We start from the raw sequence: 57671 nt of genomic DNA, 5'->3' as shown, positions 1-57671 counted from the left end.
CAAATACTGTTTGACGAGATAATCTATCGGCATCACTATCAGCTTGGGAATCAATTGCTCGGCGGACTGCTTTACCCGGGAGTTTCCATCCGGATGAATAACGCGAAGCAAAAATTTTAAGTACCATTGCGATGACTTGGCAAACCATCCTTTCTGAAGATCCGTAACCGTGAAGCCGAATTTCTCCGGCCCACGGTTAATCATGCTTACGCCGTATAACGCCTTGACGTCATGCAATTCGCGATGATCCACTACATGCTTTGCCAGCTTCGGCAACTCCTTCTCCATGTTACGCACCATTTTAATGGCCAATTGCATTGAAGATTTGGAACGCGTACCGATTTCGAACAGCTTTTTATTGTCAAAATGAAGTTCCATGATCCGGTCTCCGTTGCAAAGCTTGATTCCCCCGATCATTTCAACCGGATCCCCGTGATATGGGCGGATTCGAAAATACAAGAACGGGTCTTCCTTGTTGGCCGATTGAAGCTGGAACACCAGATGGAATATTTTTTCCCATAACAGCCATAAAGAAACAACGCAGCGCTTGGTCCAGGACAACGGTTGGGGCACGGCCGGGGTGACTTTCTCATCGGAGCTCATTCGGGTTCCTCTCTGTCTCGCCGATTCGCTTGTCGCAATCATTTCATCGACCCGGATGCTTCTCAACTTCCGCTTCTCCGCTTCCTTCAGAACCCTTTCCAGAGCGACCAGCATTTCTCCCGGTGCCCCGCTGTTAGCTCCCAGCGTTGAACCGCAATCATGCAGCAGGAATACTTCCCCGCCTCGGAGCTTCTTCATCATTCGATTCGTCAGGCGGTCAGCGCCGAGCCGTTCGCGCCAATCGCTGAACATCGCGGACCAAAGCACGATTTGGGTATCGTCACGTTTTGCAAAATCAAACAGGTTTACAATGCCCCATGGCGGACGGTAGTAATTGGTCTTGTCTCCCGTAACTTCCTGAATAATCTTGCTAGTTTTTTGAATCTGTTTCTTAACGGCCGCGGGTCCCATAAACCAGTTTGTCTTATGAACGTAATTGTGGATACCGATCAAATGTCCTTCTTCATGCATCCGTTTCAACAAATCGGGATGTTTCTCCGCATTGGAACCGACAACAAAAAAGGTTGCCTTGGCATCATAGCGCTTCAGCAAGTCCAGTAATTGCGGGGTATAAACGGAATCGGGACCATCATCAAAAGTAAGTGCAAATGTATCGTCTCTCGCCCCGCGCCTAAAAACACGAAAACCGAATATGCGTGTAATCAGACCGGGTATGAACGCATATAGCGATGAAATATAGAACAACCACAGCAGCAAAGTCTCCATGTCGTTTTTCCCCACTTTTCTATGATCAATGACTTTGTCATGCCCTAAAGCATAGCATCCCCATTATTTTATCATACACGACACACAATTAGTGCCCTTTTTTAGAAAAGAGTCTGGATGATTTGCCAGTTCCCGCTGCTCATGATCCCTGTTCAGCCAGCATATCCAGCGTCTGCCGGAACAAAGCAGTTGCCTGATTCGGAGAACCTTCCGGCCGGTTCTGCACAAGTACGGCAACCGCATATTTCGGGTTCCCGACCGGACCGTATCCGATGAACCATTGATGATTGAGTTTCTTCCCGCCTTTTTTTATCTGAGCGGTACCGGATTTGCCGGCTAACGGCCACTTCGCCTGTTTTAGGGCACTACCCGTTCCGTCTTCCACCACTTGTCTCATCCAGTCCAGCAGTAGCCCCGCCGTATGGGCAGATATCCTTTGCCGGGTTCTGCCGGTGGTATGTACGGGGAAATTGGCCATCACGGAACCGTCTCTAAAACGAATCTGCGTAACCAGACGCGGAAAGGCGACTTCCCCGTCATGAAGCAGCGTAACGACCAGATTTGCAGCTTGAAGCGGAGTTACAAGCACATCGCGTTGTCCCAAGGACGTCTGGGCTAACACGCCTCCATCCATGTTAACATCGGGACTGAATACGGCTCCTTTCTCTTCCTGGTCAATCTGTGATAAATCTTCTCCCCCCATAAAAGCGCGCTGACTCCAACCGATTTTACGGTTTAGTCCGAGGCTGTACGCCGTCCGCTCGATGACATCCGCGGAAAGGCGCTCTCCAAGGGTAGCAAATACCACATTGCAGGAATTTGCAAATCCTTCCTTTAACGTGATGTCTCCGTGTCCGCCTTCTTTCCAGCACGATAACCCGTATTTGCCGTAATGTCCGGAACAGTGAAACACCTCGCCCGGAAAAGTAACATGGCCTTCCAAAGCGGCAGCCGCAATTACGGTTTTAAAAACGGAACCGGGGGCAACGGCTTTCACAGCTCTGTTGCTCCAGTCCCCGCTGCTTAAATCTACATGTACCGGGTCATAAAACGGGCGGGAAACCATCGATATGACGTCTCCCTGCCTTGCATCCAACACAACGACAGCGCCTTCCTGCACATTCAACCGGTCAACTATTTTCTCCAACTGCTGTTGAATACCGTTATCGACCGTCGTAGCGATTTGAACCGGATAATAAGGATTGGACTGGCCTTCCACCCTTGTCCCGATTTGCGGGAAAGGCCGTTTTTTTCCGTCAACCGAATAGTAAACCCGCGTTCCCCCGCTTCCCCGCAGAAACCGGTCCATGGTTCTCTCCAGTCCCGAAGCCCCCACCTGCATGGTCAATGGAAATGGATAGGTCTTGCCGATTTTACGAATCACTTCCGGGCGCTGGGCCACATAGCCAAGCCATTGATTTCCTCTCATCCCGGCCGGATATCGCTCCATGAATGGAAGCACTTCGAATCCGTTTACAGGCGGCCAAGCACCTCCGCGATGATCCCAATAAAGAGCGTTGTCCTGCGTATTGAGTTCGCCATATCCCAAGACTGGACTCGCAGCCGGCAGAGCTTTTTCTTTTGGTTGCCGCCACTTTTGTGGTCTCAACAGACCGCTCCAGAGCAACTTCAACTCCGCCGGGGATATGCCAAGACGATTGGCCAATCCTTTGATTTGGGATTCATCCGGTAGTTCCGAAACGGGAAACAGAGTCGGTCTCCAAGTGGTAAAGCCCGTCAGCGACATCCCGTTACGATCCACAAAATGCCCCCGCCCCGAATCCAGCATAATTCCCTCCTCCCGCTGTCTGACCGCCATTTCATTCATCGTTTTTCCCGAGGCGGTCAGAGGCAAATAGGCAGAGGCCCACTGAATCCAGGCTATTCGCGCAACAAACACGGCAATAACGATTATGAAAGCAATTAAAATATAGAATATGCGTTTTTTGTGCAATAATGACATGCTAATCGCTCCCGCTTGTTTTCCCTCCATTATTTCCTGGGAAAAGCAGGTTCACACGCCGACAACAAGGCAACCGGCAAATAAATAAAAACCACCGGAGCAAAAGCTCCGGTGGTCTTAAATCATTAGTTATACGGTAAACTTGGATAAAGATTCCTTCAATCCGTTAGACACATTCTCCAGTTTATTCGACAATTGAACGAGCTGATCTCCTACCGTTTGCTGTTCACTGCTAAGCGATGCAACCTCCTCGGATGTAGCTGAGGATTGTTGAGCAACCGCGCTTACATTGCCCATCGCTTCCGAAAGAACGTTCTGCGAAGCATTCAATTCATCAATGGAAGACGTAACCGTATCCAGATGGCGAATGAACCCTACCATCTGCTCCTGCACGGAAACGAAAATCTGACTTGTTTCCTTCACCGAACTGATTTGTTCCTGGAACAGCGGGCTGGCATCCGACAAAGCCTGAACCGTTTCGTTCATCTCTTGCTGAATGTTATCCGTAATTTGTCCTACCATCGTAATGGATTGCCGCGATTGATCCGCCAGTTGCCGGATTTCATCGGCGACTACCATAAAGCCGCGTCCCGCTGCGCCTGCCCGAGCTGCTTCGATCGTAGCATTCAGGGATAAAATATTCGTCTGCTGAGTAATATTCTGCATAACTTCAAGCACTTTCATCACCGACGAAGTACTTGCTTTCAGGGAATCCACCTTCTCGGTTAACGAGTTGATCATGTCGACGGTCATATTTGTTTTATCCAAGAGCCCATTCAAATATTCCGTACCGGTTTGACTTGATTTCTCGACCTGGTGCGCCGATTCCTCCATCTCTTTGTTAGCATGGATAACCAGTTCCATTTGCCGGGAAATATTCTCGGTCAAGGTGTTGCCGCGTTCGGCTTCGTTTGCAAGACTGGTTGCCCCATTCGCGATTTCTTCCGTGGCTACGGCGATTTCTTTGGCTGACAGTGCCGTCTTATTGGAAGCCTGAGTCAGCTCGGTCGCCGTATCCAGAACATCCTGTGCCGAGTGATTCGTTTGTTTTACGAGTGCCGTAATATGCTCCATCATAAGATTAAAACTGCCCGTCAACTGGCCAATTTCATCTTTGGATTTCGTTTCCATCCGGACATTCAGGTTACCTCTTGCGCCTTCTTCCATCAGATTTCTCAAATTACCCAATGGATGGGCAATCATTCTTACCATCCACATCGCAATGAGGATCGTAATGATCGCTACTACGGCCGCAGAGATATATGTAGTCAGCAAAATACCGTTGGCGTCTTTAATCAATTCCGCTGTTGCTACCGTTCCAACCAGTTTCCATCCGGTGGCTTGCTGAGTATTGAAGACGGCAAGAACCGATTTTCCGTCGGTATTTTCAGTTATGATGCTACCTGTCGTTTGGTCTCCCGCTTTATCCATATGAATTCCCGTTGGCTTGCCCTCTTGCCCGTCGACCGAAGAACCGACTACCACGTTATCCGCGGCAAGCATTTGGATTTCCGAATTTTTGCCGAGATTGACTTCTTTCAAATATTCGGTAAGTACTTCCAGGTTAACGTCCGCAATCAGAATGAAACGCTTCATGCTGTTCACGCTTTGAACCGAACGAACCAGACGGAACATGGACGTTCCCGAACTTTTCTCCTCAGGTACGTTCATCCACAATACTTTTGTGCTTTGGGAAGCCTCTTCAAACCACGGTTCATTCCGAACCGATTCCAAAAAAGTCATGCTAGTGTTTCCCGAGGTTACGTCATCTACGATTTTATCGGGCGATATCATGTATACAGCAAGAATGCCCTTCGTGGAAAACGTCAAACCGTTCAACCGCGTTCTCATTTTGTTCGTTACCGTAAAGCGCTCATAATCCGAAATGTTGGGGAGCGAAGCTTCCATAATCGCATTCTGCATCTCGTCATCCAAAAACATCTGCTGGAGATTTTCTTCGTACTTTTTGAGCACGATGTCCAGTTTCTGCGAAGTTTGAACAATCGTCTGCTGGTTGGCGCTTTTCGCGTTTTCCTGGATGGTCCCCTTTGCCATTTGGTAAGAAATAATACCGATCGTCAATACGAAAAACATAATAGCAATAAAAAAGATCAAAAATAAACGGACACCAACCGATTTGCTGGGATTCATTTGGTTGGGCAGCATTTTTCCCAAAGATGATGTTGTTTTGTCCTTCAATCCCACGATGAAGGATTTTTTACTACCTTCTTTTGTAGCTCCTAAGCCCTTCTTCTTGGTTTCCTTGCTGTTACCCTCTTGGTTCTCTCTCTTCGGAACCAGACCCATTTCAATCACCCACCGCTCATAATAGTCGTCGCACCCTCAAAACTAGGCTTGAGGTCATGCTCAAAATTACTTACTTTCTTTACATATCTATAACATGATTCGACAGTAAATGACGACTTCCTCTTTAATATCGGTAAATTGAAGGGCTGAATTTAAATTTTTCCGTTAAAAATATCAACGAAACACAAAAAGGGGTCTTTCGTCCTAATCCTCAGTTTTCGTGCAAACGATTTATCACAAAGGCATCCTTGAATACGGTATCATTAGGAAAATGGAAAGTTATTTTTTGGGAATATTGTGGCGTTTCTATGAAGAAAGCCTCGGCAGTTTTCTAAACTTTGCCGAGGCTCAAAATGAGAGAGTATATTATTTTCTTTTCCGCATCATGTCAAAATAAAAAACCGGCTGATCCACCTTGATTTTGACTCGTTGCAGCGGATGACGGGCTGCATCAAGCTCATTGCCCTCTTCGTCCCAGATTGCGGTGACGGTCTGTTTGAAAAAAGTGTCTCCCGGGCCGAAAAACTCGACTTCCTGTCCCGGTTTGAAGTGGTTGCGCTGCTGAATGACTGCCATACCGTTGGTTTCGTCATACTCAAGAACCAGTCCGGCAAAATCATAAGGAGCCGCCTTTTCTTCCGGCTCGTAAATATGATCTTCGTGATCCGGCGTGTCATAGAAAAACCCGGTATTCAACGGACGGTTCGCCGCCTTGTTGATCTCCTCGATCCATTCCGGCTTCAGGACGTAGTTTTCCGGGTCGGCCATATAAGAATCGATCGCTTGGCGGTACACATTGACTACCGTTGCCACATAATGAATCGACTTCATTCGCCCTTCTATTTTGAAACTGTCCACGCCAACATCGATCAGGTCCGGGACATGCCCGATCATGCAAAGGTCTTTAGAGCCCATTGTGAATGCATTATCCTGCTCTTCGAACAAAGGCAGCTGCGTCACCCCGAGCTGGAATTGGCGAAGCACCGGGTCGTCCATCGCTTCTTCTTCCGAAATCCAGGCCGTTTCAGGCCGGCTGTCCTCGAACAGATCGTATTTCCAGCGGCAGGATTGGCAGCAGCCTCCCCGGTTGGAGTCGCGGTCCGTAAAATGGTTGGACAACACGCAACGACCGGAATAGGAAGAACACATTGCGCCATGAATGAACGCTTCGATTTCAACGTCGACATGCTTTTTGATTTCTTCGATTTCTTCCAGGCTCGTCTCCCGACCAAGCACGACCCGGGGCAAGCCTTCCTCTTTCCAAAATTTCACGGCCTGCCAGTTCACCGTCGACTGCTGGGTGCTAAGATGGACTTCCAGTCCGGGCACCGCCCGGCGGGCTGTATCTACAATAATCGGATCGGCGACGATGACTGCGGAAATTCCCGCCTCGTACAAATTGCGCAGGTATTCCTCAATCCCCTCCAGATCCTCGTTATGGGCATAAATATTCGTTGCGACAAACACTTTGGCGCCGTATTTTTTGGCAAACTCGACCCCTTCGCGCATTTCCTCGAAACTGAAGTTGTCCGCATTGGAACGAAGGCCGTATTTTTGTCCTCCGATATACACGGCATCGGCCCCGTAGTGAATCGCGAATTTCAGTTTTTCGAGGTTTCCCGCCGGCGCGAGCAATTCTGGCTTCTCCAGCCGGTACCGCTTTCCGGTGTATTTCGGTATGTGTCTCTCCGCTGTTTGCATCTTCGTTCACCTCTTGAATTAAATAATCCCGCTTTGTGCAATGCAGCCGGGACTGCAGAAAAGTTTGGGCCTTCGATCGCTGTTGCAGTTGGATTGTTTGATTCACCAAATTCAAATTAGGTAACAATCCAACCGCAAAGGCGAACGCTAACGCTTCTCCGACTCCAAATTTCCCTCCGTCCCTCTAAATTGCACTTTTAAAAATTGATTTAATACACCTGTTCCTTGTAGAAGAAACCGAACGAAAGCTCGCGCTCGGGATCTTGGATCCCCCGGATGCTCTCAATCCAGGCTTCGTCAAATTCATAATTTTCAGGGTCCTGAAAATAGGCATCGATCGCTTGGCGATAAATGCGGATCACCGTTTCGTTGTACACTGACGGCTTGAACAAGGTTTCGATCTTGAAGCTGTCCACCCCGGCCGCCATCAGCAGATGCAGGTCCTCCAAAATGCAAATATCGTCCGAACTCATAATGTGAGTCCCGTTTGCATCTTCATAGATCGGGAATTTCTCATCAGGGCGCTCCGCTTCAATCAGAAATAGACCCCGATCCTTGTCCAGGCCTTCGCCTTCCACCGGCCGGCCTTGATGAGTCATATAACTGCGGACAAGGCGTCGTTTGGAATGATAGATATTCGTCATTCCGTGTACCTGAACTTCCGAGTCTACCTTGAGCTCAGGCTGCATCTCCGTAATCTCATCCATGTTCAATTCGCGGGCAAGCACGACGCGGCTGGCCCCTTTAGTGCCCCAATAATTGGCTGTGGAATAGTTCGTCGAGGTCATCTCGGCGTTCCAGTGAAGCGGGATTTGAGGAGCGATCTCCCGGACGGTCTGAAGCACGGCAGGATCCCCGAATTGGATTCCGTCGATTCCTGCCTCTGCCAGCTCCTTCACATAATGCCGCAGCCCGTCCAATTGTTCGTTGTGCATCAATTTATTGATGCTTACGTAAACTTTGGCCTCGCGTTCGTGTCCGGTCTTTACGGCCTCCGCGATATCCGCAGTTGAAAATTCGCCCGGCAGGCGCATTCCAAACTTGGCCTCGCCGATCAGCACCGCATTTGCCCCCGCTTCCAGATAAGCTTTCACTTCGGTCAAAGAGCCTGCGGGAACAAGCAGTTCCGGTTTGTTTCCCATGTATATCCACCTCTGTTATTTGGCCATAGCCTTGCTTTTCTTGATGTTCTTTAAATGCTCTTCATACGTTTTGGCGAACAGATGCTCACCGCTGCCGTCTTTTTTGGTCACATAAAAGAGATACTCCGATGCCTCCGGCGCAAGTGCCGCTTCAATCGATTTCAAACTGGGCGCGGCGATGGGCCCTGGCGGAAGTCCTTCATACAGATAAGTGTTATAAGGACTGTCCACGCTTCTTAGGTCGGAGTTTAACAGCCGCTCCTTAGGCTTTCCAAGCAAGTACTGGACGGTCGCGTCAATTTCGAGCTTCATTCCTTTGGCAAGCCGGTTATAAATAACACCGGCCACAACGCCCCGTTCGGAATCCGCAACCACTTCGCGCTCAACCAGCGAAGCGATCGTCATCAGTTCATTCAGGTCGATTCCGCGCTGAGCCAACTTCTCTTGGTAATCCGGAATTCCATTCAACCGGTTAGCCGTTTCGTCCAGCATTCGCTGCACGATGTCCGCTTCGCTGCTCCCTTTTTTCAGTTCGTAGGTTTCCGGGAACAAGTATCCTTCTAACTTATAGGTGAGCTGGTCATTTCCCGGCAGATCGGCAAGCAGCGCATGATTCAATCCTTCGGCCTTCTTGGCCAGATCCAAAAAGATCTCTTTCTTGATAATTCCCTGTTCAACCAGCTTTTCCGCCATTTGCGTCACAGTGAATCCTTCCGGAATCGTAAAACGGATCATTTCCGCTTTAATCACATCGCCGCTGTTCAGCTTGGCGATAATCTCGTCATACGTGACGCCCGGCTTCAATTCGTACACACCGGCTTGGAACCGGCTCCCCTCCGACTTCCATTTCAAATAGGAAAGGAAGAAAAATGAATTTTTTATCAGGCCTTGATCTTCAAGTATGTTCGCAATGCCGCCCGTTCCGGTTCCAGGCTCAATCGTAAATTTTACCGCCTGTTCCGATTGCTTTACAGGCTGCATCCCGTTATATACATACCAGCCGCCGGCCGCGCCGATGACGATAATAATCAGGAGGATCGAAACCAGCCATTTCAGTACCTTCTTCAATAAATCAACCCCTCTTAGCCCCGCAGACCAACTAAAGTTTATTCTTTGCAGCGGGAATCCCGTAAATGAATAACTCTTGACAATTCAAAAAGAGCGGTTGTCCCGCCCTTCTCAATCCGATCTATATTACCACAGGTATGCCTTCCCGGTCTATTCCGGGAAGGTCAATTCATCATACAATTCAGACACATTTTCCCACTCTTCGTCGTCATCGATCGTAACGAGCTCCAGGGAGCCGTCAGCAGCCGTCAAAATTTTGAAAATTTCATGTTCTTCGTCACCATCGCCGCTTTCCGGGCGAAGTACGGCGTAAGAAGCTCCAACTACATCAAATTCCTTCTCGACGTTGTAATAAGAAACCTTACCTGAATCATCCTGCAGTTCCACTACAGGACCAAAAGCGTCGCTGACTCGCGAGGTCCAAACCACCTGATCCGCTGAATAATCAGTCACGGTCATCCTCCCCGTCAAACTCATCGATGAGCGTATTAAACGTCTCTTCAACGATTTCCCACTCTTCATCGCTCTCGATGGTATACAGTTTCAGGTCATCTCCGTCTTCTTCGTAACGGAATGCGTATACTTCTTCGCTCTCTTCATCTTCACTTTCAGAGGAATCCAAAGGAACGACCATCATATACTTGGCATCCGAACCGTCGACTTCGAATTTCATAATTACTTCGAATTCTTCCTCATTGCCCTCGTCGTCGGGGATATAAATAATTTCCGGTTCTTCTTCATTGCCGATACGATCTTTAGACATGTGCGATCACCCTCACCTTTGACTCTTAGAGTCCAAATAATTTTGCAAAATCAAACTCGCGGCCATTTTATCAACGACCCCTTTGCGCTTTTTCCGGCTGACATCCGCTTCGAGCAAAGTCCGATGGGCGGATACCGTGGTCAAACGCTCATCCCATAAATGAACGGGAATCTGAAGAAGACTCTTCAGCTCCTCGGCAAAGGCCATGCATATCTCTCCACGGGGTCCGATCGTACCGTTCATGTTCTTAGGAAGCCCGACAACGACTTCCTCGATCCCATGCTCCGATACCAGTCCGGCGATGATTTCGAGATCTTCGCCTTCACGGCGGCGCTCAATCACCATGAGCCCTTGGGCGGTCCAGCCGAAAGCGTCACTGACGGCTACACCGATCCGCCGGTCCCCGTAATCCAAACCTAATATTTTCATGCAATCTCCTAACGGTGGCCGGCAAGATAATATCTGACCAGCTCTTCGATCAATTCGTCGCGCTCTTTCTTGCGAACCATGCTTCTCGCATTATTATGGCGCGGAATATATGCCGGGTCTCCGGACAATAAGTAACCTACAATCTGATTAATCGGATTATAGTCTTTCTCCTGGAGAGCCTCGTAAACCGCAAGTAGGATTTCCTGTGACGACGCTTCCTGCTCATCGCCAGTGACGTTGAACTTGACGGTTTTATCCATGGAGTCCATGATGACACCTCGCTTCTTCAGACATGCGGCAAATCCGCAGCCGATTTCGTCATTATATATATTTACTATATCATATCATGGGCCCCATAAGGAAATTTTCGGTAGGGTAATTCAAAAAGCCGATTGGCTTATGCCTGCGAAGCGATCCATTGCTCAGGCAGCTTCAATGCAGCATCCAGCTTGGATCCATCCTTACCCCCGGCTTGAGCCATGTCCGGACGTCCGCCGCCACCGCCGCCGCAAACGGCTGCGACTTCTTTGACCAGCTTGCCGGCATGAAGCCCGCGTTTCACTTCATCCTGAGGCACAACCACGACAAAGTTCACTTTGTCGTCCATGGCGGCCCCAAGCACGAGCACGGTATCCGGCAATTTTGCCTTCAACTCGTCGGCCAGTCCGCGAAGCGCATCCATTGTTCCGGCCTGCACTTTTGCGGAGAGGAGCTTGGTTTCGCCTACCATGATCACTTTCTCTGTCAATTCTCCAGCTTCAATAACGCTGAGCTTGCTTTGCAGGGACTCGTTTTCGCGGCCCAAATCTTTAAGCTGCTGATACAACGCTTCGATCCGTTTAGGGACATCGCCCACATTAGACTTCAGCAATCCTGCCGATTGTTTCAGAAGATCCAGTTGTCCGTCCATAAACAGATACGCCCCGCGTCCGGTTACCGCTTCGATCCGCCGTACCCCCGAGCCGATCCCGCTTTCGCTCACCAGTTTGAACAGTCCGATTTCCGAAGTATTGTTCACATGGCAACCGCCGCACAGCTCCAAGCTGTAACCGCCGACTTGAACGACCCGGACGATATCCCCGTATTTTTCACCAAACAATGCCATCGCACCCATAGACTTCGCTTCATCAATCGGTTTCAATTCGATCAAGACCTCAAGAGAGTTCCAGATTTGCTCGTTTACCCGGCGTTCGATCTCAACCAGTTCCTCCGGCGAAATACTGCCCAGATGCGAGAAATCGAACCGAAGCCGCTGCGGCTCCACCAGGGACCCCGCCTGATTGACATGCTCGCCCAATGTTTCCTTTAAGGCTTTATGAAGCAGGTGAGTCGCTGTGTGGTTCTTCACGATATCCCGGCGCATTTCCCGGTTAACCTCCGCGGTTGCTTCCGAACCGGTGCGCAGTTCACCTGACGTCACGGTAACCTGATGAACATACTGGCCGTGCGGCGCCTTAAACAATCCTTGTACCGCAGCACTTCCGGAACCGCTACGAATCGTCCCTTGGTCGCTGACCTGGCCGCCGCTTTCGGCATAAAATGGCGTCTTGGCCAAAATGATCTGCCCTGTCTGGCCGGTTGTGAGCGTATCGACAAACCGATCGTCCGAAATAATCGCCACAATTTCAGTTGCCGCATCAAGCTCATTATATCCAATGAAATCCGTTTTAGTCGTAAAATCCGACAAAACTCCGCCCTGAACCTTCATGCTTCCGTTATCGTGACGGGCGGCCCGGGCACGCTCGCGCTGTTCTTCCATAGCCGCTTCAAACCCTTCACGGTCAACGCCAAGTCCTTGCTCGGCCGCAAAGTCTTCGGTCAAATCCAGCGGGAAGCCGTACGTATCGTACAATTTAAACGCATCCGCGCCGCCGATCAGCGAACGTCCCGCGGCTTTGGCTTCGGCGCTTACTTCCGCCAAAATCGCCAGCCCGTCGCTTAGCGTTTCATGGAAACGTTCCTCCTCCGAACGAATAACCTTCTCGATAAATTCGCGCTTCGTGACAACATCCGTATAGTAACTACCCATGATTTCGCCAACCGTCTCCACGAGGTTGTACATAAACGGCTTGTCCAGCCCGATCAGCTTTCCGTATCGGACCGCGCGGCGGAGCAAACGCCGGATTACATATCCACGGCCTTCATTGGAAGGAAGCACGCCGTCGGCTACCGCAAAGGCGACCGTACGGATATGGTCGGCAATAACTTTCAGCGCCACGTCCGTATCCTCTTGAACTCCGTAAGTCACGCCGGCCACCGAAGCGGTTTTGGCAATAATCGGCTGGAACAAGTCGGTGTCGAAGTTGGAATTGACGTTTTGCAGAATCGATGCGAACCGTTCAAGACCGGCGCCGGTATCAATGTTTTTGTTCGGAAGCGGAGTGTAGCTGCCGTCTTTATTGTGATTGAATTGGGAGAACACAAGGTTCCATACTTCCAGGAACCGTTCATTCTCGCCGCCGGGAAAGCATTCGGGATCGGACAGATCGCCATAGGCGTCGCCGCGGTCATAGAAAATTTCCGTACAAGGACCGCAAGGACCTTCGCCGATATCCCAGAAATTGTCCTCCAGCTTAATGATGCGCTCGGCCGGAATGCCGATTTTTTCGTTCCAGAGCTTGAAGGCTTCCTCATCCTCCGGATACACGGTCACCGAAAGACGTTCCGGGTCAAACCCGATCCAGTCTTTGCCGGTCAGGAATTCCCATGCCCAAGTAATCGTTTCTTCCTTGAAGTAATCGCCGATCGAGAAATTACCCAGCATTTCGAAAAAGGTATGGTGACGGCGCGTTTTCCCGACGTTCTCAATATCATTGGTACGAATACATTTCTGGGAATTGGCCAACCTCGGATTCTCCGGTTTTTCCCGGCCGTCAAAATAAGCTTTGAGCGGAGCCATCCCGGCATTGATCCACAATAGGGACGGATCGTTATGCGGAACGAGCGAAGCGCTCGGTTCCACCTTATGTCCTTTGCTTGCAAAAAACTGCAGCCATTTAGAGCGTATCTCACTTGCTTTCATCTATATTCCTCCTAAAGTTTAATCTTTGCTTGACTAGCCAAGTTGACGATTGAACTATCTTTAAAAAAGAAAAAACGCCCCTGAAAATCAGGGACGATTGTCTCGCGGTACCACCCTGGTTATCGTCTCCCCCACAATTCCGGCTTAAAGAGAGGCGATCGCCTTGTACGGTCCGATAACGGGAACCCCCCGGTGAATTTTGAACTCACACTCGGAAAACAGCATTTCTGTCCGGCGATATTTCGGGTTCTTTCAGCCAGCGCCAGGAACGTGGCCGACTCGGCCGCAAACCTTGGCGAAGGAACGCCTTCTCTGGGAAAATCAACAACGGACATACTTTTTTTCGTCAACGTTTTGCTTTTATAAATCAGATAACACTTTGATTACAAATTATAAAGGGCGGCAACGAAGCTGTCAATGCGCTTCCTCCATGCTTTTATACCGTTTTACGTCTAACATAATACGAATAAAAATGCTGAAGCACGACCTTGCCCACGGCGAAAAACGGAACCGCGAGCACAAGCCCCGGAATGCCGCCGATCTCGCCCCCGACCAACAGGGCGAAAATGATCAGCAATGGATGCAAATGAAGCGTCTTTCCCACCACTTGCGGAGAAATGATATTGCTCTCGATCAACTGGCAGATCATATTGACCAGAAACACCATCAGCACCATTTTCCAGGAGATCGTCGTAGCCATGACTAATGCCGGGGCCGCTCCAAGAAAAGGACCGAGGTAGGGAATAATGTTGCAAACAGCAACAACTCCGGCAAGGAGAAGGGCAAACGGCATTCCAATGATCACATAGCCGATATAGGCAAGTACGCCGATAATGACGCAGACTAACAATTGGCCGCGCACATAATTGCCCAACGCATCGTCGATTTCTTTTAGCAGCATCACAATGGATTTACGCCGCGATTTCGGCAAATATCTTAACACGAGCCGTTCGAAAGCCTCAAAGTCCTTAAGAATATAGAAAATCAGAAACGGGACGATAAACGCGTTGAACACGACGCCGATCGTCGTTCCGATATTATTCAAAAAACTTGAAATCGAGGCAGCCAGCCGGTGTTCAAACTGAAAAAACCAATTGCTCATTCCCATCCGAATGCTGCCGGGGAGCATGCTATTATCCCAGCGGTTCATCAACTGCTGCGTATGTAAAGTAAGCTCGGGCAAGTGCTCCCCCAACTCCTCCAGCTGTTCCACGAACATAGGAATGACGTTCATCAAGATAACTGACAGGCTGGTTAGAAATACGGCATAAATGAGCAGCACCGATACCGTGCGGGGCACTTTCCGACCGCCTAGCATCCTGACGACGGGATTTAGCACATACGAGATGATGATGGCGATAATAAAAGGGGAGAGTATCGCTTTCAGGAAACCAAAGACAACGCCGAACATCGGCCGGAGCAGCCACACAAAATATAAGATGACCAGACCCAGCAGCAGCCACACCCCATAGCGGAACACCTTGCTGTTATTCAACGGCTCCACTCAAAATACCCCCTCCCGAACTTCGGAGTCGGACCAGCTATGAAGAAAGTATATGCCCGGGAGGACAAAAATAATCGTAAGGAAACGAAAAAAGACGATCCCCAAAGCGTAATACGCTCTGGGGATCGCCCCTTTACCATTCATTATCCGCCAAATCAGAAACTGTTAGGATAGATGCATTTGGGGAAATTCCTGAGGAACCTCTTCTCCAAAAAACAAATCATCCAAAGAGCTGAGCGTTCCATCCTCTTCTACTTGATAGACCGACATCTTCTCCCCATTTACCGTTAATTCGATAAAGCAGCCCCAGCAATAAAATTGATGGGAACCGATTTTGCCGATATCTTTGGAACTGCAGTTTGGACACTTCATCATTTACTTATCACCTATCCGTTAACAGAATTCATAGCATTCTCCAGCCGCTGCTCACTGTTTGGAGGCACCATGATCGCATTTTCGCCCTTGCTCATTTCGGGGGTAAAAGGCAGCACTTTACGCCCTTCCATCAGATCGGAGATGAACCCGTCACTGACTTCAATACCTGTAATTGTATTTCCCAATTCATGGTCAAAATAAACATCCGTTACATTTCCTATCAAAATTCCGTCCTCCGTAAGGACAGGAAGTTCTTTCAACTTCCCGTTGCCGGAAAGAAAGGTAAATTGTATATTCTCGGCTTCCTGTTTTCGGATCGCCTGTTGATTGCGAATCATTACGGCATCTTCGCCATATGCAACGATATCTTCCCAGAGTACAACCTTGATCGTGGAGGAAAACATCGCTTTCCCTTCCAATTGAATGCCCGTGATACTCCAGTTCTCATCGAGAAGGAAATCGAGGACTTTCCCGATCTGTTTGCCGTCTTGTACATCAAAAACGGCCGAGCCTACCATTTCCTGAAGTTTCATGAGCCTGGTCCTCCTACTGTGGCAGTCTTCTGATCCTGAAAAACAGCGTATACCTCCTTCCGAAAAAACTGCAAAAGACGCCCATTATCTTCTTTTACGAAGACGTTCCAAAATGGTTCCAATTTTTTCGGCGGTATGTTGCATTTCTTCAGTAGTATTACCCAAACCAAAGCTGAATCGAATCGCCGAGCGCAAAATATTTTGCGGGAGATTCATCGCTTCCAGCACATGCGACGGTTCCAGGGAACCCGAGGAACAAGCCGAGCCGCTGGCGACGGCGATTCCTTCCATATCAAGATTCATCAGCATCGTCTCCGTATCGCATTCGGGAAAGCTGATATTAAGAATATGCGGAAGGCGCTGCGATGGGTGGCCGTTGACATGAAACCGTTCCTCTCCGATCTCACGCTTCAGCGCGGAGATCAGAACTTCACGTAGCTGCTCATCGCGGGCAGCCCGCTCCGGAAGCTGTGCGGCGGCCAGTTCGGCCGCTTTGGCAAATCCGGCGATTCCCGCCATGTTTTCCGTTCCGGCTCGGCGCTTGCGCTCCTGCAGTCCTCCGTAAAGGATAGGCTCAATGGAAAGTTCCCGCCGGATATACAAAGCGCCAACGCCTTGAGGTCCATTGATCTTGTGTGAGGAAAAGCTCATCAAATCGACAGGTAGCTCATGGCAGTTGATCGGCAAAGCCCCCATTGCTTGAACCGCATCCACATGGAAAACGATATCCCGGGAAGAAGTCAATTCACCGATTTCAGCTATCGGCTGAATCGTCCCCGTTTCATTGTTGCCATACATCACGCTGACCAGAATCGTATCCGGCCGTATAGCCTCATGAACTTGCTCGGGATGAACTTGCCCATACCGGTCGACAGGTAAATATGTAACTTCATATCCTTGTTGTTCCAGTCGTTGGCAAGCATGAATAACGGCATGATGCTCGATCGCCGTCGTAATGATATGCCTGCCACGGTCACTCCGGGCCTCCGCTGTCCCGAACAAAGCAAGATTGTCGCTCTCGGTTCCGCCTCCCGTAAATACCAGCTCTTCGGAACGGCATCCGATAAATCGGGCCAGCTTGTCCCTTGAACCGTTTACGAGTCTTTTGGCCGCACGTCCGAAGGAATGAACGCTTGACGCGTTGCCGTACTGTTCCGTCATGACGCCCAGCATCGCCTCCGCAACCTCCGGATGCACCGGGGTCGAAGCCGCATGATCCAAGTATATGGTTTTCATTTTGACATCACCTTGTTTTAGAGGTAGTACACCTTACAGATTATCTATAAATGGAATACCGTCCCTTCCGGAACGGCATTCATGTTGGCTCATCTATGTTATGCGCATCTCGGCTAAAAAAAGTATTTACTGTACAGGTGCTTATCCATATTAATCGTATTCCCCAAATTTGTACAGCTTATAAATTTATTCATTGCACAAGCTCTATTTATTACATTAATAAGGAAGATTGGAGATACAACGGGAAAAAACAAGATTCAACATCTGTTGGTCATAAACCCTGTGCTTCGCATTCTGTTCGAGGACCCAGTTCGCAAAACCTAAAGCTCTTGTATAGCTGTGCTGATCCCATTGATTGATTCTAAAAAACACGAAATCCAGCATGGTTTGGTATTCTTCGGCAGATAATTCCAATCCTAATTTATTGAATTGTCTTTGCCGGATTCTCCGGGCGGAATCATCTTGAATGGCCTTGTGCAGATGGGATACTTGTCCGCTATGCTGACGGTAAAATAGCAGGTTGGCAGGCAGATTAGCTACCTTTGTTTCAAAGGCCAGCCGGTTCCACAGCTCATAATCTTCCGCGTGCGGATAATTGCTGTCATACCGGACTCCTAACCTTTGAACCAGGCTGTTGCGCATGATCACTAAAGGATGGCATAGGCAGCAATGAAACAGCAGCCAGGTTTTGATTTCCTCATGGTTAGCCGGATTAACTTTTGGTCTTCCTGCACTCGAACTAGTAAAAGCAGCGGCGCTTAAGCCGATGTCCGGGTTTTGATCCATAAACGAGACCTGAAGCTCCAGCCGGTTGGGCGTGGAGATATCGTCGCTATCCATGCGAACGATATAATCCCCGGTCGCCAAACCGAATCCTTCATTAAGCGTGGACACCAGGCCTTGATTTTTTTCATGATAAATTCTCCTGACCCTGTAATCCGTGATCCGTGAAATCAGGCTGGCCGAGCCGTCCGTAGAACCGTCATCGATCAAGATCAGTTCAAAATCCCTGTAAGTCTGGCCCAGCATGCTGTTGACCGCTTCCAGAACAAAATCCGCATTGTTGTATACCGGCATAATAATAGAAGCCCGCGGCACAAAATCACCTCCCAAAAAGTTACTCCTTATAAAATATGGGAATGGAGCTTGTCACGTTTGGACTTCCTGTCCAGTTGTACTTTTCTCCCTTAACAGGACAGAAATCATCGTATTCTACTATGAAAAATAAAATAACCCGATCCGTTTGGACGAATCGGGTTATTTTCCTATGCTATTCTAGCCGCAGCGATTTATTGAGTTAATCACATATCATACACTATATATAGAACATGTAATTTTCTTTGGCGCCTCGCTCCTCGAAGGAAATCAGGTTTTCGAGGGTCGTGGAATCCAGCACTTCGGCGATGCTATCGCGAATCCGCAGCCATAAATCACGTTTGGCCGGATCATCTTCTTCCGTAAAATCAACCGGAGAAATCGGACCCTCCAATACGCGGATAATGTCACCCGCGGTGATTTCGCCTGCCTCGCGGGACAAAATGTACCCGCCGTAAGCGCCACGAACGCTTTTGACCAGACCGGCATTGCGCAGCGGTGCGATCAGTTGTTCGAGATAATGCTCGGATAACTGGTTCTTTTCGGCAATGCTTTTGAGGGAAGTCGGTCCTTCGCCAAATTTAGCGGCCAACTCCATCATAATTGTCAGGCCATAGCGTCCTTTTGTGGAAATCTTCAAAGAAGCCACCTCTTTCAATTTTCAAATAATCTTTATATAATTGAACTTTGATCAAATAAGGTTACGGAAAAGATAACTGGATTTCCATATACATCTATTCCTATCATTAACCTTTGTTTATCGTAACATATCCCATCTCGTTTTGGAAAATAAATCGGTGAATAAATTATATAATTTGTTCGCCGGGCGCGGACAATAATTTAGCGAAAGTTCGAAGGTTTCGCGCCGCTTCAACCATCGGCTCGAAGTGATCGTCCGCCTATGGTAAAATAACGTCAGGCCAAGGCGCCTGAAGGAGTGATGAAATGACCAAGACCAAACCCATACATGAAACCCGCGTCGTCGTCGGCATGTCCGGCGGTGTCGATTCATCGGTTACCGCGCTTCTGCTGAAACAGCAGGGGTATGACGTAATCGGCATATTCATGAAAAACTGGGACGATACGGACGAGTTCGGCTACTGCACGGCGGAAGCGGATGCCGAAGATGTTCGCCGCGTCTGCGAGCAGATCGACATCCCGTACTATACCGTCAATTTCGAAAAAGAATACTACGATAAAGTATTTGCCTATTTCCTGGAGGAATATAAGCGGGGCCGCACGCCGAACCCGGATGTCATGTGCAACCGCGAAATCAAATTCGGCGAGTTTCTGAACAAGGCGCTGGATCTCGGCGCCGATTTCGTAGCCACCGGGCATTACGCCCGCGTTGTGGAAGAAAGCGGAACTTACAAACTGCTGCGGGGCGTGGACAGCAACAAAGACCAAACCTACTTTTTGAACGCGCTAAATCAGGAGCAGCTGTCCAAAGCCATGTTTCCGATTGGTCACCTTCCTAAACCGGAAGTGCGGCGGATCGCGGAAGAAGCAGGACTTTATACCGCCAAGAAAAAAGATAGTACGGGCGTCTGCTTCATTGGGGAACGCAATTTCCGCGAATTTTTGAGCCATTATCTGCCGGCCAAATCGGGAGAGATGGTCGACATCGTCACCGGCGAGGTCAAAGGCCGGCATGACGGGCTGATGTATTACACGCTCGGCCAACGGCAAGGCCTTGGCATCGGCGGATCCGGCTCGGGCGAGCCGTGGTTTGTCGCCGAAAAAGATCTCGAGCGGAACATCCTTTACGTCGTGCAAGGAGACACGCATCCGAGCCTCTACTCCACCGGGTTGACCGCCTCGGACATCAACTGGATCGCCGGAACGGACCAGTTGCCGCAAGGGCCTTTCAAATGCACCGCCAAATTCCGGTACCGCCAACCGGATCAAGGCGTGACCCTAACGGCGCGGGAAGACGGCACCGTGTTCGTGCAGTTCGACGGACCGCAAAAGGCGATTACGCCAGGGCAAGCGGTCGTATTTTATGATGGCGAAGTCTGCCTCGGCGGCGGCATCATTGAAGTGCCTGAAAAGCTGCCCGTTCCCGAACTGGGCTTGCACCGGTAATTTCAGGAGCAATCAAAATAATTTGAGCGACAAAATAGATAAAGCACCCGCTTTTCCGGCAATCAGACGCCGGAAAGTGCAGGTGCTTCTTTTTGCTGAGTGATAAATAAGGCCCAATTAACCGGATAACCTACAATTATCGGGAAATCGGCTATTGGCGCTTCATTAGCTGTAAAACCTACAGTTCCTTCGGCCGAATACGCTGCTCTTTACGTAAAACCTCCGAAATAGATGGAGGATTTCCAGTTAATCCGTGTAAATGCGGTAAAAACGGTAAATTAGCTGGAGGAAATCCAGTTAATTTGCCGTTACGAGGAAAATGTCCCTGTTCCGGGCCGTTCCTAACCAGCCCAGACTAATCGTCCCTGCGCCGTAGCTCCTGGTTATGCCGAATCTTGCTTTCATTTCCCTGCTCGGTCGCATTATAGAAGCTCCGGCCGGCCAGATTCGGCGGCAAGTAATCCTGCTTCACGTAATGGCCGGGGAAATTGTGCGGATACTTGTATCCGGTGTGTCCGAGCTTGACCGCCCCTTTATAATGGGCGTCCCGCAAATGCAGCGGCACTTCGGCCGACTTGACTTCGTCCATGGCCGACATTGCGTTTGAGATCGCCGCTACGACGGCGTTCGACTTCGGGCTCTCCACGGCGAACAGAATCGCCTGGGCGATGTTCAGCTTCGCTTCAGGCCAGCCGTTGTTGCGGTAAGCATCCAGGGCGCTTACCGCTTGCACCATGGCCTGGGGATTGGCAAGCCCGATGTCCTCGCTCGCGGCGGCAATCAGCCGCCGGATGAACGTCATCGGGTCCATGCCCAGTTTCTCTACCGCGTAGAGAAACCAGAACAGCGCGGCATCGCTGGAGCCGCGGATGCTCTTGTGGAACGCGGAGAGGACGTCGTACTGCGTCGACTCATCCGCTTTGACCAGGGGGCGGCGGATCGATTCCTCCGCCACCTCCTGCGTAATGCAGACGGTGCCGCCCTCGTCCGGCGGCGTCGTCATCGCGGCCAGCTCCAGCGCGTTCAGGGCCCGGCGGATATCGCCGTTGGCCATCTCCGCAATGTGCTGGAGCGCCTCTTCCGTGGCCTCGAGCTTCATAAAGCCGAGGCCCTTGTCCCGATCGCTCAGCGCCCGCCGCATCGCGATCAGCGAATGGTCCTTCGTCAGCGGCTCCAACTGAAAGAGCGTCGAACGGCTCAGCAAGGCCCCGTTGACATAATGGAACGGGTTCTCCGTCGTCGCGCCGATAAAAATGATCGTCCCCTTCTCCACCGCCGGCAGCAAGGCGTCCTGCCGCGAACTGTTGAAGCGGTGTACCTCGTCGAGAAACAGGATCGTTTTCGTGCCGTAAAAAGCCTTATCATTCTGCGCTTTCTCGATGACCTCGCGAACGTCCTTAACGGACGCATCGACCGCATTGAGCCGGATGAATTCAGCCTGCGTATGATTCGATATAATGTGGGCTAGCGTCGTTTTGCCGCATCCCGGCGGACCATAAAGCAGGATAGATGAAACCTGATCCGCTTCGATCGCTCGCCGCAATAATTTTCCGGGACCGACGATGCTTTCCTGCCCTATATACTCGTCCAGGGTGGTAGGACGCATTCGGTCGGCAAGCAGCCGTCCGGATGGATCCTGATCCTGGTGATAGGAGAATAAATCCATGACTTCACTTCCTTGAATCATTGTTTGTCCAATATACTCTATCTATTCTAGCACACGCCCGGTAAAAAACATTTATAAACGTTCTTTAGCTTCCTTCCGGTCAGGGAATATGAGTTAATATAGATGTCGGGCCGACGAATCACTGGAAAAGGGGGCTGATCGAAGTGATTACAGTGAGTGAGGTGGCTTCCGCGTAACGCGGAAGCTCATGCAACGAGGGGCTTATTGCCCCTCTTATTTCCGTTTGAACCGGTCTATGTTAAGATAGATGCAAGTTAAGGAAAATAAGGAAATTCAAATTATGCCGAAAGGGGGATTTACGACCATGTACACTCAAGTTTTCCAACCCACACCGTCATCAACAGAACGGATCAAGGAGGATCATGATCGTGAACTACAAAAACGGGAAGGATGTGCTTCCCCCTAGGCTGCTGAAAGAGCTCCAGGATTATATTCAAGGCGAACTGCTCTATATCCCCAAACCGGATTGCTCCAGAGCGTTATGGGGAGAACTCAGCGGAACCCGCACATCAATGGCCAAAAGAAACGAAGAAATATTCCGGCTCTATCGCACCGGACATTCCGTCAGCGATTTGGCGGAAAGGTTCTTTCTATCCGATGAAAGCATCCGTAAAATTGTTTGCAAAATACGCTCCTCGCTCAGAGAAGCGGCGACCGTTACCGAATAAGCCAAGAGGCCGTCCCAAAGCAAGTTTTGGGCGGCCTTTATTGTTGTCTCCAAAGTCGCAATCATGTACTGAGCGAATGAAGGAGCCCCATGGGCTGCTTCATATGTTTATTTATTCATTTTTTTCAAGCACGGTAGGAGTTAAAGCAGGCAGAAGGTATAATATACATAATGATCAACAACGAAAGCGGAACTCCATTGAATCGAGGTAACCGGACGATGCAGATAAACCAAGATAATCAAGGCCGACCAAGCCGCATAGATTCCCAGGCGGGCTCCAAACGTTGCGCGCGCTGCGGCGAGATTAAGCCCGTGTCCGATTTCCTTAGAAGAACCGGCAAGCGTTCCGCCAAGGGCTCGCGCCGCGGCACGTGCCGTAATTGCCGGGCCCAACTGAAAAAACTGGAGCAAACAGCGGCATTCCCAATGGGAACCGATCCGAGCCTTGAAATGCCGTCGCGAGAAGCAGCGCATTCGCATTTCCCGACGCCGGAACCGCTGTTTAAGCCTCAGCGCCGGACAACACGAGCCTTGCCGTCCCCGCTTCCCGTAGAAGGCCCAGACGCTTCCGTACTGCGACCGAACCGGCAGGGCAAAATCCGCATGCGCGGACGCACGGACAAAGGCAGCCGCTGGCATCAGGAAGTTGACCTTGAACTGGCCGTCACCTTGGTTAAGGAGCATGCCGCGGTCGTAGTAAATCGCCATACGATCCGCCGCCTATACAGCAATAAGGCATTTCGCCGCTACATCCTCGCGCGCGACCGCCATACCTGTTTCTTTTGCGGCGGCTACGGCGATACGATCGACCATCTGCTGCCGAAAGCCAAGGGAGGGCATACCACGCCGATGAACTGTGTATGCGCCTGCAACGAATGCAACCAAAGCAAAGCCGACCAGCGCCTGGAGGATTTTATCGGGGAATAGACCCGCTAAACCGCTGTCCCGGTGTCCTCCTGAGGCCCGGGAACGTAAACCGGCAAATCCTGGCCATGCAGCAGCCAGAGTTCATGCAGGGCCCGCGTGCAGCCGACATAAAGGAGACGTGCGTCACCCGGGCCGTAATGTTCCCGGTCCACATCGGTCACGATTACGGCATCAAACTCCAGCCCCTTGGAGAGATAGACCGGGAGCACGGAAATCCCGCCCGTATATCGTCTCTGGTCTCCGCCAATCAGATTGGCGCCCATGCCTGCTTCATTCAAATAGGCATGCAGTTGCTCCGCTTCCTCCATCGTCCGGGTCAATAAGGCTATCGTTCGATGGCTGCCTGACAGTACCTGCTTCAAAACATCCGATATAGCCGCCAACCGCACTTCCTCTGCAGCCGGTTTCAACCGCACCGGTTCTCCGCTGCGGAATACCGGCACGGCCAGCAGTTCCGTCCCTACGCCCCGCTTCAAAATTTCGTTGGCAAAATCGATAATTTCCATCGTCGACCGGTAACTTCGCGTCAAAGCGAAATAAGCCGTTTCCTCCGGCGCGAACAGCGCCTGCATCTCATTCCAGCTACGGACTCCTTTATAATAGTGAATCCCTTGGGACAAATCCCCCAAGATGGAAAAGGAATGGCCTCTCACAAACCGGTCCAGCACGGCAACCTGTAACGGGCTGAAATCCTGGGCTTCATCGATCACGACATGGTCAAAAGTCATATTCCCTTCAATTTCATGGATTCGGGAGTACAGATAGAGTAGCGCCGCCAGATCTTCCTCTTGGATGATACCTTTTTTCAGGTATGTCTGCGTCTCTTTTACAATCTCTTTCGGGATCCCGAACACAAGATCGTGTCCGGAAGAAGTTTTGGCTTTGGCGGAGACGGAATGAAACAGTCCCTTATACAGTGCCACGGCTTCAAGCTCCGGCCATTTTTTGGCGTACGCTTTTTCCCGCTGTTGCGCTTTCTTCTTCCGCTCTTTCAGTGCGGCGGCTGAAGGAGATTTCTTCAGTTCCATTTCCGCCCAACGGTGAATCCGGGCCAGTACGCGCTCTTTACGACGGGCGACGGGATAATGCCGGTATTCTCCTTCAAACCATTCAACAATGGTTTGACGCGACAGCTTCGTACCATCCCATGGTTCGAAATCGAGCTCGGGTACACAGCCGGATTCAACCTCTTCCAGATAGCCGTCAAGTACAGACTTAAACGCAATCGCACCTTTGAACCTTCCCGGTAGTTCCATATCCTTGGAAGCGTCACCCCGCTTGTCCCCGCCATCAAACCAACGAGCCAGACTTTCCGGCCCATCGGTTGGGGCCTGGTCAAGCCCAAGTACCCGGGCCGCCCAATCACCGAAGGTACTCTGCTGAATGTCGCCAACTCCTAATTCCGGCAAGACTTCGGAAATATAATCGATAAACATATGGTTCGGGGCAAAGATTACCATCCGCTCCGCCTTGATTTGCTCCTTGTACTGGTACAGCAAAAAGGCGAGCCTGTGCAGCGCTACGGTTGTTTTTCCGCTACCGGCCACCCCTTGAATAATTAGTGCGGTATTTCTGGCGGCCCGGATAATAAGATCCTGCTCCGCCTGAATCGTTGACACGATGTCGCGCAAACGGTTGTCTTTGTTCTCCCCGAGACGATAAACGAGAAATTCATCCGAAACCGCCGGGCCTTCACTGTCCTTGTTGTAAGTGTCCACTACCCGTTCCAAGATTCCTTTGCGAATAACGATGTTCCGCTTCAAATAGACAAGGCCCTCAATCAGGCCTTCGGGAGCTTCGTAAGCGGCAGAATCACCGCCGGTAAAAGAATAAAACAGGCTTGCCACCGGAGCGCGCCAATCGATGACGACCGGCTTTCCTCCGTCTTGATCCCCCACGCCAACCTTGCCGATATAAAGGGGCTGCGCTTCTTTCCCCTGCTCCTCAAAATCCAGCCGTCCGAAATAGGGCTCACGGATCGACCGTTCGAGCTGCTGCCTGTGAGATTCCCTGCCTGCTTCCAGCACCTGCTCGGTAAAGTCATGCCCTGTGTAGACGGGAATGCTCCGCAGCGCTCTCAACTGGTTGTCAATATCGCGGAGAGTGCGGTCCAGCCGCTCTTTCTCTTCTTGATAGGCACTTTGAAAATGGTCCACTTTCAGTTACCTCCTAAGGTTCTTATTCCGTCTGCTCTCCGGCATGCTCTTCCGAAGTCAAAAGGAGTTATATTATAGCATTCATGCACGGAAAAAGCGAATGACTGGCAAAAATGCAGACCCGGGAAATCCCGGGTCTGCGTAAGTTCTTTGTCAATCAGAGCTCATGGATCAGCTCCGGTCTCATCCCCGGGCTTCCTCCGCTTCAAGCAGTTCCCGCACGGCTACGCTGACCATGATTAAGCCCACGACAGGCGGCACGAACGAATTGCTGGCCGGCGGCTGCTTGGCCTTGCGGATTTTCGCTCCGGCCGGCGCGATTTTCTCCGTTACATCTGCCCGCGGTTTAACCGGCTGTTCTGTGGAGAATACGACCTTGACACCCTTTTTGATCCCGTCTTCCCGCAGCTTGGTACGGATCACGCGAGCCATCGGGTCCATATGGGTTTTGGAAATATCGGCGACCTGGAACTTCGTCGGGTCCATCTTATTTGCAGCGCCCATGCTGGAGAGGATTGAAATCCCGCGTTTTCGGCATTCCTTGATCAGATGGATTTTGTAAATAATCGTATCCGAGGCGTCCAGCACATAGTCGATATCATATTTAAACAGTTCTTCATAGGTCTCATCGGTGTAAAACATATTCAAGGCGATCGTCTCGCACTCCGGATTGATCAGCTTGACCCTTTCGCACATCAGATCCGCTTTCTTCTGGCCGATCGTCGTCGTCAAGGCGTGAATCTGCCGGTTAATATTGGTGATATCGACAACGTCCTTATCGATCAGTATAATACGTCCGATTCCGGTTCGCGCCAGCCCTTCGACCGCCATAGCACCCACGCCGCCGATACCGAGCACCGCTACCGTACTCTTTTTTAAAACGTCGAGGCCATCGGCTCCAATGGCCAGCTCTGTCCGTGAAAATTGATGAAGCATGGTTTGCTACCTCCCAGATAGGTTTGGCTCATCCTTTTTGATAGGCCATTCATGTTTTAGCATCATCTGCAGAGATCCTGAGGTAAGGAGATCCAAGGGGAGCAGCTTAGCAGCCTGTCCGCAAAACCGGAATTAACCTTGACGATGAAATCCGCTCCTGCGTGATCGGTCAACTGCAGCTTAACATACAGATGATTGTCCTGTTTGTCATAATACCATCCCGACCGCCGTTCCTCAAGATGCCCCCAAGCTGAGGCCCTCGGAAATTCCGGAAATCCCGACCGGAATAAGTGACTCTCCGCTATGTAAGACTAAGTTTCAGGAGTTTGTCCCTGTTACGCACCTCGGATATTTGCCAATACAAATTTAAAAACGCGGGGGATTAATCCCCCGCGCTTCATCAGTATCATGTCTATTCAGTCCCGGATTTACTTTTTGTCTTCAACGGGCTTTTTGGCCAGCTTGATATGAAGCTGCTCCAATTGACGCGGATCCACTTCGGACGGTGCATTCATAAGCAGATCGGTGGCGCTTGCCGTTTTCGGGAAGGCGATCGTCTCCCGCAGATTCGAGCGTCCCGCCAGCAGCATGACCAGACGGTCCAAGCCGAAGGCGATGCCGCCGTGCGGAGGCGTACCGTACTCGAATGCATCCAGCAAATAACCGAACTTCTCTTGTGCCTCTTCAGGCGAAATTCCGATCGCATCGAACATTTTCTCTTGAATATCGCGCTTGTAAATCCGCATGGATCCGCCGCCTACTTCATAACCGTTCAATACGAGGTCATAGGCTTGCGCCAGAATCTGTCCAGGGTCGGTCTCGAACAAATGCAAATCTTCTTCGCGTGGACGGGTGAACGGATGGTGCTCCGCAACGTAACGTTTCTGTTCTTCGTCCCAGCCGAGCAACGGGAAGTCGACAACCCAGGCAAATTTATAAATATTATCGTCGATCAGGCCTAGCTGGCGGCCGATTTTCAAGCGAAGCGCGCCCAAAACGTCGGCAACCACTTTTTTGTTGTCCGCCGAGAAGAGCAGCAAGTCCCCTTCTTCAGCGCCCGTGCGTTCCTTGATAGCTTCGATTTCCTGCTCGGTGAAGAATTTGACGATCGGGCCCTTGAATTCCCCTTCCTTCACTTGAATCCACGCAAGTCCCTTCGCTCCGTAACGCGCCGCGAACGGACCGAGATCGTCGATGTCCTTCCGGCTCCAGGTACCGCAGCCTTTGGCATTCAGAACTTTCACTTCCCCGCCTTTTTCGATCACGGAAGCGAACACCTTCACGCCGCTGGCAGCCACGAGGTCGCTCACATTCACAAGCTCAAGACCGAAACGCAGGTCCGGTTTGTCCGAACCGTACTTGCCCATGGCATCGGCATAGCTGAGGCGCTGGAACGGCGTAGGAATATCGATCCCCTTCGTTTCCTTGAACAGGCGGACAACCAGCTTTTCCATCAAATCCAACAGCTCGTCCCGGCTGAGGAAGGAGGTCTCGATGTCGACCTGCGTAAACTCCGGCTGGCGGTCAGCGCGCAAATCCTCGTCCCGGAAGCAGCGGGCGATCTGATAGTAGCGTTCAACGCCGCTCACCATCAGCAGCTGTTTGTACAATTGCGGCGATTGCGGCAAAGCGAAGAATTCGCCGGGATGTACGCGGCTTGGCACGAGATAATCCCGAGCGCCTTCTGGCGAGCTCAACGTCAGGATCGGGGTTTCCACATCGATAAAGCCTTCGCCGTCCAGGAAATCGCGGAAGACTTTAGAAGCTTTGGAACGAAGCCAAAGCGTTTTTTGCATTTCCGGACGGCGCAGGTCCAGGTAACGGTATTTCAAGCGAAGCGATTCATCCACCTCGACGCCGTCTTCGATAAAGAACGGAGGCGTTTTAGCCGCATTCAGCACTTCGATCTCCGTAATTTGCACTTCGATTTCACCGGTCGGCAAATTCGGGTTGACGGTTTCGGTGTCCCGTTTTACAACTTTGCCGCTGACGGCAAGCACGTATTCGCTGCGCACTTTATCGGCGACTTGCAACGCTTCTCCTGAATAAGCCGGGTTGAAAACGATTTGGACGAGTCCGCTGCGATCTCGCAAATCAATAAACAGGACGCCCCCGAGATCGCGGCGGGTTTGAACCCAACCGTTTAGTGTTACGGTTTCTCCGATGTTTGCGGTGCTAAGTGTGCCGCATTGATGAGTACGTTTCATAACAGTTTGTAACTCCTTCGTAAATATATTTTTATAAAAACTTATATCCATTTCATGCGTTTATTTCAGTTCATTCACAAGTTCCGCAAGTTTAACGGTACGCTGTTCTCCGGTTTCCATCGATTTCAGCGCGATTTCCCCGCGCTCCAGCTCATCGTCTCCAAGAATGGCCGTATAACGGGCCTGCATGCGGTCGGCGGATTTCATCTGTGCTTTCATTTTACGGCCAAGGTAATCCCTCTCGGCAGAGAAGCCGGCTTTGCGCAAATGGAACAGCTGGGTCGTAATTTCCTTATCGGCGGCCTCCCCTAAGGCAACGAGATAAACGTCGAGCGGTTGGATGCCGCTCAACCCGATTTCCTGCTTCTCGAGAATGAGCGCGATCCGCTCCATGCCGAGCGCCATGCCGATGCCGGGCTGGTCGGGTCCTCCGACTTCGGCCACCAGGCCGTTGTACCGGCCGCCGCCTCCGATCGTGTCAATCGCGCCGATGCCCTGGGCTTTATATTCAAACGCGGTATGCGTGTAATAATCCAACCCGCGTACCAGCCGGTGATTGATGACATAATCCACTTCCATCGCCGTCAACAGTTCCTGAACCTTGGCAAAATGGGCGATGCATTCCTCATCAAGACTATCCAGAATCGACGGTGCCCCACCGAATTTGTCCTGATCGACCTTGCAGTCCAGCACCCGCAGCGGATTCCGTTCCATCCGGGACTGGCAGTCCTTGCACAGGCTGTCCTTCATCGGATTCAGGAAGGCCAGCAGCTTCTCGCGGTACGCCTCCCGGCTGGCCGGGTTGCCTACCGAGTTAATCTCCACTTTTACGTCTTTGAGACCAAGCTCGCGGCAATACTGAAAACCTAATGCCACAACTTCCGCATCGATTGCCGGATCGGTCGCCCCGAACGCCTCGACCCCGAACTGGTGGAACTGGCGCTGGCGTCCAGCCTGAGGTCGCTCATACCGGAACATGGGTCCGATATAGTATAGCTTGGTTACATCAGGCTCCCCGTACAGTTTATTTTCCACATAAGAACGGACGACGCCGGCTGTCCCTTCCGGTCGCAGCGTCATCCACCGCTCACCTTTGTCCTGGAAGGTATACATTTCCTTCTCCACGATGTCCGTCGTTTCGCCCACACCCCGTTCAAACAACGAAGTCTGTTCAAAAATCGGCGTCCGTATTTCCCGGTAATTAAAACGCCGGCACAGGTCCCGGGCCTTCTCTTCGATCAACTGCCATTTCTCCACAGTACCCGGCAGCAAATCCTGAGTACCCGTAGGTTTTTGAAACGCCATGTCCCCATCCTCCATCTTTTGCATTTATCGTTTTCTTCTTACATTAGCGTAAAAACACCCTGAAAAATAAAAAACTCCCGTTCCTGTTTAATTACAACAGGGACGAGAGATTGGATTTCCAATTTACCCGTGGTGCCACCCACATTCCGAATACCCAACTCATAGCTACAAACAGATCGAGTCATCTCGCCGATCTCTGCATGTGATGAAGTATTCGCTTCATAGCGGTGTAACGCCCGCCTGCGCCGTACGTCTACTTTGCCGGAGAAATTGCTGTCATAACTCCGCGCATTTTGCCGTCGGTTCTCGAGGAAGTCTTTCGTTCAATCATCACCGGAATCCTTCCAGCCAACCTTTTTCAGACTGCAATTCTCAAATGAATTGCCAAACCGTCAAGGCAGGAATTCCTCTCTGCGGGTGTGGGGTTAAAGTACTTTGTCCCGTCGTAGAATCGGTATGAAACTGTATATTTCCTGATTTTAAGGAATTGCAGTAACAAAGTCAAGTAAGAACAAAGAAAAAAACCTGCACCAACGGGGCACAGGTCCAAAGGTTATATAAAAAAGGGGGTCATGTTGTTATTATAAACAGGCTATGTTAAAGGAACATGAAACTAATATTACAGTTACATTACAAGAAATTGCGGAACCGGCTTTTTTGTTGCAAAAGGGCGGTGCCTTCAATCCAGATGTTCGACAAACGCCCCTTGCAAACGCAGTTTATGAACGATATCGTCATAATCCGCCTCCCTGACTTTGGCAGTCAATACATACTTCAAGTTTCTGTAATCATCATCACTTACACCAGTAACGTCGGTTACGGGATCCAGTTCCGAATCGAAATTGGGACGATCCCGTTCGGTATCGACTCGCTCGCCGTTGATTTTGCCGTCTTCGGCATCCTTGTCTCCCATCGCTACTACCGGCAGCACTCCTTGCGCGGATACGGTTCCCGGTATGCCTACGGCACCATACGTTCCGCCTGTGTTAACAGTTGTGCTGTTAACAGGGAGTAAGGGAACGAGAATATTGTGGCTTCTGCCGATCGAATGATCCAGCGAACTGACCTCAACCTGTTCCATTTCAAAGGGGAGCAAGCTTGTCCTTGCCCCTTCCGCCTGGTCTTCACTCCTGAAATACGCTTGAATATGCTTGGCCATGTTCAATCTCTCCTTTTTGAACTGCAAATATTTTCTTTCCAGTCCCAAGTGGTCTAGCCTTAAATAATCACTTGGCTCCCGACTGCAACTTTCCCAACAATTCCCGTACAAATGCGGGCTCGTCCTTCGGTGTTCGCGAAGTTACGAAGTTGCCGTCAACGACGACCTCCTCGTCGCGGAACTTTGCGCCTGCATTTACCATATCGTCCTGCAATGGCGGATAGCAGGTGATCGTTCTGCCCTTCAATAAACCGGCGCTAATCATAATTTGCGGACCATGGCAGATCGCGGCAATCGGCTTGCCGGATTTATCGGCGTTTGCGACAAATTCCAAAATCCCTAGGTCCAGTCTGAGATTTTCAGGGGAAGACCCGCCGGGAATAACCACGGCCTCGTAATCTTCCGCCTTCACCTCGGCGATTCCCTTATCTGCCGTATATTCGACCTTGCCTTGTTTGCCTTTTAAAGTTTCCCCGGCTTTAAGACCGATGATATCTGCCTCGTGACCGGCTTTCTTCACTTCATCGTATGGAACCTGCATTTCCGAATCTTCAAATTGGTTCGCAAGCAAAAAAGCTACTTTGCTCATGAGTTCGTTCTCCTCCCGGAAGTGTCTTTCGCTTGTTATTACCCGAATGGCCTTGCTTTATAACACAACAAAAAAGGCACCGGGTTTCCCTTTCCCCGATCCCTTTTTTTCTTCGCCTCTTTAGCTTCCCGGCCGGGGGACATATTCCCCCGAGGGTCTGATTTCCCGAACGGCCTTCAGTTCCTCGGCCTGTGCGGAGCGCGCCAGAGCCTGCGCTTCGTTTCGACCACCCGCGGTGAGCAAGGGAGACCCCTGCCAAATCCGCGATTTTAAAGATTGACGCATTGAGATCAGGAACTCCTTTATGCGGACGTTTTTCACAGCATACCCACAGGTTGTCCAATAAAAGAATCCCTTATCCCGTAAAGCAACCAAACTCAAACCAAGGGATGCTCCAAAATGAGCGTAACCGGCCCCCAATTCGTAAACTCCACATCCATATCGGCGCCGAATTTTCCGGTTTCCACAACCAGGTCTTTTTGACGAAGAAGTTCGTTAAACCGGTCATAAAGCGGGGCTGCGATATCCGGCTTCGCGGCGTTGGTAAAACTAGGGCGTTTGCCCTTCCGGCAGTCCCCGTACAGTGTAAACTGCGAAACCGACAAAATGGCTCCGCCGATCTCCGCTACACTGAGATTCATCTTACCGTCCTCGTCTTCAAAAATGCGTAATCCCGCGATTTTGTCGGCAAGGTATGCCGCATCCTTTTCGTTATCCCCATGCGTAATTCCTACCAGCAAAACGAGGCCTTGGCCGATGGACCCGATAGTTTCGTTACCGACCACCACCTTGCCTTTCTTACAGCGTTGGACCACTATTTTCATGCTGTTTTGCTCCTCATGTGCTGATGGGATGCTCCGGTTTCTTGCACGTTATTGCATAATCCGGTGCACCGTATAAACGTCTTTCACGCGCTTGATTCTTTCCACCACGGATTGCAGATGATCCGTATTCCGGATCAGAATCGTCATATGGACAAGCGCCATTTTATTTTTATCCGACCGTCCGGAAACCGCCGAAATATTCGTTTTGCTTTCCGACACGGCCTGAAGCACTTCGTTCAGGAAATTGCGCCGATCGTGTCCCGTAATCTCGATATCGACGCTGTAGTTGGCCTCAATGGCGCTTTCCCATTCCACATCGATGACGCGGGCTGCTTCCTCGTCGTCACTGCCGTTTGGAATGTTCGGACAGTCGCTGCGGTGTACGGAGACGCCGCGGCCACGCGTAATATAACCGACGATGTCGTCGCCTGGAACCGGATTGCAGCATCTGGCAAAGCGAACGAGCAGATTATCGATCCCTTTCACCACAACACCGTTCGTCGGACGCTGCTTCCGCTCTTCCGGCGCAGCTTTGACTTCCTTCACTTCCGAAGTAAGCTCGATCGAGTTGCTCTCTTCCTGTTCTTTGCGGAGCTTCTCCGTCAGTTTCGTCGTGATCTGAGCGGCGGTAATACCGCCAAAGCCGACTGCGGACAGCATGTCGTCGATATCGTTGAAGGCGAACTTTTTGCAGGCTTCCATCAGCTTGTCATCGGACATCCAGGCGGACGGTTCAATGCCTGCACGTTTCAGCTCGCGCTCGATCGCTTCGCGTCCCTTTTCAACATTTTCCTCCCGCTTCTCCTTCTTGAACCACTGCTTGATTTTGCTGCGGGCATGGGAGGACTGGGCGATTTTGAGCCAGTCTTGGCTCGGCCCGTAAGAATGTTTGGACGTCAGAATTTCGATGATATCCCCGGTCTTCAGTCTGTGATCCAGGGGAACGATCCGGCCGTTCACCTTGGCGCCGATCGTCCGGTTGCCGACTTCGGTATGAATCCGGTAGGCAAAATCCAAAGGCACCGATCCCGAAGGCAGCTCGATCACTTCGCCGGATGGAGTAAACACGAACACCAAATCCGTGAAAAAATCCATTTTAAGCGACTCCACGAATTCCGATGCATCCTTGGCCTCGTGCTGGAGTTCCAAAATTTCGTTGAAAAAGGTCATTCTTTTCTCAGGACCGCCGCTTTCCGGACCTTCCTTATAAGCCCAGTGCGCCGCAATCCCGTATTCTGCGGTCCGGTGCATCTCCCAGGTGCGGATTTGCACTTCGGTCGGCTCGCCATTAGGTCCCACAACCGTTGTGTGCAACGACTGGTACATATTGGCCTTCGGCATGGCTATATAATCCTTAAAGCGGCCAGGCATCGGTTTCCATAATGTATGAATAATGCCCAAAGTCGCATAGCAATCCTTAATATTGTCGACAATAACCCGAATCGCGAGCAGATCATAAATCTCATTGAACTGTTTGTTTTTTGTGGTCATCTTCTTATAGACGCTATAGATATGCTTGGGACGGCCCAATAAATCGGCTTCGACCCCCATCTCATCCAGCTTCTCGGAAATGCGTGCAATGACGCTATCGATATATTCTTCGCGTTCCGCTCTTTTTTTCCGCATCAAATTAGCGATCCGGTAATATTGCTGCGGATTCAAGTACCGGAGCGCAATATCTTCCATCTCCCATTTGATCGCCGATATCCCGAGCCGATTTGCAATCGGACAAAAAATTTCCAGCGTTTCATACGCGATGCGCCGCTGGCTCTCCTCGGATTGATATTTCAACGTACGCATATTGTGGAGACGGTCCGCAAGCTTAATGACAATGACGCGGATGTCCTGCGCCATAGCGATGAACATTTTCCGGTAATTCTCATTTTGCTGTTCTTCCTTGGACTGGAACTTGATCCGTTCCAGTTTGGTCAACCCGTCGACAAGCATGGCGCAGTCTTGGCCGAAATGCTCTTCAATTTCCTTCAGGGAAACGGTTGTGTCCTCTACAACGTCATGAAGCAACGCAGCAATAATGGACAAGATATCCATCTGCATATTGACGACAATTTCCGCAACCGCTAAAGGATGCAGAATATATGGTTCCCCGGATTTGCGCACTTGTCCGTGATGGGCCTGCTCCGCGAAATCATAGGCTTCCCGAATGTGCTCCAGGTCCGGTTGTTTTATATAGGCCGACGCCTTTTCAAGTAATCGCTCTATGCCCATTGAATCCTGCTCGATTCCTTTCTATAATCCCCAATTTTGATTTCCTATAATTATGACTCTTGCGCCTTCTTCCGTCAACTCTTAGCCATGGTATGTTGCGAAAAAGCAGACCGTTACCAGCCCTGTTCACAAATAACCCCGTGAGCCCTTTCCATGTATGCTGGTATTTTCTTTAGGAGAATTTGTAGAATAAACCCGCTCTTTATAAATTTTTATGTTGTAAAATGACTGCAATCTAATTAATCTATTAAGGATAGTTATCATTAACCGTGAAAAAATAGAGGAGTGACCTTGTTTGCAGCGCGAAATCCAAGTTAATGAAAAAGTTTCTTTAGGACCCGGCGTCCTGCTGAGTTTGCAGCATCTATTCGCCATGTTCGGCAGCACCGTGCTTGTGCCGAATCTGTTCGGGGTCGATCCCGGCATGATTCTGCTGATGAACGGTATCGGAACCCTGCTTTACATTTTCATCTGTAGAGGAAAAATCCCCGCTTACCTCGGCTCCAGCTTTGCTTTCATTTCCCCGGTAACTTTGGTTCTGGTTGCACATCCCGATAACGGTTATTCGCTGGCACTGGGTGCCTTCATCGTGACCGGCGTCATCTTCGTATTGGTCGGATTGGTGGCCAAGTATGCCGGCACGTCCTGGATCGATGTCGTGTTCCCGCCGGCAGCCATGGGCGCCATCGTGGCCTTGATCGGTCTCGAACTGATTCCGGTAGCCGCCGGCATGGCAGGATGGATCTCGAAAAACCCTGCCCAGGCATGGACACCGGACTCAACCAGCATCTTGTTGTCCTTGGTTACCCTCGGTGTCACCGTGCTCGGTGCCGTCCTGTTCCGCGGTTTTCCAAAAATCATTCATATCCTGATCGGAATTGTGGTCGGTTACGTCCTTGCGTATATACTTGGAGAAGTGAATACCACAGCCATTGCTGAAGCCAATTGGTTCTCGCTCCCTACCGTTACTACACCGCAATGGGATATTTCCGCAATCATCACCATTATCCCGGTTGCCCTGGTCGTAATTGTCGAGCACATCGGGCATTTGCTTGTAACGAGCAACATCGTAGGTAAAGATCTATCCAAAGATCCCGGTCTGCACCGCTCGTTGTTCGGGAACGGGATATCGACCATCCTGTCCGGCTTCGTCGGTTCCACTCCCAATACCACTTACGGCGAAAATATCGGGGTCATGGCGTTGACAAAGGTCTATTCCATCTTCGTCATCGGCGGTGCAGCCATTTTTGCGATTCTGCTATCTTTCTCGGGCAAATTTTCCGCGATCATCGCCTTTATTCCGGAGCCGGTCATGGGCGGTGTATCCCTGCTTCTGTTCGGAGTCATCGCGGCTTCTGGTCTGCGGATCTTTGTAGAGCAAAAGGTCGATTTCTCCAAACCGACCAATATGCTGCTCGCGACGATTGTTCTGGTCATCGGACTCAGCGGAACCAAGCTGACTATGGGCCATATCGAACTGAAAGGGATGGCTTTGGCCACCATCGTCGGCATCGTGCTCAGCTTGTTCTTTAAATTGATTCAAGTGCTTGGCTGGTCCAATGATAAGGATGAAGCGGCTCACTAAGCCGCTGTAAATAAAAAGGCTGTCTCTCAAGTTTAACCTTGAGGACAGCTTCTTTATTTACAGTTCATGTAATTAATAATCGTAATGTACCAGGGTGAATACATCGATACCCGGCAGCTTTGCACGTCCGTTCAGTTCGCCGAGCTCGATCAGGAAGGCGGTTCCGACTACATTTCCCCCAAGCTGACGGACAAGATTGACCGAAGTGGAGATCGTACCTCCCGTAGCGAGAAGATCATCGGCGATCAGGATATTTTGCCCCGGCTTGATGGCATCGCTGTGCATGGCAAGCGTGTCCTTACCGTATTCGAGATCGTATCCTACCTCAATGGTTTCATAAGGCAATTTGCCGCTTTTGCGGATAGGGACAAATCCTACGCCCAGGGCATAAGCCAGCGGTGCACCGACAACGAAGCCGCGGGCTTCCGGGCCGGCGATCAGATCGATCTTCAGATCGGAAACGAGCTCTTTCAACTGGTCGATCGCCAGACGGTACTTCTCCCCGTCGTTCAATAAGGTTGTAATGTCCTTAAAGCTGATGCCTGGTTGCGGGAAATCGGGAATAACCCGGATATAGTCTTTGAAATCCAATAAAATCTCCTCCTAGAAAATATGCAAAGCTTAATAAGTATATGGTTATGAAGCCCCTTGTGTCCGGACTTGCATCCATTCCGTAATCTGCGGAACCTGTGCATGCAGCAGAATCCGTTCCATTTCTGCCAGCCGCCCCAGTTCTCTGTACCTCGTTGAGGTTTCCAATTCGCGCTTGGACGGGGATGACGTCACTGTTACTATTCCCGAAGTTCTCGCAATAAAGCCAAGTTCCTCAAAAACGTCCAATATCAGGATAAGCATGCGTCCGGACAAGGAGGTGCGAGCTTTTAGCGCGGTAATTAAATCTTCTTCTCTAAGACCCTCGGGAGCAAGGCTTCTAAGAAGGGCGTATACGTTTTTGAATTTGTCCCGGGATGGTGGTTCTATCAATTCCTGAACCGGAGTTTTCGGATGGAGTAAATATACTCTTTCCAGCGAACCGAACAAGGACAGCATGCCGTTCCATTCCACAGGGGATTCCGGCATTTCCAAAATAAACAGCGTTTTGATATCCTCAGCCCTCTTCGGATCCGATTCGGAATCCGCCGGACTAACGCCGACTCTCCTATCATATACCCATATTGCGGGTTCATTCAAATCGTCATGTCCCTTTAGGAACGGAGAGCCAGGATTCGCCACAGCCGCCGCCGTCCCCGGTCCGCAAAAATTCCATTTTGCCAGATTGCTTCCCAGTTCGTTCATTTTGACGACGGGACTTCGTGAGCCGCGGTAATCATAGACCTGCATATGGGAAACGCCCAAATCCTGAATCAATAACTGCGGTTTGCGGGAACCGTTCCATTCGTTAATGCTTGCTTCCGCTATGATATCAAGGACCGCTTCTTCCGATAGCAGGAAATCCAAATCACCTTTCCCAAAGGCAACCGCTTCCACCGTTTTCCCGTTTTGGCTTATCGTTAGCCGCAAATGCTTGCCGTCCTTGCCCATCTGCCTGGATTCGATCAGTTTCACGCCGCGGATCAGCAACCGTGGACAAGGATTTTCCATTCCGAATGGAGCCAGCAGCTCCATTTGCTCAATGACCGGAAGGGTAATCTCTTGCAGGGAGCATTCCAGGTCACTTCGCATGACCGGCATAAAATGCTCCGGCTGCAGTACCCCGGACGCGAATTCGTTCAGACGCCGGTCGAAGTCGGCAAGCGACTCCCGGTTCAAGGACATCCCTGCCGCTGCAGGATGACCGCCGAAATGGTCCAGTAAATCGGCGCAATGCGTTAACGCCTCATAAATATCCAGGCCCGGGATGGACCGGGCGGAGCCTTTACATTCCCCAGTCTCCGAGTTAATGCCCAATACGAGTGTGGGGCGATAATACCGTTCCAGAATTTTCGAGGCAACGATGCCGACTACGCCGACGTTCCATCCTTCCCCCGCGACGACGATCACATCCGGAAGCCGTCCGGCGGCCTCCTTCGCTTCCAACTCAACCATCGCCTCTTGAACGATGGCCTCGACCAATGCTTGACGCTGCTTGTTCATGAGATCCAGATCAAGGGCAGCCCGCTCGGCCTCTTCCAAGCTTTGGGTGGTCAGCAGTTCCACCGCTGCACTGGCATGACTCATCCGCCCGCTGGCATTGATGCGCGGGGCGAGGCCGAAGGCAATGTTGGTAGCCGTCACTTCGCCGGATTTCCAGCCAGCGGTGCGAAGCAGTGCTGTCATTCCCGGAAAAGCAGAGTGCATCATGGATGCCAGCCCGTAAGTGACAATGACTCTGTTCTCGCCGGTAAGCGGCATCAAATCTGCGATCGTTCCGAGTGCTGCCAATTCGGTCCATTCCCGTGGAACTTCACTGCCCAGCAAAGCCACGGCCAGTTTATAGGCAACCCCGACGCCCGCCAATCCCTTAAAGGGATAAGGACAATAGGGAAGCTTTGGATTAATAAGTGCATAAGCAGCCGGAAGAACGGCCGGAGGCTCATGGTGATCGGTCACGATCACGTCCATTCCTGCACTTGAGGCGTAGGCGATTTGCTCGACGGCGCTGATCCCGGTATCGACCGTAACCACTAGCGTTACTCCGCGCTCCCTGGCTTGCTCCAGAGCGTGAATATGCAGTCCGTAACCTTCCTTGGAGCGATGGGGAATGTAATATTCGAAGTCGGCTTGCAAATGTCGCATAAGATGGATCATCAATGAGGTTGAAGAAACTCCGTCCGCATCATAATCCCCGTAAACTAAAATGCGCTCCCCGTCGTCAACCGCCTGCCTGATGCGGGGGACCGCTTCTGCCATGCCGCTCAAAAGGAACGGATCATGCAAATCTTCCATCGTGCCTTTAAGGAAACGGGAGGCTGCCTGCGGATCTTCCATCCCCCGCGTAACCATTAACGCAGCCAAAATCGGAGGAATGTCCAATTGCTGCGCAAGTCTGGAAGCAACGTCTTTATCGCAAGGGAGCGTCTTCCATTGGTATTTCGGCTGAAGCAAAATTACACACCTTCTTTCTCGACCGCCCAATATTACTACTGGATTAAGGTTGGCAAGTCTTCGCCGGACCCCTCGCAGTTACTTTTATAAGGATAACCGGGATCATAGGGCAACACTTGAATGCTCACGTCACTGATATGTGAGAAACGGTTCATGAGCAGTACTTTCGCCCGGCTCGCGATTTCATTCGCTTCCATGACGGTAATTCGGGGATTCACGCTGATTCTAGCCGCTATCGTCACATAATGACCGTTTTCCTGAGCTATCAACTCGTCTACGGTAATGACTCCATGCACCCTTTGGACGGTTTCGATAAAGCGCGTGGCGTCTTCCTCCTGAATTACGGAAATCAAAGAGCCGTATACGGATCCGCGCACCATCCGGTATACCCGCCAAAGCACCAGGCATGCCACAAACAGCGCTACAACCGGATCCAGATAGAGCAAAACCGGCAATTCCATCGCTTGTCCGGTCATCGTACCAAACACGCCGATCAAGACGGCGACAGATGAATACCAGGAATAACGGTGTGTTTCAATGAGAAATCGCGTATGCTCTCCCGACTGTTTCCGCGCTTGGCGATACTGATATTGAAACAGTGCTTCTTTAAGAGCTATGGATATTACAATGGCGACCCCGGCCATATAGCCCGGCGGGACAAGTTCTCCTTTTGAAACAGCGGCAATCGAAGAGATGCCCATCTGGAAGCTTCCCATCAGCAAAAAAACGGACAGGAAAATAACCAGCAGCGGCTCTTTAACCCCTCCAGGTAAAGATCTCGAATGAGTCATTTTTCCTTTCATGGATTGCCGGTTAAATTTGAGTTTATCCGACACCATCGCAGCTGCATCTGAAGCCGAATACAAAGCGTCAGCCAGCAAAGCCCGGCTGTCAAACAGCAGACCCACCGTGCCCTTGAAAGCGGCCAAGACAATATGATTGGCAATGCCGAGCCAATCAGCGGAAGCGGCTGGAGCGGCTTGTTCGCGTGACATATGAATCCTCCTGAAGCACTTTTTAAAAAATCCCTGCAAATTAATGCTATGAGCTATTAACATATAGAATCGTAAAGCCGCGTCCATTTCGACGCGGCTCTACCATGCCAAACAAAAGGCAAAATGGCCTTATATAGGTTTTTAGGATGCTTTGGCCGGCTTATTTTTTTGTTTGCTCTTAAGAACGAACCACAGCGGGCTGGCGATGAAAATAGTTGAATATGCGCCGAACAGAAGCCCGATGACCATAGCCAGCGAGAACATCCGGATCGACTCCCCGCCAAGCAAGAACAGGAAGAACGCGGCGATAAAGACCGTCAAAGCGGTGTAAATGGACCGCATAATCGTCTGGGATATACTTTTGTTCACGAGATCGGCCAAATCGCTTGTCGACTTCAGCTTGCTGAAACGCAAGTTTTCGCGAATCCGGTCAAAGATAACGATCGTGTCATTAATGGAGTAACCGATGATGGTTAAAACGGCAATAATGAATGTCAGATCGACTTCGAAGCGGAAAATGGAGAAAACCGCGACGACCAAGAAAGCGTCATGCAGCAAAGATACGATCGCAGCCACCGCGAAGCGCCATTCAAACCGGATACTGACATAGATGATAATGCCAAGGCAAGAAATCAGCACGGCATAGATGGCATTTCTGGCCAATTCCTTCGCCATTTCGGGATCCACTGTATTGACTTCAAACGAAGCCGACTCGTCAAGCTTCGTAATTTCCTGTTTCAACTGGGATTCATGATCCTCGTTAAGAACATTAGTGAAGCGGATAGTCATACGGTCATCGCCCGGACTTACCAATGTCCCTTCCGCAATGCCGAGTTTTTCCAGAACCGGATGGATCTGTTCCTCCGTCAGCTTTTGGGAAGTCGTAATATCCACATTGGAACCGGCTCGGAAATCAACGCTGTAATTCAATCCGAACAAGGACAGGCAAATGATCCCGATGATCGTCAATGCGATCGAGACCATGTAGCAGTATTTACTTATATGAACAAAATTGAAGCTTTTCACGTTTTTATTAAAGCTCACGGATTTCACTCTCCTTTACACCGAAGTATTTCGGCTTCGACAATTTCCCTGCCTTAACCAGCAGGTTTAGAAGCCAACGGGAGAGGTAAACATTCGTAGCGATACTGAGCACGATTTCCACAATCAGGACAAGCGCAAAGCCTTTGACGGCACCGGTCCCGAACCAGTACATGACAGCCGCAACGATGATGGTCGTAATATTCGAGTCCAGTACGGTGCGCAAAGAATGCTTGTCCCCGGCTTTGACGGCGGACATGATGCTTTTACCGGTCCGCATTTCTTCATGGATCCGTTCGTTGGTAATGATATTGGCATCCACGGCCATCCCGATCCCGAGAATGAATGCCGCGATCCCCGGCAAAGTCAAGGTGAAGTCAGCCCATACAAACACTAGAATGAGCAGCCAAGTATGAACGATCAGAGTAAATGCGGCCACCAGACCGGGAACCCGGTACATACCGACCATGAACAACAAAATGAACACCGAGGCAATCAAGCCGGCTTCAATGGTTTGGTCTAGCGATTGCTTCCCTAGCGTTGCGCCGACGCTCTGCGAGTATTTCTCGGTAAGCTTGAGCGGCAGGGCGCCTAGGTTGATTTGATCTCTCAGTTCCTTGGCTTTATCAAGATCGCCGCCCACGCTGATCGAGGCGGTTCCGTCCGTGAGGACAGCCTGTACCACAGGGTCGGAGACCAATGTATCATTCATAAAGATCGCCAGCGGTTGACCGAGTAAACGCTTGGTCACTTCGGCAAATTTGTCTTTACTCTTTACTTTGATACTAACGAGGGGTTCACTCATCTGGCCAAATTCCAGTTTGGCCCCATTTTCTGTAAAGTCCGTACCGATCATTTCGATTTTGTTGTATTCGTCGGCGGTCTTCTCCGTTCCGTCTTTACTGCGGAAAGTGAGCGAAGCCGGTTCTTTCATTTGTTTGCGGACTTCGGCTTCGTCCGTTACGCCAGCCAGTTTGAGACGAATGCGGTTCGTGCCTTCGGTCGTAACCTCAGGTTCGCTGGTCCCCAGTTTGTTTGCCCGTTCTTCAAGGCTTTGGGCTGTCTTGAGTAATGACTCCTTGGATACTTTTGCTCCGCCTTCCATCGGCGTCGCTTCATACAAAATCTCAAATCCGCCTTTTAAATCAAGGCCGAGATGTACATTGTTCAGCAAGCCGGGGGTTGACCAGGCCATAATGCCGACAGAGACAACCACGACGGTTATGAATGCGATGATTCTTTTCATCCCGTACTTATTTCCCCTTTCAGTTTTCAATCTCTGTAAGTTTCAGAGGCAAGGCTCCCAGATTGATCAGATCGCACAAATCCTTTGCATCTTGCAGATCTCCTCCTACGGAAATGGAGGCGTGTCCATCTGTAAGAACGCCCTGAATTATCGGCTCCGAAATCAATCTATCGTCCATAAAGATCCCCAGCGGCTGACCGAGCAGACGCTCCGTCAGCTCCGCCAGATTTTCCTTGCTCTTGAATTCAATGACTACCATAGGTTCATTCATCTGGTTAAATACCAATTCCGTTCCTTCTTTAATGAGATCCGCTCCGGTCATTTCAATGACGTTATACTCAGCGGCTGATGTCTCCGTACCGTCTTTACTTCGAAAAGTAAGTAAAGCCGGTTCTCCCAACCGCCTTCGGACTTCGTCCTCGTCCGTAACATCCGCCAATCTGACGCGGATCCGCTTTGTTCCAACAACCCTTATTTCAGGTTTGCTTAAACCTAGCACTTCGGCTCTCATCTCAAGACTCTGGACCGTCATGATCAGCGCTTCTTTGGTTACCGGAGCCCCGCTTTCCATCGGCGTTGCCTCATAAGTAATCACGAAACCCTCTTTATGATCAAGTCCGGAAGAATCGCTGTTTTGCGGGCCTGGGGATGAGCAGGCTGTGATTGCGATGCCCATGATAACGATCATGACGGTTATGGATGCGAAGATCCTTTTCATCCGATACTCTTTTCCCCTTTCAATTCTCAATATTCCTATTATAGCTATGCATGAAAAGACCGTCAATTTATCAAATATTGTCGTTTTGATTCATCAATCTCATTATTCCACCACAAAAAAGACCCCTTTCAATCGAATCGGGATCCACGATATGCGGAAATCGTCATGAAATTCATAAACTGGGTTGTTTTTAATGAAAGGATATCATTTACTAGCTGATACAAAGGCGGGATGCCGTTCTTCTCGTATTTCTGGCTGACGCAATCCCAGATGTCGGGCCCGGTAACCTGTTCGTATCCGAGTAACCGGAACTCTTCCGCTTTGCTCCGGCATAAGCTTTCGATCGCTTCATTAAACTCCTGCTCGCCCATTTCGTCTTCAGCCATCATGATGCCTCCTTCCGTCTCCCCGTCTTAATACATTCTACCTTATTATTATGATTCCTGCATACGAACTATAAAAAGACAAGGCATGAATCGGGACAGGTCCAGCATATCTTTAGTAACAACTGCTAGTCTTGTTGGTTATATCGCTTCTTTCGGGAGAGAGGGAACCATTTTGAACAAACAAACCTTTATCCAAGGCACCATGATTCTGCTGGCCGCCGGTATCGTCAACCGCATTCTCGGGTTCATCCCCCGGATTCTGTTGCCCCGGATCATCGGATCGGAAGGCGTTGGACTTTATCAGCTTGGATACCCATTTTTTCTTGTTCTGGTCACGATCATTTCCGGGGGGATCCCCTTGGCTGTAGCCAAACTGGTTGCCGAAGCGGAATCGGCCGGAAATCCGGAACGCTCGAAAAACGTTCTGCGGACGAGCCTGATTTTTGCTGCGGGAGCCGGAATATTATTTACCGTGTTGTGTATAGCAGGCGCTCCGCTGGCCAGTCGTTACATATTGACCGACACCCGGGTATATCAAACCTTCGTTGCCATGAGCCCGATGATTGCCATCGTCTCCATCTCTTCGGTATACCGCGGATATTTTCAAGGTAAACAGGACATGATTCCTTCGGCCGTCTCCTCGATTTTGGAGACGATAGCCCGGATCATCTGCGTCCTGTGGTTTTCCTATCTGTTGCTTCCTATGGGCATCGAGTATGCCGCAGCCGGAGCCATGCTGGGGGTTGCAGCAGGTGAGGTCGTCGGCCTGGCGGTTCTGCTCTGGCAATACAGGCTGCTTCGGCGGCGGGAGAATAGCTTCGGTCCGGGTTCCGATCCAGTCCCTAAAGGTTCCGATCCCTCCAATGCGCTCCCTTCCAAGGACACATTGCCGTTCTTGTCTATGTTCCGCAGAATTATGCGGATAGCCATCCCTGTCACCGGCGGCCGGTTGGTGGGGTCCATGTCCTATTTGCTGGAATCAATCACAACCGCACAAAGCCTGGCCATCGCCGGGATTGCCACCGCCGTGGCAACTTCCCAGTACGGAGCGCTTCAAGGGATGATTATCCCGCTTCTTCTCCTGCCTGGGGCACTCACGTCCTCCCTTGCCGTTTCGTTGGTTCCTTCGCTTGCGGATGCTCAGGCGAGGGGCGATATGAAGACTATTCACCTGCGACTGCACCAGTCAATCCGGTTAGCGCTGGTCACCGGCGCGCCATTTGCAGCCATTATGTATGTATTGGCAGAGCCGCTCTGTTTACTCATTTATAACAACGGTGAGATTGCAGGAATGCTGAAAATCATGGCGCCGTTCGCTCTTTTTCTTTACGTCCAAGCTCCTCTTCAGGCAACTTTGCAGGCCCTGGATAAACCCGGGCGGGCATTGATCAATACCTTGATCGGAGCCGTCATAAAGATCGTCTTAATTTTCTACTTGGCTTCCAATCCCGAATTCGGCATCTATGGTGCGATCTTGGCAATCATTGTAAATTTTGTAATTGTAACTTTATTGCACGGATACAGCGTGTACCGAACGATCCACTATCGTCTTCCGTTATTTGATATAATGAAGGTTTGCTGCGGAATGGTCATTATGGCCGGAGCGGCTGCCTATCTTTATAATCATTTTGCATTCAGCGATAGCCTCTGGCTACAATTCATTTCCGCAGCCTTCGTATCAACGGTTCTTTATGTTCTTCTTGCCGGGATCATGGGGGTGATCGATCTGCACGACATCAGACGCATCCCGATTCTTCGCAGATGGTTCCGGGGGTAAGCTTCAAGTGGAGTTTTTGGAGTTGATATAGAGCCTTCCTTTATGATCGATAGAACAAAAGAATACATCCTTAAAATCATAAATCCCCTTGGATCGAATTTGATTCTTTAACCAAAACCGGTTTTTTCCGATTTGCATCAGATTATTGTCATCCACCTTCCCATCCAGAATAAGCGGTAAAGGGAGGGCTTCATATTTTACTTTAGGTACCAGAGCTGACAATGCCGATTCCCGCTTCTTATAGGCGTTGCCGGAAGGTGTGTCCTCAGGACTTTCATTCTGTTCTTTTGGCAAGACACTGAGCTGCCCGCTGGTTTCAAGCACCGCAAATTCCACATCTGCAATGCTATCTATATTTTTCGAACGCAACTGCATGAGGAGATCATCCAAGTTATAGCGTTGCTTTTTCATCTCCTCTTGATTGATATCTCCATTGCGTATAATTACGCTGGGTTTGCCGTCGAACCAAAGTCGAAGCTTGCGGAAGCGGAGAGACAATATGGCGATGCCGAGTTGAATCAGCAGCAAAATGATCATCGGTACGATACCGTCATACAACGGGCGATTTTGATCCTCCAGGACAATGACCGCAATTTCGGCAACCATGATGGATATAACGAGGTCAAAAATGGACAGTTGGCCGATTTCTCTTTTTCCCATGATTCTCATAACCAGAAACACCATCACATACATGAGCAGCGTACGGAAAACCATAACCGACAGGTGTGCCACCACAGCTTATCCCCTCCCTGCAATGTCGTTCTAATAAGTCAAGGGTGTACTGGTATTCTGGCCCCGGTCATCACATTCCATGCCAAACAATATATTCCTAAAATTATGTTATTTCTGTCATATCGCCAGAAGCTTGGCCATAAAATGGGATATCAAGACTTGAATGGAGGATCACTTATGCATTTCATTCGACGTTTGGGTTCTTTCGGACTATCCCATCCCACCTTATCCGGTTTATGGTATGCTTTTTTCTGGATGATGATCGGGGCTTTTGTCTTGTCCTTGCTTTTGCAGTCCAACATTTTGGAGGAAGAAAATCTGTCGTTGTACACTTACATTGTCCATGGAGCCTCCTTACTCGCCGGTGGGGTCGTGTCCGGAAAGCGTGCCAAACAGAAAGGGTTGTACCAGGGATCGATTACGGGTCTGATTTATGGAATTTTACTGCTCTTGATCAGCTTTTTGGCCTTGGACAATTCACTTGGGCTTGGCGAGTTGGCATTGGTCGTGCCCGCATTGGTGCTGGGGGCCATCGGCGGGGTTTTCGGAGTGAATTTGAACAAAAAGTAAAAGAACTGCAAACTTCTCCATTCTCCTATATGTTAATCTGAAGGTAGATTCCAGGTTATGTAAAGGAGGATACCTTTTGCTTTTTCATTCCATGCAGACCATTTCGTGGTTTACCCTGTTAGTCCTCATCCTGTTTGTCTTGATCAGTTTCTTCCAAAATCCATGGAATGCGGTCGTTGCCCTAGCCGGTGAGTTTTTGCGATCCAAAAAGTTCATGTGGACGTTTTTATTTATGATTGGCGTTTTACTGCTAAACAGGTACGAACTAGCGTGGGAAGACAAGCTGTCTTACTCAGCGGATTTCACACCATGGATATTCCAGTTGGAGGGGCACTTTGTCCGACAATTTCAAACCTTGTTTCACGCGCCATGGGTAACTGGGATTACTTCCTTTTTCTATCTTATCGTTTTCCAGTCGTTGATTTTAGCTTCGCTCTTTATTTATGCCGGAGAAAAAAGAACTGTATTTTTACATGCGACCTGCTGTGCGGTAATCCTAAATTACCTCATAGCGATCCCGTTTTATTTTCTGTTCCCGGTTAACGAAGTATGGTCGTATCCGCCTTCCGGCGTGTCGTTTTATATGCTGGAAGCTTTTCCGGAGTTTGAAACGGTCTATCGCCCGCTCTCCGGGCTTAACAACTGCTTTCCGAGCTTACATACCTCCATCTCAGTCACGATGGCTATCCTGGCCGTTCGCTCCGGTAACCGCAGATGGGGATTTCTCGCTTCGATCAGCGCAGTTATTATAGTGTTCTCCATCTTCTATTTAGGAATCCACTGGCTCACGGATATGATAGGAGGTTTACTGCTCGCCGGAGTCTCCTCCACATTGGCTCTCAAATGGGCCCGGCGTCGGAATCGCAGCTATGATGCCCGCACGCTCTTTTCTGCATAATGAAGAACAAAGCCACGATGACCTCGAGCGAGGTTTCGTGGCTTTGATATTTGCTTTACGCTTATCCTAACTTTCTGAAACTCGGTGACTGATCGCACTGCGGTCGAATGTCACTTTCGTCGTATCATTGATACGCAAAACTACAACATCGTCGGCCAGTTCCAGGATCGTGCCGTGCAACCCGCCGATCGTGACGATCTTATCGCCTTTTTGAAGCGCATTGAGCATATTATTGCGAGTAGTTTGTTTTTTCTTCTGAGGACGAATCAGCAAGAAATAAAACACGGCAAACATAATTACGAGGGGAACAATAAACGAAATCAGCGAACCGGTTCCGCTTGGTGTGCCTGCTGCTAATGGAAACATACATCCTTCCTCCTTTCAAATTTATAGCGTGGTTCCATTAAAATCCCTTTTCATTGCCAATCAGACCATACTGCTCAAAAAATTCATCCCGGAAGTCCAAAAGTCTGTCATCCATAATAGCCTGACGGACCTTGCCCATCAGATTGATCAGGAAATGCAGATTGTGGTATGTAGTCAACCGAAGACCGAACGTCTCGTCCGCTTTAATAAGATGGCGGAGATAAGCGCGGGAATAATTCCGGCAAGTATAGCATCCGCACTCCGGATCCAATGGTCCAAAATCGTTAGCATACTGAGCGTTACGGACAACCAGTCTGCCCTGACTTGTCATCGTGGTTCCGTTACGGGCAATCCGTGTCGGCAAGACGCAATCAAACATATCGACTCCCCGAATCGCCCCTTCAATCAGAGCATCGGGAGAACCTACCCCCATCAGATAACGGGGCTTGTCTGACGGCAACAGCGGCACCGTACACTCCAACATTTCATACATCAAATGTTTGGGCTCGCCCACACTCAGTCCACCAATAGCATACCCCGGAAAATCCAGGGAAGTCAAATCTCTGGCGCTTTGCTTGCGTAAATCCTCAAACATGCCGCCCTGAACGATCCCAAACAGCCCTTGATCATGAGGTCTGGCATGACTTTTCAGGCAGCGCTCCGCCCATCGGGTGGTCCGCTCCATCGATTTTTTTACATAATCGTAATCGGCGGGATACGGGGCGCATTCGTCAAAGGCCATCATAATATCCGGACCGAGCGCGTTTTCGATTTCCATCACCACTTCCGGAGACAAAAACAGCTTATCCCCGTTCAAATGAGAGCGGTAGTGAACGCCTTCTTCCGTAATTTTGCGCATTTCGCTAAGCGAAAAGACTTGAAATCCGCCGCTATCAGTCAAAATCGCACGGTCCCAGTTCATAAATTTATGGAGCCCGCCGGCTTCCCGGACAAGTTCATGACCCGGACGCAGGAACAAGTGATACGTGTTGCTAAGAATGATCCGGGCATCCATTTCTTTCAATTCTTCCGGGCTCATCGTCTTAACGGTAGCCTGAGTCCCTACGGGCATAAATACGGGCGTTTCAATCGTGCCGTGCGGCGTATGCACCCGTCCCAATCTTGCTCCCGACTGTTTGCATGTTTTGATATGTTCATAAGTAATCGCTGCTGCCATTGTTATCATCCATCCTCTGTAGCCTTAGTAAATAAACATGGCGTCGCCAAAACTGAAGAACCGGTATTTCCGTTCAATCGCTTCCTGGTACGCCTTTAATATATTCTCCCGTCCCGCAAGCGCGCTGACAAGCATGACCAGCGTCGACTTGGGAAGATGAAAATTGGTGATCATCGCATCCACCAGTCCGAATTCATAACCGGGATATATAAAAATACCCGTCCAGCCGCTACTCTTCACGACGGGGCCGTCGCCGCATTTCTGGGCAACCGTCTCCAGCGTTCTCGCTGAGGTCGTTCCCACCGCGATGATGCGGCCGCCCCTGGCTTGGGTTTCGTTGAGCAGATCCGCCGTTTCCTGCGGAAGAACATAATACTCCTCGTGCATCACATGGTCCTCAACGCGATTGACGGACATCGGACGGAAAGTTCCCAATCCGACATGCAGCGTTACAAAGGCGATGTCTATACCTTTTGCCCGGATGTCCTCCAGCAACGACTCGGTAAAATGCAAACCGGCCGTCGGTGCGGCTGCGGACCCTTCATGTTTGGAGTATACCGTCTGGTATCGTTCACGATCATCCAGCTTTTCTTTTATATAAGGCGGCAAAGGCATTTGCCCCAGCCGGTCAAGGATTTCATTGAAGATTCCTTGATAGGCGAAGCGAAGGACTCTCCCCCCCATATCCCCTTCCGACTCGATCGTGGCTTTCAACTCTTCGCCGAAAATGATAACCGCGCCGATTTTTAGTTTTTTGCCGGGTTTCACGAGCGCCTCCCAGCGGTCATCGCCCAGGCTTTTGAGCAGAAGCACTTCCGCCTTCGCCCCTGTATCTTCTTTAACGCCGAACAGTCGCGCCGGAATGACTCGGGTGTCATTTAAGACTAGCGTGTCTCCCGGCTGCAAATATTCCACGATATCCGAGAAAAGTTGATGCCGGATGCCGCCATCCCGCTTATTTAAAGTCAGCAGCCGCGAAGCGCTCCGCTCCACGAGCGGAGTCTGGGCAATCAATTCTTCCGGCAGCTCAAAATCATACAAGTCCACATTCATAATCAGTACGCCTTCATTCCTTGACAATCGTCACATTTTGATAGTAGTGTTGCAGAATTTGCCGGTAATCATACCCGGCTTCGGCCATTCCCTTGGCCCCCCATTGGGACATGCCGATCCCATGACCGAACCCTTTGCCAACGAACAAAAATTCGTTGCTTTGATCTATGACGCGGGCAACGTTGTTTCCGTCCATAACAACCATGTTGCCTCCAGTCCAAGTTTTGACACCGGATGAGGTCAGCACCGGAGTACCCGAGGCAGCTGTGCCGTTTGTCGTTACGCCTCCGGCACTCTGTACAGTATACCTTCCGGTAGTGGCAATATCAAACAGAGTGCTGGGCAGTCCGTTTAACGCCGAACGGAAGGCATCCGGATATTTCACATCAAGGATTTGCCCATTCGCTTTAACTTGGGTTACCCGGCCCGAGGGTCCTCTTTGGGTAATCTCAAGATTCATGATCGGAGAGGAAAACTCGGTGGCTGTTTTGCCTTTTAGCGACTTCAAAAGTTCCGCCGAGCTGTAAGGTCCCCGGATCCAGGAATACGCGCTCGATTCATCCACTTTATCAAGCACAATGGCTTGATCTCCCGGATTCAGCTTGGCTACGGGATCCACATCGGACTGAATCAGCGGAAGTGGCCGAACCATGACCGAGCTGGTGCTCACCGTCAGTTTGCTTAAACCCGCTGCCGTGCTCCCTCCGGACATGGCCGTATTGTCTTCGCGTACATAACCGGTCGCACCGTTCGATAGAAGCACATGGTACCATGATTTTAACGAAGCCTGCGTTACCTCATCTTCCTTGCTCGGCACGCTGGAATACACGGGGTTGAAGCTGTTCCATGCTTCCGTGGAATCTGCGGTCACTCCGCCGCTGTTGGAGGAAAAGATCCCTTCAACGACTTTTCCGTCCGCCATCATCACTTCACCCGCCGTGCTGTCTACAGCCAGAACAGTACTGTCAGCCTCTTTCTCGGCCCCGTTATAAACTTGGCTCAACGTCGTGTCCACTAGTCCGGCAACCTTGTATTTATTAAGTGAAACGTTATACAACGCATAACTTCGTGCAGCCACTGCTTGCGCCTTCAAAGATTCTTGAGGCCAGGAGGACGACATCTCTGCTCCAAGTACCGAGTACAGATATTGTTCCAACTGGACCTCATTGACGAGCGCGAGCTGCCCGTTATATCGGCTGATTTCAAAGTCGCCCCGGTATTTGCGTCCTGAACGTTCGACTAACTGAAGCAGAGAGTCATCGCCGTCGCGGATCAAGAGAGTCGCGTCATTGCCGCTAAGCTCATAGTGATCGACAGGAGATGGCGTATCCAGGTTCAACGTTACATCGCTGTGAAGGATGATCGCGGTTCCCGTTTGCGAAACAGGTGACCATGACATTTGCGGGAACGTCTGCGCCAATTGAGCTTGCAGTACCCCCTGCTCGGCTTCGCTGGCGGCGCCCCCCACCCATACCGCATACTGCTGTGGTCCCGTCATAACCACAAAGGCACCCGACCCGGATGTGCTTAATGTACCGAGAACCGCCTGTGCTTCTCCTTGACTGCCGAAGCTACCGGCCGAAACATAATAATTGCCGTGAACCGACGGATTTTGGCCCTTTAGCCAAGCCGACACTGACCCGGCGACTCTGTCTACGGCTTTTTGGGCTTCCGAGGCATTGGCATAAGGCCCGGTGTAAACTTCGTATATGGTTCCCCCTGCGCTATTGCGGGCAAACGCAACAGGTTTGTCGGTCGTTCCCTGCAATTTTTTGACCGCTGCCGACACTGTCTTCCAGTCGGCGCTTTCCAGCGCTTTTACCTTATATCCGTCTACACTAAAGCGCGCGGATTGACCGGGGGCTAATTGAATCCAGTCCCCGGCTCCCGTCCGCGGCCCTGCCCCCCAAGATGAATCGGCCTTTAAAGTAACCGCCGGTATGGTCGATTTATAGGTACTGCCGAGATCCAGATACATGGCAACCCGTACATGAGTACCCGTGGCCGAATCCGCCATTGCCGGAAGCTGAATCGCGCCGGCCAGCAGTATTCCGGCAATGATTCCTTTTCCCCACCTGCTCCATTTGAATCCCGATAACGTTGATCTCATGCGGTTACGCCTCCTTCATGATGCCAAGTTGTTTCTTAGTTCACATTTTTTGTTTCTTAGAGATCTTATTTATGTTCCTCCGGAAGCGGTAAGCCTAAATGTTGGTAACCCGCCGGAGTCACAACCCGTCCCCGTGGTGTCCGCTGCAAAAATCCAATCTGCAGCAAATATGGCTCATATACATCCTCGATCGTCTGGCTTTCTTCGCCGATGGTTGCTGCGATCGTATCGAGGCCTACCGGGCCGCCCCGGAAACTGGTGATCATGGCACGAAGCATTTTATGATCGATCAAGTCAAGCCCCATAGGGTCAACCTGGAGCATCTGAAGCGATTCTCTGGCGATCTCGGGGGTGATCATCCCATCCCCGCGTACTTGAGCATAATCCCTTACCCGCTTCAGCAGGCGATTGGCGATGCGTGGCGTCCCCCTGGATCGGAGCGCGATTTCATCCGCAGCATCCCCGATAATTTCAATCTCCAGTATATCGGCATTGCGCGATACGATAAAGCTAAGCTCGTCCTGCGTATAAAACTCTAGGCGGCTGACTACCCCGAAGCGGTCACGTAGGGGAGCTGACAGCAGGCCTGCACGGGTTGTAGCGCCAACCAATGTAAAAGGAGGCAGATCCAACCGTACGGAACGGGCGCTAGGGCCCTTGCCGATCATAATATCCAGCGCGAAATCCTCCATCGCCGGATAAAGAACTTCTTCCACCGTCCGGTGCAACCGATGGATTTCATCAATAAACAGGACGTCGCCTTCCTGGAGATTGGTCAACAAGGCGGCAAGATCGCCCGGCCGTTCAATCGCTGGCCCCGAAGTCGTACGCAGATTTACGCCAAGCTCATTGGCGATAATATTGGCCAGCGTCGTTTTGCCAAGCCCCGGAGGTCCGTATAGTAGGACATGATCCAGCGCTTCTTTGCGCATTTTTGCCGCTTCAATATATATTTTCAAATTCTCTTTGATTTGATTTTGCCCAATATACTCCGCCAAATAGCGGGGACGCAGGCTAAGCTCGACGGCTTGGTCTTCCATCATCAAGTTCGCGGATATGATCCGGTCTTCCATCATCGCCTTCCAGCACCTCTTTCTTCCAGCCTGTTATCAACCTGCATACAGCAGCTTGAGGGCCTTTTTCATAACCGAATCGACAGCCTCGTCTTGACTCACTTGATCCTTCAGTTTGCTCCATACCCGGTCCAGCTCCATATCGGTATATCCAAGCGCCTTCAATCCTTCTCTAGCCTCAGGCCAGCCCGGATTGCCGTCTTGGAAAGCCGATGCGGCGGCAGGTTCGGGATCGAACAAGGAAGCCGTGCCGCCCATGCCCTCCAGCTTGTCCTTCAAATCCAGGATCATGCGCTGTGCCGTTTTTTTGCCGATGCCCGGTAGCTTGGTCAAAAACGAAATGTTCTCCTGATGAATTGCAGCCACCACCGTATCCGGGTTGCCCCCGCTTAAAATCCCCATAGCCACTCGGGGACCGATCCCCGACACCTCGATTAGCTTACGGAACAGCTTCTGCTCGTCCCGGGTCGAAAACCCGAACAGCAAAATAGCGTCTTCACGCACATGATGATGCGTATACACCGTAACTGTCTCTTGGTTTTTGGCCGAGAAGGCATACGGGTTCGGACAGAAAACGCGATACCCTACCCCGTGGACATCCAACACAACATATTCACTTTCAAGATGGGCAACCTGGCCCCGTAAAAAATCTATCATGACCGCAATACCTCATTCAATTTGGAATTTAGTGTACAAGAGTGAGCGTGGCAAATGGCTACCGCTAGCGCATCCGCAACGTCATCCGGTTTCGGGATGGCCTGAAGCTTCAGGAACATCCTGGTCATTTCCTGTACCTGTCTTTTCTCGGCTTTCCCATAACCGACAATCGCCTGTTTTACCTGCATCGGCGTATATTCCGATACGGGGAGCCCCTTCTGCATCGCAGCCAGAACCATGACGCCTCGGGCCTGGCTAACCGACATGGCGGTTGTTACGTTGCGATTAAAAAATAACTTCTCCAGCGCTACCGCATCCGGTTTATATTTGTCGATCAGTTGGACCATGCCTTCATATACATGCAGCAAACGTTCCTCTTCGGGCGTGTGTGCCTCGGTCTGAATGCAGCCGTATTGAACCGGGACACATTTGCTGCCTTGCTTATCGATAAATCCGAAACCAACGATAGCGATTCCGGGGTCAATTCCCAATATTCGCAAAGTTCAACCTCTCCCCAACCTGATCAAGTCTTCCGAAGCCTTTAATTTTAGTTTACAAAGGTCCGGCTCTATGTCCTGATAAGCGAACATATGTATTCACTTTATTATAACAAAAGTTAATGCTATTGAGGAAAAAGTTTGTATAACTGCCTAAAAGCAAGCTGCGGACAACTGCATCATAATTGGAAACAGCAAAAAGAGACGTTAATGTTAACGTCTCTAAGCTTAACGCCCTATTGTCTGTTCTGTTGCATTGTTTTTTCCGATGCTTCAACGGCAAAGTCGCTAAAGGTGGATAATACGCTGTTATATTCTTCAACGTCCTGAATTCGTATGCCACTGTTCAGCTGTTTCAGCACTTCCGAAGGAAGCGCGCTTTCCATCGTTTCTACATCGAGTTGAAAAAAAGTACGAATCACCTTTTCCTGCTTCGGCGGGCCCTCAAAAAGACTCAAATTCCCGTTTTTGTCGATGCCTACATAGCCCTCTCGCCGGCAAACATCGGACAGTCCTTGAACATGCTCGTCGAACCATACGTCACCACCCGGGGCAAGTCGGCCGGTCCAAGCTGGGTGTTCTTTGGACAATTGACTAATTTCCGTCGGTTTCATCAATCCGAGTACCAAGCTTTCCTCACCGCAGGTATATATTTTATTCAAATGAACGATTCGGAGTTGATTGGACTCGCGGAGATGCTCCAGCCAATCTTGCGAGGATTCCTCCGCTAACTGATCTTCCAGTTTGCCGAACGTTTCCAGAACAAGCGGTTCTTTCGTCATCAGCTTCTCCATTTGTTCGGACAAGAGCATGCCTAACCATGCCATTAATGCCACCAAGACGCAAGCCCCGATGGTCCAAATAGCCCGTTTCCATCGTCTCCAACGTTTTTTGAGCTGTTTTCTGATATTGAAAATATTCACGGGGATCCCCTTCATTCGGAATTTTATGTATATTGTGACCGCCAAAGGGAGGAAATATACAACATCCGAAAAGGAACGCGACAGGATCATCAGACCTGTTCACAACCTTGCTTCATAGCAGCAAAGATTCCGGAATTAGTCCCAGAATAAAATAAAAAAACAGCCATCAACGATGACTGTTTTCAATCGGGACGACACGATTTGAACATGCGACCCCCTGGTCCCAAACCAGGTGCTCTACCAAGCTGAGCTACGTCCCGATATATGCCGGTGAAGGGACTCGAACCCCCACGGTTTCCCTCACGATTTTGAGTCGCGCGCGTCTGCCAATTCCGCCACACCGGCTTATGCAATTTAAAAAATGGCGCGCCCTAAGAGATTCGAACTCCTGACCTTTTGATTCGTAGTCAAACGCTCTATCCAGCTGAGCTAAGGGCGCAAATTATGGAGCGGACGACGGGAATCGAACCCGCGACCCTCGCCTTGGCAAGGCGATGCTCTACCGCTGAGCCACGTCCGCGAAGAATAAAAAAATGGTGAGCCATGAAGGACTCGAACCTTCGACACCCTGATTAAAAGTCAGGTGCTCTACCAACTGAGCTAATGGCTCGCATATGCGAATCAAGATAAAAATGGCGGAGCCGACGGGATTCGAACCCGCGGTCTCCTGCGTGACAGGCAGGCATGTTAGGCCTCTACACCACGGCTCCACACTGATAAATCTTCATCCCTTTAAGGGATAATTGCGGGGGCAGGATTTGAACCTGCGGCCTTCGGGTTATGAGCCCGACGAGCTACCGGGCTGCTCCACCCCGCGTCAGTAAAAAATATTAGATTGATGGTGGAGGCTGAGGGGATCGAACCCCCGACCCTCTGCTTGTAAGGCAGATGCTCTCCCAGCTGAGCTAAGCCTCCATATGTATTGCAAATTCAAGAATGGTGACCCGTAGGGGATTCGAACCCCTGTTACCTCCGTGAAAGGGAGGTGTCTTAACCCCTTGACCAACGGGCCATGATTTAATTTGGGGTCCCCAGAAAGTATTCAAAAATAGCTTCGAAGCTACCCTTCACTTTCTGGGGATTTGACTCCCCGAACAGGACTCGAACCTGTGACAACTCGATTAACAGTCGAGTGCTCTACCAACTGAGCTATCAGGGAATATTATGCTTGGCGGCGTCCTACTCTCCCAGGACCCTTCGGTCCAAGTACCATCGGCGCTGGAGGGCTTAACGGTCGTGTTCGGGATGGGTACGCGTGGAACCCCTCCGCCATCGCCACCAAACATGATTTTTCGAAGCTTTCGCTTCTCGAAATCGCTGCGAGAAAATATCAAACCTTATAAAAGGCATGCAGCTTAGTTCAGATGTTTTAATCACCTGAAAACTGGATACGAAACGTGAATTTGCGTGTTAGCCCTTACTGGGTTTCCCGGGGTCCCCGAAAAGTAATCGGAATTACCTTCGAAGCCTCGCGTCACTTTTTGGGGTGTTATTGGATAAGCCCTCGACCGATTAGTACCTGTCAGCTCCATACATTGCTGCACTTCCACCTCAGGCCTATCAACCTCGTCGTCTTCAAGGGGTCTT

The 57671-nt window shown here is 50.4% G+C and carries 50 protein-coding genes, 10 tRNA genes and 2 rRNA genes (1 of these 62 running past the window's edge); 7 read left to right on the top strand and 55 right to left on the bottom strand.

Annotation, left to right across the window (positions count from 1 at the left end; all coding sequences use genetic code 11):
• From DFP94_RS00310 to cymR, 17 genes are all read right to left on the bottom strand, one after another.
• On the bottom strand, positions 1-1329 hold the 5' portion of the coding sequence (locus DFP94_RS00310; protein ID WP_114494471.1) for a polysaccharide deacetylase family protein. 93 nt of this gene lie to the left of the window's left edge; only the first 1329 of its 1422 coding nucleotides appear in the window; it begins with the start codon at positions 1327-1329; the stop codon falls past the left edge of the window.
• Positions 1330-1468: 139 nt separating this feature from the next.
• A complete protein-coding gene (locus DFP94_RS00305) occupies positions 1469-3292 on the bottom strand; it encodes a peptidoglycan D,D-transpeptidase FtsI family protein (protein WP_114494470.1) in 1824 nt (607 codons plus the stop codon).
• Between the two features lie 129 nt (positions 3293-3421).
• Entirely contained in the window at positions 3422-5599 is a 2178-nt protein-coding gene (locus DFP94_RS00300; RefSeq protein ID WP_114494469.1) for a methyl-accepting chemotaxis protein, read from the bottom strand.
• A gap of 366 nt (positions 5600-5965) precedes the next feature.
• Positions 5966-7300, bottom strand: a complete 1335-nt coding sequence (locus tag DFP94_RS00295) for a peptidase U32 family protein (protein WP_114494468.1) — start codon at positions 7298-7300, stop codon at positions 5966-5968.
• Between the two features lie 209 nt (positions 7301-7509).
• The gene (locus DFP94_RS00290) at positions 7510-8442 is read right to left on the bottom strand and encodes a peptidase U32 family protein (RefSeq protein WP_114494467.1); all 933 of its coding nucleotides are present in this window, start codon (positions 8440-8442) and stop codon (positions 7510-7512) included.
• Between the two features lie 15 nt (positions 8443-8457).
• Complete coding sequence (gene mltG, locus DFP94_RS00285; RefSeq protein WP_114494466.1) at positions 8458-9510, bottom strand: endolytic transglycosylase MltG; 1053 nt, start codon at positions 9508-9510, stop codon at positions 8458-8460.
• 150 nt (positions 9511-9660) lie between these two features.
• Complete coding sequence (locus DFP94_RS00280) at positions 9661-9963, bottom strand: DUF1292 domain-containing protein (RefSeq protein ID WP_181872976.1); 303 nt, start codon at positions 9961-9963, stop codon at positions 9661-9663.
• Positions 9956-10273: a DUF1292 domain-containing protein gene (locus tag DFP94_RS00275; RefSeq protein WP_114494464.1), complete on the bottom strand. Its 318-nt coding sequence runs from the start codon at positions 10271-10273 to the stop codon at positions 9956-9958. Before DFP94_RS00275 ends, DFP94_RS00280 begins: the two co-directional genes overlap by 8 nt.
• A 12-nt stretch (positions 10274-10285) precedes the next feature.
• Complete coding sequence (gene ruvX / locus DFP94_RS00270; protein WP_114494463.1) at positions 10286-10702, bottom strand: Holliday junction resolvase RuvX; 417 nt, start codon at positions 10700-10702, stop codon at positions 10286-10288.
• Between the two features lie 8 nt (positions 10703-10710).
• The gene (locus DFP94_RS00265; protein ID WP_114494462.1) at positions 10711-10971 is read right to left on the bottom strand and encodes an IreB family regulatory phosphoprotein; all 261 of its coding nucleotides are present in this window, start codon (positions 10969-10971) and stop codon (positions 10711-10713) included.
• Positions 10972-11099: 128 nt separating this feature from the next.
• Positions 11100-13724 carry an alanine--tRNA ligase gene (alaS, locus tag DFP94_RS00260; RefSeq protein ID WP_114494461.1) on the bottom strand — a complete coding sequence of 875 codons (2625 nt, stop codon included), beginning with the start codon at positions 13722-13724 and terminating at the stop codon, positions 11100-11102.
• A 436-nt stretch (positions 13725-14160) separates the two neighbouring features.
• Positions 14161-15228, bottom strand: coding sequence for an AI-2E family transporter (locus DFP94_RS00255; protein WP_114494460.1), 1068 nt, complete (start codon positions 15226-15228; stop codon positions 14161-14163).
• 165 nt (positions 15229-15393) lie between these two features.
• A complete protein-coding gene (locus DFP94_RS00250) occupies positions 15394-15600 on the bottom strand; it encodes a hypothetical protein (RefSeq protein WP_114495707.1) in 207 nt (68 codons plus the stop codon).
• 14 nt (positions 15601-15614) lie between these two features.
• Positions 15615-16136, bottom strand: a complete 522-nt coding sequence (locus DFP94_RS00245; RefSeq protein WP_114494459.1) for a PRC-barrel domain-containing protein — start codon at positions 16134-16136, stop codon at positions 15615-15617.
• A gap of 84 nt (positions 16137-16220) precedes the next feature.
• The gene (locus tag DFP94_RS00240) at positions 16221-17372 is read right to left on the bottom strand and encodes a cysteine desulfurase family protein (RefSeq protein WP_114494458.1); all 1152 of its coding nucleotides are present in this window, start codon (positions 17370-17372) and stop codon (positions 16221-16223) included.
• 216 nt (positions 17373-17588) lie between these two features.
• The gene (locus DFP94_RS00235) at positions 17589-18470 is read right to left on the bottom strand and encodes a glycosyltransferase family 2 protein (RefSeq protein WP_114494457.1); all 882 of its coding nucleotides are present in this window, start codon (positions 18468-18470) and stop codon (positions 17589-17591) included.
• Positions 18471-18687: 217 nt separating this feature from the next.
• A complete protein-coding gene (cymR, locus tag DFP94_RS00230; RefSeq protein ID WP_114494456.1) occupies positions 18688-19107 on the bottom strand; it encodes a cysteine metabolism transcriptional regulator CymR in 420 nt (139 codons plus the stop codon).
• A 305-nt stretch (positions 19108-19412) separates the two neighbouring features.
• On the opposite strand from cymR, the gene mnmA reads away from it, so the two are divergent.
• Positions 19413-20552 (top strand): tRNA 2-thiouridine(34) synthase MnmA, encoded by a 1140-nt coding sequence (gene mnmA, locus DFP94_RS00225; protein ID WP_114494455.1) that lies wholly within the window; start codon positions 19413-19415, stop codon positions 20550-20552.
• Positions 20553-20907: 355 nt separating this feature from the next.
• Here mnmA and DFP94_RS00220 read toward each other — a convergent pair whose 3' ends face one another.
• Positions 20908-22218, bottom strand: a complete 1311-nt coding sequence (locus DFP94_RS00220; RefSeq protein ID WP_114494454.1) for a replication-associated recombination protein A — start codon at positions 22216-22218, stop codon at positions 20908-20910.
• 389 nt (positions 22219-22607) lie between these two features.
• Between DFP94_RS00220 and DFP94_RS00215 the strand changes: the two genes are divergently transcribed.
• Entirely contained in the window at positions 22608-22907 is a 300-nt protein-coding gene (locus tag DFP94_RS00215) for a CD3324 family protein (RefSeq protein WP_114495706.1), read from the top strand.
• Between the two features lie 218 nt (positions 22908-23125).
• A complete protein-coding gene (locus DFP94_RS00210; protein ID WP_114495705.1) occupies positions 23126-23833 on the top strand; it encodes an HNH endonuclease in 708 nt (235 codons plus the stop codon).
• Between the two features lie 5 nt (positions 23834-23838).
• Here DFP94_RS00210 and DFP94_RS00205 read toward each other — a convergent pair whose 3' ends face one another.
• From DFP94_RS00205 to DFP94_RS00165, 9 genes are all read right to left on the bottom strand, one after another.
• Positions 23839-25989, bottom strand: a complete 2151-nt coding sequence (locus DFP94_RS00205; protein WP_114494453.1) for a HelD family protein — start codon at positions 25987-25989, stop codon at positions 23839-23841.
• Positions 25990-26172: 183 nt separating this feature from the next.
• The gene (locus DFP94_RS00200; protein ID WP_114494452.1) at positions 26173-26925 is read right to left on the bottom strand and encodes a tRNA threonylcarbamoyladenosine dehydratase; all 753 of its coding nucleotides are present in this window, start codon (positions 26923-26925) and stop codon (positions 26173-26175) included.
• A gap of 428 nt (positions 26926-27353) precedes the next feature.
• Positions 27354-29132, bottom strand: a complete 1779-nt coding sequence (gene aspS / locus DFP94_RS00195; protein WP_114494451.1) for an aspartate--tRNA ligase — start codon at positions 29130-29132, stop codon at positions 27354-27356.
• A gap of 60 nt (positions 29133-29192) precedes the next feature.
• A complete protein-coding gene (gene hisS / locus DFP94_RS00190) occupies positions 29193-30437 on the bottom strand; it encodes a histidine--tRNA ligase (protein ID WP_114494450.1) in 1245 nt (414 codons plus the stop codon).
• A 679-nt stretch (positions 30438-31116) separates the two neighbouring features.
• Positions 31117-31596: a hypothetical protein gene (locus tag DFP94_RS00185; protein ID WP_114494449.1), complete on the bottom strand. Its 480-nt coding sequence runs from the start codon at positions 31594-31596 to the stop codon at positions 31117-31119.
• 67 nt (positions 31597-31663) lie between these two features.
• Complete coding sequence (locus DFP94_RS00180; protein ID WP_114494448.1) at positions 31664-32185, bottom strand: type 1 glutamine amidotransferase domain-containing protein; 522 nt, start codon at positions 32183-32185, stop codon at positions 31664-31666.
• 120 nt (positions 32186-32305) lie between these two features.
• Positions 32306-32470, bottom strand: a complete 165-nt coding sequence (locus DFP94_RS25315) for a hypothetical protein (protein ID WP_181872975.1) — start codon at positions 32468-32470, stop codon at positions 32306-32308.
• 92 nt (positions 32471-32562) lie between these two features.
• Positions 32563-33009: a D-aminoacyl-tRNA deacylase gene (dtd, locus tag DFP94_RS00170; protein WP_114494446.1), complete on the bottom strand. Its 447-nt coding sequence runs from the start codon at positions 33007-33009 to the stop codon at positions 32563-32565.
• A 48-nt stretch (positions 33010-33057) separates the two neighbouring features.
• Positions 33058-35235, bottom strand: coding sequence for a RelA/SpoT family protein (locus tag DFP94_RS00165; protein ID WP_114494445.1), 2178 nt, complete (start codon positions 35233-35235; stop codon positions 33058-33060).
• A gap of 295 nt (positions 35236-35530) precedes the next feature.
• Between DFP94_RS00165 and uraA the strand changes: the two genes are divergently transcribed.
• Positions 35531-36820, top strand: a complete 1290-nt coding sequence (uraA, locus tag DFP94_RS00160; protein WP_114494444.1) for a uracil permease — start codon at positions 35531-35533, stop codon at positions 36818-36820.
• A gap of 72 nt (positions 36821-36892) precedes the next feature.
• Here the strand turns inward: uraA and DFP94_RS00155 are convergent, their stop codons facing one another.
• The 7 genes from DFP94_RS00155 to DFP94_RS00125 all read right to left on the bottom strand — a co-directional run bounded on the left by DFP94_RS00155 (position 36893) and on the right by DFP94_RS00125 (position 44251).
• Complete coding sequence (locus tag DFP94_RS00155; RefSeq protein WP_114494443.1) at positions 36893-37411, bottom strand: adenine phosphoribosyltransferase; 519 nt, start codon at positions 37409-37411, stop codon at positions 36893-36895.
• 45 nt (positions 37412-37456) lie between these two features.
• A complete protein-coding gene (gene recJ / locus DFP94_RS00150; protein WP_114494442.1) occupies positions 37457-39865 on the bottom strand; it encodes a single-stranded-DNA-specific exonuclease RecJ in 2409 nt (802 codons plus the stop codon).
• A 35-nt stretch (positions 39866-39900) separates the two neighbouring features.
• A complete protein-coding gene (locus DFP94_RS00145) occupies positions 39901-40860 on the bottom strand; it encodes a cation diffusion facilitator family transporter (RefSeq protein WP_114494441.1) in 960 nt (319 codons plus the stop codon).
• Between the two features lie 141 nt (positions 40861-41001).
• Positions 41002-41904 carry a protein translocase subunit SecF gene (gene secF, locus DFP94_RS00140; RefSeq protein ID WP_114494440.1) on the bottom strand — a complete coding sequence of 301 codons (903 nt, stop codon included), beginning with the start codon at positions 41902-41904 and terminating at the stop codon, positions 41002-41004.
• Entirely contained in the window at positions 41894-43147 is a 1254-nt protein-coding gene (gene secD / locus DFP94_RS00135; protein ID WP_114494439.1) for a protein translocase subunit SecD, read from the bottom strand. Before secD ends, secF begins: the two co-directional genes overlap by 11 nt.
• Positions 43148-43166: 19 nt before the next feature.
• On the bottom strand, positions 43167-43865 hold the full coding sequence (locus DFP94_RS00130; protein ID WP_114494438.1) for a SecDF P1 head subdomain-containing protein: 699 nt from the start codon (positions 43863-43865) through the stop codon (positions 43167-43169).
• 128 nt (positions 43866-43993) lie between these two features.
• Entirely contained in the window at positions 43994-44251 is a 258-nt protein-coding gene (locus DFP94_RS00125; RefSeq protein ID WP_114494437.1) for a post-transcriptional regulator, read from the bottom strand.
• A gap of 172 nt (positions 44252-44423) precedes the next feature.
• On the opposite strand from DFP94_RS00125, the gene spoVB reads away from it, so the two are divergent.
• A complete protein-coding gene (gene spoVB / locus DFP94_RS00120) occupies positions 44424-46028 on the top strand; it encodes a stage V sporulation protein B (protein ID WP_114494436.1) in 1605 nt (534 codons plus the stop codon).
• Between the two features lie 3 nt (positions 46029-46031).
• On the opposite strand, the gene DFP94_RS00115 is transcribed toward spoVB, so the two are convergent.
• Positions 46032-46742 (bottom strand): DUF421 domain-containing protein, encoded by a 711-nt coding sequence (locus tag DFP94_RS00115; RefSeq protein ID WP_181873040.1) that lies wholly within the window; start codon positions 46740-46742, stop codon positions 46032-46034.
• Between the two features lie 195 nt (positions 46743-46937).
• On the opposite strand from DFP94_RS00115, the gene DFP94_RS00110 reads away from it, so the two are divergent.
• Positions 46938-47330, top strand: coding sequence for a TIGR04086 family membrane protein (locus DFP94_RS00110; RefSeq protein ID WP_114494435.1), 393 nt, complete (start codon positions 46938-46940; stop codon positions 47328-47330).
• A gap of 76 nt (positions 47331-47406) precedes the next feature.
• A complete protein-coding gene (locus DFP94_RS00105) occupies positions 47407-48228 on the top strand; it encodes a phosphatase PAP2 family protein (protein ID WP_245954385.1) in 822 nt (273 codons plus the stop codon).
• A 66-nt stretch (positions 48229-48294) separates the two neighbouring features.
• On the opposite strand, the gene yajC is transcribed toward DFP94_RS00105, so the two are convergent.
• From yajC to DFP94_RS00005, 20 genes are all read right to left on the bottom strand, one after another.
• On the bottom strand, positions 48295-48594 hold the full coding sequence (yajC, locus tag DFP94_RS00100; protein ID WP_114494434.1) for a preprotein translocase subunit YajC: 300 nt from the start codon (positions 48592-48594) through the stop codon (positions 48295-48297).
• A 37-nt stretch (positions 48595-48631) separates the two neighbouring features.
• Positions 48632-49771 carry a tRNA guanosine(34) transglycosylase Tgt gene (tgt, locus tag DFP94_RS00095; protein WP_114494433.1) on the bottom strand — a complete coding sequence of 380 codons (1140 nt, stop codon included), beginning with the start codon at positions 49769-49771 and terminating at the stop codon, positions 48632-48634.
• 24 nt (positions 49772-49795) lie between these two features.
• A complete protein-coding gene (gene queA / locus DFP94_RS00090) occupies positions 49796-50824 on the bottom strand; it encodes a tRNA preQ1(34) S-adenosylmethionine ribosyltransferase-isomerase QueA (protein ID WP_114494432.1) in 1029 nt (342 codons plus the stop codon).
• 13 nt (positions 50825-50837) lie between these two features.
• Positions 50838-52934, bottom strand: coding sequence for a SpoIID/LytB domain-containing protein (locus tag DFP94_RS00085; RefSeq protein WP_114494431.1), 2097 nt, complete (start codon positions 52932-52934; stop codon positions 50838-50840).
• 65 nt (positions 52935-52999) lie between these two features.
• A complete protein-coding gene (gene ruvB, locus DFP94_RS00080; protein ID WP_114495702.1) occupies positions 53000-54007 on the bottom strand; it encodes a Holliday junction branch migration DNA helicase RuvB in 1008 nt (335 codons plus the stop codon).
• Positions 54008-54043: 36 nt separating this feature from the next.
• On the bottom strand, positions 54044-54664 hold the full coding sequence (ruvA, locus tag DFP94_RS00075; RefSeq protein ID WP_114494430.1) for a Holliday junction branch migration protein RuvA: 621 nt from the start codon (positions 54662-54664) through the stop codon (positions 54044-54046).
• Positions 54661-55164: a crossover junction endodeoxyribonuclease RuvC gene (gene ruvC / locus DFP94_RS00070; protein ID WP_114494429.1), complete on the bottom strand. Its 504-nt coding sequence runs from the start codon at positions 55162-55164 to the stop codon at positions 54661-54663. Before ruvC ends, ruvA begins: the two co-directional genes overlap by 4 nt.
• A 233-nt stretch (positions 55165-55397) precedes the next feature.
• On the bottom strand, positions 55398-56084 hold the full coding sequence (locus tag DFP94_RS00065) for a BofC C-terminal domain-containing protein (protein WP_114495701.1): 687 nt from the start codon (positions 56082-56084) through the stop codon (positions 55398-55400).
• A 186-nt stretch (positions 56085-56270) separates the two neighbouring features.
• A tRNA-Pro gene (locus DFP94_RS00060) sits at positions 56271-56344 on the bottom strand.
• 5 nt (positions 56345-56349) lie between these two features.
• A tRNA-Leu gene (locus DFP94_RS00055) sits at positions 56350-56429 on the bottom strand.
• Between the two features lie 17 nt (positions 56430-56446).
• A tRNA-Arg gene (locus tag DFP94_RS00050) sits at positions 56447-56523 on the bottom strand.
• 6 nt (positions 56524-56529) lie between these two features.
• A tRNA-Gly gene (locus DFP94_RS00045) sits at positions 56530-56604 on the bottom strand.
• A gap of 14 nt (positions 56605-56618) precedes the next feature.
• Positions 56619-56694 (bottom strand) — tRNA-Lys (locus tag DFP94_RS00040).
• Between the two features lie 23 nt (positions 56695-56717).
• Positions 56718-56794: transfer RNA gene (locus DFP94_RS00035), tRNA-Asp, on the bottom strand.
• Positions 56795-56827: 33 nt separating this feature from the next.
• A tRNA-Met gene (locus DFP94_RS00030) sits at positions 56828-56901 on the bottom strand.
• Between the two features lie 22 nt (positions 56902-56923).
• Positions 56924-56999, bottom strand: a tRNA-Val gene (locus tag DFP94_RS00025).
• Positions 57000-57021: 22 nt separating this feature from the next.
• Positions 57022-57096 (bottom strand) — tRNA-Glu (locus tag DFP94_RS00020).
• A 74-nt stretch (positions 57097-57170) separates the two neighbouring features.
• Positions 57171-57243 (bottom strand) — tRNA-Asn (locus DFP94_RS00015).
• 7 nt (positions 57244-57250) lie between these two features.
• Positions 57251-57367, bottom strand: a 5S ribosomal RNA gene (gene rrf, locus DFP94_RS00010).
• A 209-nt stretch (positions 57368-57576) separates the two neighbouring features.
• A 23S ribosomal RNA gene (locus tag DFP94_RS00005) occupies positions 57577-57671 on the bottom strand; the annotation flags it as partial.

This window comes from Fontibacillus phaseoli, assembly GCF_003337355.1.
Classification (GTDB): domain Bacteria; phylum Bacillota; class Bacilli; order Paenibacillales; family Paenibacillaceae; genus Fontibacillus; species Fontibacillus phaseoli.
Note: the sequence above shows the minus strand (reverse complement) of the source record. Positions and strands in the feature narration are given on the sequence as shown.

Excerpts from the sequence above, each read along its gene's own strand:
- DFP94_RS00245 (WP_114494459.1), bottom strand. The coding sequence starts at position 16,136 with ATGAAACTTCAGGAAATGGTAGGCTCGGCCGTTTTTGATGTACAAGAC.
- ruvA (WP_114494430.1), bottom strand. The coding sequence starts at position 54,664 with ATGATAGATTTTTTACGGGGCCAGGTTGCCCATCTTGAAAGTGAATAT.
- DFP94_RS00085 (WP_114494431.1), bottom strand. The coding sequence starts at position 52,934 with ATGAGATCAACGTTATCGGGATTCAAATGGAGCAGGTGGGGAAAAGGA.
- DFP94_RS00240 (WP_114494458.1), bottom strand. The coding sequence starts at position 17,372 with ATGAAAACCATATACTTGGATCATGCGGCTTCGACCCCGGTGCATCCG.
- dtd (WP_114494446.1), bottom strand. The coding sequence starts at position 33,009 with ATGAAAATAGTGGTCCAACGCTGTAAGAAAGGCAAGGTGGTGGTCGGT.
- mnmA (WP_114494455.1), top strand. The coding sequence starts at position 19,413 with ATGACCAAGACCAAACCCATACATGAAACCCGCGTCGTCGTCGGCATG.
- DFP94_RS00185 (WP_114494449.1), bottom strand. The coding sequence starts at position 31,596 with ATGGCCAAGCATATTCAAGCGTATTTCAGGAGTGAAGACCAGGCGGAA.
- DFP94_RS00265 (WP_114494462.1), bottom strand. The coding sequence starts at position 10,971 with ATGGACTCCATGGATAAAACCGTCAAGTTCAACGTCACTGGCGATGAG.
- DFP94_RS00250 (WP_114495707.1), bottom strand. The coding sequence starts at position 15,600 with ATGAAGTGTCCAAACTGCAGTTCCAAAGATATCGGCAAAATCGGTTCC.
- DFP94_RS00210 (WP_114495705.1), top strand. The coding sequence starts at position 23,126 with ATGCAGATAAACCAAGATAATCAAGGCCGACCAAGCCGCATAGATTCC.
- DFP94_RS00295 (WP_114494468.1), bottom strand. The coding sequence starts at position 7,300 with ATGCAAACAGCGGAGAGACACATACCGAAATACACCGGAAAGCGGTAC.
- DFP94_RS00275 (WP_114494464.1), bottom strand. The coding sequence starts at position 10,273 with ATGTCTAAAGATCGTATCGGCAATGAAGAAGAACCGGAAATTATTTAT.
- alaS (WP_114494461.1), bottom strand. The coding sequence starts at position 13,724 with ATGAAAGCAAGTGAGATACGCTCTAAATGGCTGCAGTTTTTTGCAAGC.
- DFP94_RS00180 (WP_114494448.1), bottom strand. The coding sequence starts at position 32,185 with ATGAGCAAAGTAGCTTTTTTGCTTGCGAACCAATTTGAAGATTCGGAA.
- DFP94_RS00110 (WP_114494435.1), top strand. The coding sequence starts at position 46,938 with ATGCATTTCATTCGACGTTTGGGTTCTTTCGGACTATCCCATCCCACC.
- DFP94_RS00130 (WP_114494438.1), bottom strand. The coding sequence starts at position 43,865 with ATGAAAAGGATCTTCGCATCCATAACCGTCATGATCGTTATCATGGGC.
- secD (WP_114494439.1), bottom strand. The coding sequence starts at position 43,147 with ATGAAAAGAATCATCGCATTCATAACCGTCGTGGTTGTCTCTGTCGGC.
- DFP94_RS00145 (WP_114494441.1), bottom strand. The coding sequence starts at position 40,860 with ATGTCACGCGAACAAGCCGCTCCAGCCGCTTCCGCTGATTGGCTCGGC.
- ruvB (WP_114495702.1), bottom strand. The coding sequence starts at position 54,007 with ATGGAAGACCGGATCATATCCGCGAACTTGATGATGGAAGACCAAGCC.
- DFP94_RS00300 (WP_114494469.1), bottom strand. The coding sequence starts at position 5,599 with ATGGGTCTGGTTCCGAAGAGAGAGAACCAAGAGGGTAACAGCAAGGAA.
- hisS (WP_114494450.1), bottom strand. The coding sequence starts at position 30,437 with ATGGCGTTTCAAAAACCTACGGGTACTCAGGATTTGCTGCCGGGTACT.
- DFP94_RS00305 (WP_114494470.1), bottom strand. The coding sequence starts at position 3,292 with ATGTCATTATTGCACAAAAAACGCATATTCTATATTTTAATTGCTTTC.
- DFP94_RS00200 (WP_114494452.1), bottom strand. The coding sequence starts at position 26,925 with ATGCTTCATCAATTTTCACGGACAGAGCTGGCCATTGGAGCCGATGGC.
- DFP94_RS25315 (WP_181872975.1), bottom strand. The coding sequence starts at position 32,470 with ATGCGTCAATCTTTAAAATCGCGGATTTGGCAGGGGTCTCCCTTGCTC.
- DFP94_RS00290 (WP_114494467.1), bottom strand. The coding sequence starts at position 8,442 with ATGGGAAACAAACCGGAACTGCTTGTTCCCGCAGGCTCTTTGACCGAA.
- DFP94_RS00115 (WP_181873040.1), bottom strand. The coding sequence starts at position 46,742 with ATGGTTTTCCGTACGCTGCTCATGTATGTGATGGTGTTTCTGGTTATG.
- queA (WP_114494432.1), bottom strand. The coding sequence starts at position 50,824 with ATGAATGTGGACTTGTATGATTTTGAGCTGCCGGAAGAATTGATTGCC.
- DFP94_RS00165 (WP_114494445.1), bottom strand. The coding sequence starts at position 35,235 with ATGGGCATAGAGCGATTACTTGAAAAGGCGTCGGCCTATATAAAACAA.
- DFP94_RS00125 (WP_114494437.1), bottom strand. The coding sequence starts at position 44,251 with ATGGCTGAAGACGAAATGGGCGAGCAGGAGTTTAATGAAGCGATCGAA.
- ruvX (WP_114494463.1), bottom strand. The coding sequence starts at position 10,702 with ATGAAAATATTAGGTTTGGATTACGGGGACCGGCGGATCGGTGTAGCC.
- aspS (WP_114494451.1), bottom strand. The coding sequence starts at position 29,132 with ATGAAACGTACTCATCAATGCGGCACACTTAGCACCGCAAACATCGGA.
- DFP94_RS00220 (WP_114494454.1), bottom strand. The coding sequence starts at position 22,218 with ATGGATTTATTCTCCTATCACCAGGATCAGGATCCATCCGGACGGCTG.
- yajC (WP_114494434.1), bottom strand. The coding sequence starts at position 48,594 with ATGTTTCCATTAGCAGCAGGCACACCAAGCGGAACCGGTTCGCTGATT.
- tgt (WP_114494433.1), bottom strand. The coding sequence starts at position 49,771 with ATGGCAGCAGCGATTACTTATGAACATATCAAAACATGCAAACAGTCG.